This is a genomic window from Cellulomonas sp. Root137, assembly GCF_001426725.1.
In the GTDB taxonomy this organism is placed as follows: domain Bacteria; phylum Actinomycetota; class Actinomycetes; order Actinomycetales; family Cellulomonadaceae; genus Cellulomonas.
This window is the reverse complement of the sequence record NZ_LMFG01000001.1, coordinates 399,617-454,357: the sequence shown is the minus strand read 5'-3', so window position 1 is coordinate 454,357 and position 54,741 is coordinate 399,617. Positions and strand designations below refer to the sequence as shown.

The 54,741-nt window shown below is 73.1% G+C and carries 57 protein-coding genes, 1 tRNA gene and 1 pseudogene (2 of these 59 only partly in view); 25 read left to right on the top strand and 34 right to left on the bottom strand.

What is annotated here, in order from left to right:
• Positions 1-794 carry the 5' portion of a phosphotransferase gene (locus ASD18_RS02145; RefSeq protein WP_056086034.1) on the bottom strand. The gene continues 280 nt to the left of window position 1, outside the view, so 794 of the gene's 1,074 nt are visible here — the first part of the coding sequence; the start codon lies at positions 792-794; the stop codon falls past the left edge of the window.
• Positions 795-869: 75 nt separating this feature from the next.
• On the opposite strand from ASD18_RS02145, the gene ASD18_RS02140 reads away from it, so the two are divergent.
• On the top strand, positions 870-1,376 hold the full coding sequence (locus ASD18_RS02140) for an aminoacyl-tRNA deacylase (RefSeq protein WP_056086031.1): 507 nt from the start codon (positions 870-872) through the stop codon (positions 1,374-1,376).
• On the opposite strand, the gene ASD18_RS02135 is transcribed toward ASD18_RS02140, so the two are convergent.
• Complete coding sequence (locus ASD18_RS02135) at positions 1,366-1,758, bottom strand: PPOX class F420-dependent oxidoreductase (protein ID WP_056086028.1); 393 nt, start codon at positions 1,756-1,758, stop codon at positions 1,366-1,368. The two genes, ASD18_RS02140 and ASD18_RS02135, sit on opposite strands and share 11 nt — an antisense overlap.
• Positions 1,759-1,877: 119 nt before the next feature.
• Between ASD18_RS02135 and ASD18_RS02130 the strand changes: the two genes are divergently transcribed.
• From ASD18_RS02130 to ASD18_RS02120, 3 genes are read left to right on the top strand one after another with little or no spacing between them, the layout of a single operon-like run.
• Positions 1,878-2,237, top strand: coding sequence for an STAS domain-containing protein (locus tag ASD18_RS02130; protein ID WP_235522226.1), 360 nt, complete (start codon positions 1,878-1,880; stop codon positions 2,235-2,237).
• Between the two features lie 56 nt (positions 2,238-2,293).
• Complete coding sequence (locus ASD18_RS02125; protein WP_056086023.1) at positions 2,294-3,457, top strand: exonuclease SbcCD subunit D; 1,164 nt, start codon at positions 2,294-2,296, stop codon at positions 3,455-3,457.
• On the top strand, positions 3,457-6,513 hold the full coding sequence (locus ASD18_RS02120) for an AAA family ATPase (RefSeq protein ID WP_056086020.1): 3,057 nt from the start codon (positions 3,457-3,459) through the stop codon (positions 6,511-6,513). The genes ASD18_RS02125 and ASD18_RS02120 overlap by 1 nt, the downstream gene beginning before the upstream one ends.
• Before the next feature lie 20 nt (positions 6,514-6,533).
• Here the strand turns inward: ASD18_RS02120 and ASD18_RS02115 are convergent, their stop codons facing one another.
• Complete coding sequence (locus ASD18_RS02115; RefSeq protein WP_056086017.1) at positions 6,534-6,950, bottom strand: hypothetical protein; 417 nt, start codon at positions 6,948-6,950, stop codon at positions 6,534-6,536.
• A gap of 103 nt (positions 6,951-7,053) precedes the next feature.
• Positions 7,054-8,415, bottom strand: coding sequence for a multidrug effflux MFS transporter (locus ASD18_RS02110; RefSeq protein WP_156387853.1), 1,362 nt, complete (start codon positions 8,413-8,415; stop codon positions 7,054-7,056).
• A gap of 540 nt (positions 8,416-8,955) precedes the next feature.
• Here ASD18_RS02110 and ASD18_RS02105 point away from each other — a divergent pair.
• From ASD18_RS02105 to ASD18_RS02095, 3 genes and pseudogenes are all read left to right on the top strand, one after another.
• A pseudogene (locus ASD18_RS02105) lies at positions 8,956-9,285 on the top strand (HNH endonuclease family protein); the annotation flags it as partial.
• Between the two features lie 39 nt (positions 9,286-9,324).
• On the top strand, positions 9,325-10,026 hold the full coding sequence (locus tag ASD18_RS02100) for a DUF2993 domain-containing protein (RefSeq protein WP_056086015.1): 702 nt from the start codon (positions 9,325-9,327) through the stop codon (positions 10,024-10,026).
• Between the two features lie 51 nt (positions 10,027-10,077).
• Positions 10,078-10,803: a M50 family metallopeptidase gene (locus tag ASD18_RS02095; protein WP_056086012.1), complete on the top strand. Its 726-nt coding sequence runs from the start codon at positions 10,078-10,080 to the stop codon at positions 10,801-10,803.
• Here ASD18_RS02095 and ASD18_RS02090 read toward each other — a convergent pair.
• From ASD18_RS02090 to ASD18_RS02080, 3 genes are read right to left on the bottom strand one after another with little or no spacing between them, the layout of a single operon-like run.
• Positions 10,800-11,381 (bottom strand): GNAT family N-acetyltransferase, encoded by a 582-nt coding sequence (locus tag ASD18_RS02090; protein WP_200938429.1) that lies wholly within the window; start codon positions 11,379-11,381, stop codon positions 10,800-10,802. The two genes, ASD18_RS02095 and ASD18_RS02090, sit on opposite strands and share 4 nt — an antisense overlap.
• Complete coding sequence (locus ASD18_RS02085; protein ID WP_056086010.1) at positions 11,342-11,590, bottom strand: hypothetical protein; 249 nt, start codon at positions 11,588-11,590, stop codon at positions 11,342-11,344. The genes ASD18_RS02090 and ASD18_RS02085 overlap by 40 nt, the downstream gene beginning before the upstream one ends.
• Positions 11,587-12,033, bottom strand: a complete 447-nt coding sequence (locus tag ASD18_RS02080) for a MarR family winged helix-turn-helix transcriptional regulator (RefSeq protein WP_056086007.1) — start codon at positions 12,031-12,033, stop codon at positions 11,587-11,589. Before ASD18_RS02080 ends, ASD18_RS02085 begins: the two co-directional genes overlap by 4 nt.
• Before the next feature lie 41 nt (positions 12,034-12,074).
• On the opposite strand from ASD18_RS02080, the gene ASD18_RS02075 reads away from it, so the two are divergent.
• Positions 12,075-13,604, top strand: a complete 1,530-nt coding sequence (locus ASD18_RS02075; RefSeq protein ID WP_056086004.1) for an amidohydrolase family protein — start codon at positions 12,075-12,077, stop codon at positions 13,602-13,604.
• A 43-nt stretch (positions 13,605-13,647) separates the two neighbouring features.
• Positions 13,648-14,037, top strand: a complete 390-nt coding sequence (locus ASD18_RS02070; protein ID WP_056086000.1) for a RidA family protein — start codon at positions 13,648-13,650, stop codon at positions 14,035-14,037.
• Between the two features lie 77 nt (positions 14,038-14,114).
• On the opposite strand, the gene ASD18_RS02065 is transcribed toward ASD18_RS02070, so the two are convergent.
• Entirely contained in the window at positions 14,115-15,326 is a 1,212-nt protein-coding gene (locus tag ASD18_RS02065; protein WP_056091361.1) for an alanine racemase, read from the bottom strand.
• Positions 15,323-16,012 carry an HNH endonuclease family protein gene (locus tag ASD18_RS02060; protein ID WP_056085997.1) on the bottom strand — a complete coding sequence of 230 codons (690 nt, stop codon included), beginning with the start codon at positions 16,010-16,012 and terminating at the stop codon, positions 15,323-15,325. Before ASD18_RS02060 ends, ASD18_RS02065 begins: the two co-directional genes overlap by 4 nt.
• Before the next feature lie 109 nt (positions 16,013-16,121).
• On the opposite strand from ASD18_RS02060, the gene ASD18_RS02055 reads away from it, so the two are divergent.
• From ASD18_RS02055 to ASD18_RS02040, 4 genes are all read left to right on the top strand, one after another.
• A complete protein-coding gene (locus tag ASD18_RS02055; RefSeq protein ID WP_056085995.1) occupies positions 16,122-16,514 on the top strand; it encodes a MerR family transcriptional regulator in 393 nt (130 codons plus the stop codon).
• Between the two features lie 36 nt (positions 16,515-16,550).
• Positions 16,551-16,982, top strand: a complete 432-nt coding sequence (locus tag ASD18_RS02050; protein ID WP_200938427.1) for a DUF2809 domain-containing protein — start codon at positions 16,551-16,553, stop codon at positions 16,980-16,982.
• Positions 16,983-17,016: 34 nt separating this feature from the next.
• Positions 17,017-17,754 (top strand): MIP/aquaporin family protein, encoded by a 738-nt coding sequence (locus ASD18_RS02045; RefSeq protein ID WP_056085992.1) that lies wholly within the window; start codon positions 17,017-17,019, stop codon positions 17,752-17,754.
• Between the two features lie 85 nt (positions 17,755-17,839).
• Positions 17,840-19,342 (top strand): amino acid permease, encoded by a 1,503-nt coding sequence (locus ASD18_RS02040; RefSeq protein ID WP_056085990.1) that lies wholly within the window; start codon positions 17,840-17,842, stop codon positions 19,340-19,342.
• Here ASD18_RS02040 and ASD18_RS02035 read toward each other — a convergent pair.
• Positions 19,339-19,779: a nitroreductase family deazaflavin-dependent oxidoreductase gene (locus ASD18_RS02035; protein ID WP_056085988.1), complete on the bottom strand. Its 441-nt coding sequence runs from the start codon at positions 19,777-19,779 to the stop codon at positions 19,339-19,341. The genes ASD18_RS02040 and ASD18_RS02035 overlap by 4 nt on opposite strands.
• Positions 19,780-19,897: 118 nt before the next feature.
• Here ASD18_RS02035 and ASD18_RS02030 point away from each other — a divergent pair, with 118 nt between their 5' ends.
• Positions 19,898-20,527 (top strand): hypothetical protein, encoded by a 630-nt coding sequence (locus ASD18_RS02030; RefSeq protein WP_156387851.1) that lies wholly within the window; start codon positions 19,898-19,900, stop codon positions 20,525-20,527.
• A gap of 41 nt (positions 20,528-20,568) precedes the next feature.
• Here ASD18_RS02030 and ASD18_RS02025 read toward each other — a convergent pair whose 3' ends face one another.
• The gene (locus ASD18_RS02025) at positions 20,569-20,751 is read right to left on the bottom strand and encodes an antitoxin (protein WP_056085984.1); all 183 of its coding nucleotides are present in this window, start codon (positions 20,749-20,751) and stop codon (positions 20,569-20,571) included.
• A gap of 30 nt (positions 20,752-20,781) precedes the next feature.
• A complete protein-coding gene (locus ASD18_RS02020) occupies positions 20,782-22,161 on the bottom strand; it encodes an MFS transporter (RefSeq protein WP_082573440.1) in 1,380 nt (459 codons plus the stop codon).
• A gap of 104 nt (positions 22,162-22,265) precedes the next feature.
• Here ASD18_RS02020 and ASD18_RS02015 point away from each other — a divergent pair, with 104 nt between their 5' ends.
• The gene (locus tag ASD18_RS02015) at positions 22,266-23,552 is read left to right on the top strand and encodes an alpha/beta fold hydrolase (RefSeq protein WP_369817244.1); all 1,287 of its coding nucleotides are present in this window, start codon (positions 22,266-22,268) and stop codon (positions 23,550-23,552) included.
• Here the strand turns inward: ASD18_RS02015 and ASD18_RS02010 are convergent.
• Positions 23,549-23,983: a hypothetical protein gene (locus ASD18_RS02010; RefSeq protein ID WP_056085979.1), complete on the bottom strand. Its 435-nt coding sequence runs from the start codon at positions 23,981-23,983 to the stop codon at positions 23,549-23,551. The two genes, ASD18_RS02015 and ASD18_RS02010, sit on opposite strands and share 4 nt — an antisense overlap.
• A 129-nt stretch (positions 23,984-24,112) precedes the next feature.
• On the opposite strand from ASD18_RS02010, the gene ASD18_RS02005 reads away from it, so the two are divergent.
• Positions 24,113-24,586, top strand: a complete 474-nt coding sequence (locus ASD18_RS02005) for an SRPBCC domain-containing protein (RefSeq protein WP_056085977.1) — start codon at positions 24,113-24,115, stop codon at positions 24,584-24,586.
• A 46-nt stretch (positions 24,587-24,632) separates the two neighbouring features.
• Here ASD18_RS02005 and ASD18_RS02000 read toward each other — a convergent pair whose 3' ends face one another.
• From ASD18_RS02000 to ASD18_RS01990, 3 genes are read right to left on the bottom strand one after another with little or no spacing between them, the layout of a single operon-like run.
• Entirely contained in the window at positions 24,633-26,417 is a 1,785-nt protein-coding gene (locus tag ASD18_RS02000; protein ID WP_056085975.1) for a carbohydrate-binding domain-containing protein, read from the bottom strand.
• Between the two features lie 12 nt (positions 26,418-26,429).
• The gene (locus ASD18_RS01995) at positions 26,430-27,152 is read right to left on the bottom strand and encodes a polyphosphate polymerase domain-containing protein (protein ID WP_056085973.1); all 723 of its coding nucleotides are present in this window, start codon (positions 27,150-27,152) and stop codon (positions 26,430-26,432) included.
• The gene (locus tag ASD18_RS01990; RefSeq protein WP_056085971.1) at positions 27,149-27,721 is read right to left on the bottom strand and encodes a DUF4956 domain-containing protein; all 573 of its coding nucleotides are present in this window, start codon (positions 27,719-27,721) and stop codon (positions 27,149-27,151) included. Before ASD18_RS01990 ends, ASD18_RS01995 begins: the two co-directional genes overlap by 4 nt.
• Before the next feature lie 180 nt (positions 27,722-27,901).
• Between ASD18_RS01990 and ASD18_RS01985 the strand changes: the two genes are divergently transcribed.
• Positions 27,902-28,717, top strand: coding sequence for a hypothetical protein (locus tag ASD18_RS01985; RefSeq protein WP_056085968.1), 816 nt, complete (start codon positions 27,902-27,904; stop codon positions 28,715-28,717).
• 41 nt (positions 28,718-28,758) lie between these two features.
• Here the strand turns inward: ASD18_RS01985 and ASD18_RS01980 are convergent, their stop codons facing one another.
• From ASD18_RS01980 to ASD18_RS01960, 5 genes are all read right to left on the bottom strand, one after another.
• A complete protein-coding gene (locus ASD18_RS01980) occupies positions 28,759-29,787 on the bottom strand; it encodes an LLM class flavin-dependent oxidoreductase (protein WP_056085966.1) in 1,029 nt (342 codons plus the stop codon).
• Positions 29,788-29,840: 53 nt separating this feature from the next.
• The gene (locus ASD18_RS01975; protein WP_056085964.1) at positions 29,841-31,241 is read right to left on the bottom strand and encodes a glucose-6-phosphate dehydrogenase; all 1,401 of its coding nucleotides are present in this window, start codon (positions 31,239-31,241) and stop codon (positions 29,841-29,843) included.
• An 88-nt stretch (positions 31,242-31,329) separates the two neighbouring features.
• A complete protein-coding gene (locus tag ASD18_RS01970; protein ID WP_056085962.1) occupies positions 31,330-31,791 on the bottom strand; it encodes a pyridoxamine 5'-phosphate oxidase family protein in 462 nt (153 codons plus the stop codon).
• 78 nt (positions 31,792-31,869) lie between these two features.
• The gene (locus ASD18_RS01965) at positions 31,870-33,159 is read right to left on the bottom strand and encodes a glycosyltransferase (protein WP_056085960.1); all 1,290 of its coding nucleotides are present in this window, start codon (positions 33,157-33,159) and stop codon (positions 31,870-31,872) included.
• A 14-nt stretch (positions 33,160-33,173) separates the two neighbouring features.
• Positions 33,174-35,393 (bottom strand): glycoside hydrolase domain-containing protein, encoded by a 2,220-nt coding sequence (locus tag ASD18_RS01960; protein ID WP_056085958.1) that lies wholly within the window; start codon positions 35,391-35,393, stop codon positions 33,174-33,176.
• An 83-nt stretch (positions 35,394-35,476) separates the two neighbouring features.
• On the opposite strand from ASD18_RS01960, the gene ASD18_RS01955 reads away from it, so the two are divergent.
• The 4 genes from ASD18_RS01955 to ASD18_RS01940 all read left to right on the top strand — a co-directional run bounded on the left by ASD18_RS01955 (position 35,477) and on the right by ASD18_RS01940 (position 38,988).
• Complete coding sequence (locus ASD18_RS01955) at positions 35,477-36,502, top strand: SRPBCC family protein (protein ID WP_156387850.1); 1,026 nt, start codon at positions 35,477-35,479, stop codon at positions 36,500-36,502.
• Between the two features lie 194 nt (positions 36,503-36,696).
• Positions 36,697-38,172, top strand: a complete 1,476-nt coding sequence (locus tag ASD18_RS01950; RefSeq protein WP_056085956.1) for a DHA2 family efflux MFS transporter permease subunit — start codon at positions 36,697-36,699, stop codon at positions 38,170-38,172.
• 64 nt (positions 38,173-38,236) lie between these two features.
• The gene (locus ASD18_RS01945; protein WP_056085955.1) at positions 38,237-38,563 is read left to right on the top strand and encodes a hypothetical protein; all 327 of its coding nucleotides are present in this window, start codon (positions 38,237-38,239) and stop codon (positions 38,561-38,563) included.
• Between the two features lie 47 nt (positions 38,564-38,610).
• Entirely contained in the window at positions 38,611-38,988 is a 378-nt protein-coding gene (locus ASD18_RS01940; RefSeq protein WP_056085954.1) for an SseB family protein, read from the top strand.
• Here ASD18_RS01940 and ASD18_RS01935 read toward each other — a convergent pair whose 3' ends face one another.
• The 4 genes from ASD18_RS01935 to ASD18_RS01920 all read right to left on the bottom strand — a co-directional run bounded on the left by ASD18_RS01935 (position 38,989) and on the right by ASD18_RS01920 (position 42,285).
• Entirely contained in the window at positions 38,989-39,603 is a 615-nt protein-coding gene (locus tag ASD18_RS01935; RefSeq protein ID WP_156387849.1) for a hypothetical protein, read from the bottom strand.
• Positions 39,604-39,801: 198 nt separating this feature from the next.
• Positions 39,802-40,530: a GNAT family N-acetyltransferase gene (locus tag ASD18_RS01930; protein WP_200938425.1), complete on the bottom strand. Its 729-nt coding sequence runs from the start codon at positions 40,528-40,530 to the stop codon at positions 39,802-39,804.
• Complete coding sequence (locus tag ASD18_RS01925; RefSeq protein ID WP_056085952.1) at positions 40,527-41,345, bottom strand: LLM class flavin-dependent oxidoreductase; 819 nt, start codon at positions 41,343-41,345, stop codon at positions 40,527-40,529. The genes ASD18_RS01930 and ASD18_RS01925 overlap by 4 nt, the downstream gene beginning before the upstream one ends.
• Before the next feature lie 10 nt (positions 41,346-41,355).
• On the bottom strand, positions 41,356-42,285 hold the full coding sequence (locus ASD18_RS01920) for an NAD-dependent epimerase/dehydratase family protein (RefSeq protein WP_056085951.1): 930 nt from the start codon (positions 42,283-42,285) through the stop codon (positions 41,356-41,358).
• 111 nt (positions 42,286-42,396) lie between these two features.
• On the opposite strand from ASD18_RS01920, the gene ASD18_RS01915 reads away from it, so the two are divergent.
• The 4 genes from ASD18_RS01915 (at position 42,397) to ASD18_RS21415 (ending at position 44,692) form a co-directional block, all read left to right on the top strand.
• Positions 42,397-43,131 (top strand): TetR-like C-terminal domain-containing protein, encoded by a 735-nt coding sequence (locus ASD18_RS01915; protein ID WP_056085950.1) that lies wholly within the window; start codon positions 42,397-42,399, stop codon positions 43,129-43,131.
• Positions 43,132-43,259: 128 nt separating this feature from the next.
• Positions 43,260-43,336, top strand: a tRNA-Arg gene (locus ASD18_RS01910).
• 15 nt (positions 43,337-43,351) lie between these two features.
• Positions 43,352-43,798, top strand: coding sequence for an HNH endonuclease (locus tag ASD18_RS01905; RefSeq protein ID WP_056085949.1), 447 nt, complete (start codon positions 43,352-43,354; stop codon positions 43,796-43,798).
• 150 nt (positions 43,799-43,948) lie between these two features.
• Complete coding sequence (locus ASD18_RS21415) at positions 43,949-44,692, top strand: RDD family protein (protein WP_056085948.1); 744 nt, start codon at positions 43,949-43,951, stop codon at positions 44,690-44,692.
• Position 44,693: 1 nt separating this feature from the next.
• Here the strand turns inward: ASD18_RS21415 and ASD18_RS01895 are convergent, their stop codons facing one another.
• From ASD18_RS01895 to ASD18_RS01855, 9 genes are all read right to left on the bottom strand, one after another.
• Complete coding sequence (locus ASD18_RS01895; protein WP_200938561.1) at positions 44,694-45,608, bottom strand: 1,4-beta-xylanase; 915 nt, start codon at positions 45,606-45,608, stop codon at positions 44,694-44,696.
• Between the two features lie 80 nt (positions 45,609-45,688).
• Positions 45,689-46,108 carry a glyoxalase/bleomycin resistance/dioxygenase family protein gene (locus ASD18_RS01890; RefSeq protein ID WP_056085947.1) on the bottom strand — a complete coding sequence of 140 codons (420 nt, stop codon included), beginning with the start codon at positions 46,106-46,108 and terminating at the stop codon, positions 45,689-45,691.
• A gap of 35 nt (positions 46,109-46,143) precedes the next feature.
• On the bottom strand, positions 46,144-47,055 hold the full coding sequence (locus tag ASD18_RS01885; RefSeq protein ID WP_056085946.1) for a hypothetical protein: 912 nt from the start codon (positions 47,053-47,055) through the stop codon (positions 46,144-46,146).
• 73 nt (positions 47,056-47,128) lie between these two features.
• Positions 47,129-47,875: a uracil-DNA glycosylase gene (locus ASD18_RS01880; RefSeq protein WP_056091345.1), complete on the bottom strand. Its 747-nt coding sequence runs from the start codon at positions 47,873-47,875 to the stop codon at positions 47,129-47,131.
• Entirely contained in the window at positions 47,872-48,468 is a 597-nt protein-coding gene (locus tag ASD18_RS01875; RefSeq protein ID WP_056085945.1) for a hypothetical protein, read from the bottom strand. The genes ASD18_RS01880 and ASD18_RS01875 overlap by 4 nt, the downstream gene beginning before the upstream one ends.
• Positions 48,465-48,845, bottom strand: a complete 381-nt coding sequence (locus ASD18_RS01870) for a hypothetical protein (protein WP_056085944.1) — start codon at positions 48,843-48,845, stop codon at positions 48,465-48,467. Before ASD18_RS01870 ends, ASD18_RS01875 begins: the two co-directional genes overlap by 4 nt.
• Positions 48,835-52,764, bottom strand: coding sequence for a type VII secretion protein EccCa (eccCa, locus tag ASD18_RS01865; RefSeq protein WP_056085943.1), 3,930 nt, complete (start codon positions 52,762-52,764; stop codon positions 48,835-48,837). The genes ASD18_RS01870 and eccCa overlap by 11 nt, the downstream gene beginning before the upstream one ends.
• Positions 52,761-53,609, bottom strand: a complete 849-nt coding sequence (locus ASD18_RS01860) for a hypothetical protein (protein WP_056085942.1) — start codon at positions 53,607-53,609, stop codon at positions 52,761-52,763. The genes eccCa and ASD18_RS01860 overlap by 4 nt, the downstream gene beginning before the upstream one ends.
• A protein-coding gene (locus ASD18_RS01855; protein WP_056085941.1) for an EsaB/YukD family protein crosses the window boundary here: on the bottom strand, positions 53,609-54,741 show its 3' portion. It continues 172 nt past the right edge of the window; the window shows 1,133 of its 1,305 coding nt (coding positions 173-1,305); the start codon falls outside the window, past its right edge; its stop codon occupies positions 53,609-53,611. Before ASD18_RS01855 ends, ASD18_RS01860 begins: the two co-directional genes overlap by 1 nt.

The following is a 54,741-nucleotide window of genomic DNA, read 5'->3' as shown; positions in this document are numbered from 1 at the left end:
AGCGTCCACCCCGGCTCACGGACCACGTCGGGGAGGTGAGGCGCGAGGGCGGTGGTGAACCGGCCGAGCAGGCGGTCGGTGAAGCCGGGCGGCGGATCGAACACGCACCAGCAGGTGGAGAAGGGCATCGCGGCATAGGCGGCGTCGTAGGCGACGTGGTGCACGGTCGCACCCTCGAGGTCGAGGAAGCGCCAGCCGTCGGGCGTGCGGATCGCGTTGTCGGGGCAGGTGTCGGTGGGCGAGACGACGTCCGTGGCCGGGTCGCGGTGGTCCAGGGTCGCGATCGCGTCGAGCTCCGCGCCGACCGCGGGGTCGGCGGGCAGGCCGAGCACGTCGGCGAGCAGCCTCCGCACCCCGACCCGCGCCGCGGCGGAGGGCTCGTCGGCGGCGAGCTCGCCGAGGGCTGCGGCGAACGCAGGCGTTCCGGCCCGGGAGCGGCCGAGTGCGTCGCCGAGCGCCTCGACCCAGCTGAGCGCGCCGTCCCACGCACTCGCGGAGTCGTCGCCGAGCAGGAGGTCGGCAAGCGTCGGGCCGGCGCCCAGGTCGCTCATGACGACCAGACCGCGGTCGCGGTCGACCGCGAGCAGCTCGGGGGTGTGGTCGAGTGCCGTCAGCCCCGCAACCTCCCGGAGGAACGACGACGACGTCCCGTCCGGGTACTTCTTGACCACCACGGTGCTTCCCGGCACATGAGCCCGCAGCACGACGGACCGGTCGGAGCCGGCGAGCGGCTGCGGGTCGGTGACCGGGACGCCGAGGGCAGCGCTCACGAGCCGGAGGATGTCGTCGGTCATGCAGGCCCTCTCATCGTCGGGCGCCCAGCATGTCGCAGCCCGGTGCCGTCGACGAGCCCGTCCTACAGTGACCGCATGAGCGATGCAGCCGCTGCACCGACCGAGGGGGAGCGCCGCGCGCTCTCCGGCCTCGAGGCCTCAGGCATCACGTTCGAGGTCACCCGCCACGGTCCCGTGAGCTCGCTGGCGGAGGCGGCCGCGGCCCGGGGCGTCGACCCGGCCGGCATCGTCAAGACGATCGTCGTGCGCCGCGGCGACGACGACTTCCTCTTCGTGCTCGTCCCGGGCGACCGGACCATCTCGTGGCCCAAGCTCCGCGCCCTGCTCGGCGTGACCCGGCTGTCGATGCCCGACGCGGAGACCGCCAGGGACGTCACCGGCTATGTGCGCGGCACGATCACGCCGTTCGGGTCGCTCGTCGCGTGGCCCGTCGTCGCGGACTCCCGCGTGCCCACCCGGACCGTGTCGATCGGGGGCGGGGCGCACGGGGTGGCGGCGAACGTGGACGGGGCTCACCTCGTGCGCGCGCTCGACGCGACGGTCGCGGACGTGACCGATCCCGAGGCGCCCGCTACTTCGTGACGAAGGTGGTCGGCCGGACCGTGAGGATCACGCGCCGGGCGGCGTCGGTGATCTCGTAGTCCTGGCCGTACCGCTTCTGCAGCGACTTGTAGAAGCTGGCGACCTCGTCGTCCTTGACCGTGGACTCGACCGTGCCGCGCACCTCGAGCGAGCGGTAGGGGTTCTCCGGGTCGTGGATCGAGATCGCGACGCGGGGCTCGTGCTGGAGGTTCTTGAACTTCTGCCGCGTGGACGTGTGCGTGAACCGGAGCACCTCGCCGTCCCAGACGAACCACATGACGCTGCTGTGCGGGGAGCCGTCGGGCGCGACCGTGGCGAGGTGCGCGAACAGGGGGCGCTCCAGCAGGTCGGCGTGGCTGGGCGGGAGCTCGTGGGAGGCCATTCCTCGAGGCTAACCGGGAACCCCGGGCGGTCCATGTCCGTTTCTCCCCTCGGATGGCGCGTTCCCGCTGGACCGGTAGCGTCGTCCCGCCGGAAAGGAGTTCCGGTGCCGCGTCGGGCATGAACCGAGGAGCAATGGACCTGATCGAGCACGCGGCCGCGGCCGGCACCATCCGGGTCGAGGCGCAGGATGCTCGGACCGTCATCGTCCTGGTCGGAGAGATCGACGCGGCGCTGCGCGACGAGGCCAGCGCCTGCATGGGCCTCGCACTCGTGGCCGGCGACCCGGTCGTCATCGACTCCACCCAGGCGACCTTCATCGACTCCTCCGGCATCGCGTTCGTGCTGCAGCTGCACCTCGCCGCCTCGGAGGCCGGGATCCCGGTCACCCTCCTCGACCCGCACCGCGTGCTGCGGGACGTCCTCGACATGGTCGGGCTGTCCGGCGAGCTCCCCGCGGAGCCTGTGACGCGCGTCTGACGCAACACCCCGGCAGGGTCGGCGGGCGTGTCGGTGGGCTGGTCTACGTTCGCGGCATGCGGTTGTTGCACACGTCGGACTGGCACCTGGGCCGGACGCTGCACGGGGTCGATCTGCTCGACCACCAGGCGGCGTACCTGGAGCACCTGGTCGACGTCGTGCGCGCCGAGCAGGTGGATGCCGTGGTGGTGGCGGGAGACGTGTACGACCGTGCGATCCCGCCGGTGGAGGCCGTGACGCTCCTGTCCGAGACGCTCGCGCGGCTGGCCGAGCACACCACGGTCGTCGTGACGTCCGGCAACCACGACTCGGCCACGCGGCTGGGCTTCGGGTCGGCGCTCATGCGGGACCGGGTCCGCCTGCGGACGCGGGTCGCCGGGCTGGCGGAGCCGGTGGTGCTTCCCGACGACGGCGGCGACGTGCTCGTGTACGGCATCCCGTACCTCGACCCCGACTTCGCCCGCGACGAGCTGGCCGACGGTCCTGAGCCGCTGGCTCGGTCGCACGAGGCGGTGGCGTCGGCGGCGATGCGTCGGATCCGTGCCGACCTCGCGTCGCGGCCCGGCCCGACACGACCGCGGTCCGTGGTGGCCGCGCACGCGTTCGTGATCGGCGGGGCGCCGACGGAGTCCGAGCGGGACATCCGTGTCGGCGGCGTGGACCAGGTGCCGGCCGGGGTGTTCGCGGGTGCGGACTATGTCGCCCTGGGGCACCTGCACGGCCCCCAGCAGCTGACCGGCGTGGACGGGACGGTCCTGCGGTACAGCGGCTCGCCCCTCGCGTACTCGTTCTCCGAGCAGCACCACGCCAAGTCGTCCGTGCTGGTGGACCTGTCCGGCGGCTCCGTCCGCACGTCGCTGGTCGACGCGCCGGTGCCACGCCGACTGGCGGACGTGACCGGCACGCTCGAGGACCTGCTCGGCGCCGCGGGCGAGCCGCACACGGACGCCTGGACGCGAGTGACGGTCACCGACGCGCACCGCCCCGACGACCTCTACCGACGGATCAAGCAGCGGTTCCCGCACGCACTGGTCGTCCAGCACCGGGCCGCGGAGACCGCCGGTGTCGCCCGCGCGACCGTCGTCACCGCGGCGCACGACCCGCTGGTCGTGGCCGCCGACTTCCTCACGCACGTCACCGGCCACGGGCCGACCCCCGCCGAGGCCGCGGTGCTGCGTCGCGCCTACGAGGACGTCACCGCGATGGAGCGGAGCGCCTGATGCACCTGCGCTCCCTCACGCTCCAGGCGATCGGGCCGTTCGCCGGCCGGCACACCGTCGACTTCGACGCGCTCGGCCAGGCCGGGCTGTTCCTGCTCGAGGGGCCGACAGGCTCGGGCAAGTCGACGCTCATCGACGCCATCGTGTTCGCCCTGTACGGGAAGGTCGCGTCGAGCGAGGCGTCGGAGGAGCGGCTGCGCTCGGCGTACGCGGCCGACGACGTCGAGAGCGTGGTCGACCTGGTGTTCGAGGTGCCTGCGGGGGTCTACCGCGTGCGGCGGACCCCGGCGTACCAGCGCGCCAAGCGGCGCGGCTCGGGCACCACCACGGCGAACGCGACGGTGAAGGCCTGGCGGCTGCCGGCCGGGGTCGACCTCGACCTGGCGACGCTCGACGCGGTGGGTGTCCCGCTGGGGAACCGGCTCGACGAGATCGGTGCCGAGATCCAGAAGGCGGTCGGCCTCGACCGGACCCAGTTCGTGCAGACGATCGTGCTGCCGCAGGGCGAGTTCGCGCACTTCCTGCGCGCCAAGCCGGAGGAGCGGCGCGGCCTGCTGCAGAAGATCTTCGGCACCGAGGTGTACGACCGGCTCGCGCAGCGGCTGGCCGAGATGCGCCGGGAGGGGGACCGGGCGTGTGCGACCGCCCGCGCGGCGCTGGTGTCCGCCTCGTCGCAGCTGGTCGGCGCGGCTCGACTGACCAGCGACGACGCCGCCGAGGTCCGCGTCGCGATCGATGCGGCGGTGCTGCGCAGCGAGGGCCTGGTCGCCGGCGTGGAGGCGGCCGTCGCCGCACGGACCGATGGGCTGCTGCGGGTGGCGGAGACCGCCCGCGAGGCGGCGACCACCGCGGACGAGGTGCGCCGGCAGGCACGGGCGCTGCTCGACCAGGTGACGGCCACGGATGCACTGCTCACTCGCCGCTCTGCGCTGCGCACGGAGCGTGCGGCCCTCGACGCCGCCGCGGACGTGAACGCCGAGGCAGTCCTGCGGCTGACGGCCGCTCGCTCGGCCCAGGCCGTCCGACCGCTGCTGGTCGGGCTCGAGCGTGCGGAGACCGCCCTGGACGGAGCCCGCAAGGCGCTCCGGGCCGCGCTGGACGCCGCGCCCGACGACATCGCGATACCCCCGACGGGCACCGCGCTGCGCGCGCACGTGCAGGCGACGGGCCGGGTGGCCGTCGAGGAGGCTGCCGCTCTCGCGCGGCTCGTGGACGTCGAGGCGGGTCTGGAGGCTCGGCGGCGCGCGGTCCGGGACGCCCGGCATGCGATCGACGACCTGGTCGCGGCGATCGCCGCGGACGACGCGTGGCTCGCGGTGCGGCCTGCCGCGCGCGCCACCCTGCTCACCGAGCTGGAGGCGGCTCGTACGCGCGCCGCACTGCGGGGGGACCACGAGGCCGCGCTCGCGTCGGCCACCGAGCTGGTCGTCGCCCACCGGGAGCTGGCGGCGACGGAGACGTCGCTGGCGGCCGCGGTCGCGGTCCGTGCGGCATGCGCGGCCGTGGCGACGGCGGCGCTGGACACCGAGCGTGACCTGCGGGCCGCACGCATCAGGGGCCTGGCGGGCGAGATCGCCGCGGGGCTCGACGACGGCGACCCGTGCCCCGTGTGCGGGTCGGCGGACCACCCCGCGAAGGCCGTGCTCGACGCGGACCACGTGTCCGCCAAGCAGGTCGATCGCGCGGAGGCGGACAGGGCGAGGGCGGAGGCCGGTCTCCGCGAGGCTGCGGAGCGGTGCAGCGCGCTCGCCGAGCGGGTGGAATCCCTGCGCGCTCGCGTCGGGCAGGTCACCGCGGAGGAGGCCGAGCAGCGGACGGCGGTGGCGCGCGCCGCGCTGGACGACGCCCGGACGGCCGAGGCCGAGGTGGCCCGCAACGTTGCGGCCCTCGAGGGGTTCGACGCGCAGACGCACGACCGCGAGGCCGAACGCGCCGCGGCCGTCGCTCGCCTGACGGGGGACCGGTCGGTCCTCGAGGTCACGGTGCTGGACCTCGACACGTCCGAGGCGGAGGTCGTCGCCGGACGCGACGACCACCCGACCGTCGCGGCGCGGCACGCGGAGCTGCTCGAACGGTCGGCGGCGTCCGCCGGGGTCCTGGAGGCACTGGCCGAGGAGGAGACCGCGCAGGACGAGCGCGACCGCCGCCGCGACGAGCTGGTGCAGGGCCTGACCGAGCACGGTTTCGACTCCGCCGGCTCCGCCCGGGCAGCGGCCGTCGCCGCCGAGGTGCTCGCCGAGCTGGACCGGATCGTCACCGCGTACGCGTCCGCGCTGGACCGCGTGGCGGCTGGTCTGGCCGAGCCCGCGATCGCGGAGCTGGCGGAGGACCTGGTGGTGGACGTCGACGGCACGCGCTCCGCCGAGGCGCTCGCCCGGACGCGCGCCGAGGAGGCCGCGGGGGAGGCCCGGGTGGCCGCCGAGCGCGCCGCGGCCGCGACCGCTGCGGCCGACGAGGTGCTGGCGGCGGCGGAGGCGCTCGCGCGCGAGGTCGAGGCCGCCGGTCCCGTGTCCCGGCTGGCCGACCTGACCGGTGGGGGCGGGGGCGACAACGCGCGCAGCCTCTCGCTGGCCACGTTCGTGCTCGTGCGCCGCTTCGAGGACGTGGTCGCGGCCGCGAACGAGCGGCTGCTGCTCATGTCCGACGGTCGCTACGAGCTGGTCCGCAGCGACGAGAAGGAAGACGTGCGCGCGCGCAACACCGGTCTGGCCATGCGGGTGGTCGACCACGTCACCGGGCAACCGCGCGACCCGCGCACCCTGTCCGGCGGCGAGACGTTCTACGTGTCGCTCTGCCTGGCGCTCGGCATGGCGGACGTCGTCACCGCCGAGGCCGGCGGCATGGACCTGGGCACGCTGTTCGTCGACGAGGGCTTCGGCTCGCTCGACCCGCACACGCTCGACGCGGTGCTCGCCGAGCTCGGCCGCCTGCGCGCGGGTGGTCGGGTGGTGGGGGTCGTGTCCCACGTCGAGGCTCTGAAGCAGTCGATCGCCGACCGCATCGAGATCCGCCCGACCGCCGAGGGTCCGAGCACCCTGCTGGTGCGTGCGGGCTGACACCGCTCAGCGGCAACGGCTCACCAGGCCCAGCCGCGGGAGGCGAGCTCGACCTCCTCGCGGAACCGCTCTGCCGGGTCACCCTTGGCCGCCGGCTGGACCTCGACGCCCGCCAGCTGGCACGCCTCCATCAAGAGCTGGTCGTAGGCCAGCTGCGACGCGATGATGCGCTCGGCACGAGCGAACGTGTGCGGATCGAGCTCCAGCGAGCGCACATGGTCGGCGACCACCCCCAGCCGCTCCTGCACGCGCAGCGTCATGAACGGGTCGTACGTCGGGGGCCGAGGCGGGCGCAGACGCGCAGCGAGCCGCTCCAGCCGGGTGGCCAGGAACGTGCGCCATCGCGGCGGCTCGTCGGGCGACGGGAAGAGCTGCCAGATCGCCCCGAAGACGAGCGCCGGAAGGAAGAAGACTGCGGCGAGAATCACCCAGCTCATCGTGCGTCCTTCATCGTGCGCGTACGTCCAGGCTAGGTCGCCGATGTGACCTGCGCCACACCTTTGCGCAGGTGCGAGGTTGCGATGTGGTGACGCTGTCGGCTCAGCCGGGGAAGCGCACCGCGTCCGGCTCGGCCGCGGCGGCGAGCGCGCGGGCCTTCGTCGCGGACAGGTGGTCGCGCTCGGCGCCGCGGACGCTCGCCACGGAGGCCAGCTCGGCCTCCGTGAGCCCCGCAGCCGCGACGACACCTTCTGCCTCCTCGACCGGACCGCGCGCCCAGGACCGTCGCACGGCGACGAGCAGCACGGCCGCCACCACGATGACCCCGGCCATCACGGCGCCCATCGTCACGGCGGTCGGCTCCCCGCCGAGGCTCGTCAGCGGGGCGATGACCGCGCCGAGCCCGAACTGCAGAGCACCGAGCAGCGCCGCGGCCGATCCGGCACGGTGCGGGTTCGACGCCAGCGCGATCGCCGGCGCCGAGGGCAGGACGAAGCCCGCGGTACCGAGGGTGAGCACGAGCAGGACGGTGACGGGCCAGAACGGAGCGCCGAGGAGCGTCGCCGCGAAGAGCGAGAGGCTGAGCACCAGGCCGGCCGCCACGGCCCCGGACAGGATCTGCTCCGGACGGAACCGCCCGACGAGCGCGCCGTTCACCTGCGACCCGGCCGTGATCGCGACCGCACCGGCTGCGAAGACCCACCCGAACTCCTGCGGCGAGAGGCCGTAGCCGTCCTGGAACACGAAGGTCGATGACGCGACGTAGGTGAACATGGCCGACAGGTAGAACGCGGACATGAGCGCGAGCCCGAGGAACGGCAGGTCGGTCAGCAGGTCGCGGTACGTCCGCAGCGCGGCCCCGGTGCCACCGGTGCGGCGCAGCTCGGAGGGCAGCGACTCGCGGAGCGTGAACCAGGCCGTGACCAGCAGGATCGCGCCGGTCGCGGCGAGGAACACGAAGATCAGCCGCCAGGTCCCGAACAGCAGCAGCTGCGCGCCGATGGTGGGCGCGAGGATCGGGGCGACGCCGACGACGAGCATCAGGCGCGCCATCACCTTCGACACCGCGAGGCCCTCGAACCGGTCGCGGACGATCGCCAGCGACAGGACCATCCCGGCGGCGGCGGTGAAGCCCTGCACGAACCGGAGCGCGGTGAACGCGGTGATGTTCTCCACGAGGGTGAGGCCGACGGACGTCAGCACGTACACGCTGAGCGCGCCGAGCAGGGGCCGGCGACGACCGAACGCGTCGGAGATCGACCCGAACAGCAGCTGACCCAGGGCGAGCCCGGCGAGCGAGGCAGCGATGGTCAGCTGGACGGCCGCGGCCGGGGCGTTCAGGTCGTCGGCGATCTGCGGGAACGCGGCGAGGTAGGTGTCGAAGGTGAGGGGGCCGATCGCGGTGAGCGCCGACAGCAGAAGGACGAAGCCGACGCTCACGCGCGTCGCGGGGATCCGGGCCATGACAGACCCAAGGTTGCGGACCGCAATCATCTTCCCGCTGTGTCCAGTCCGTGGGACACGTCTCCCGTCGAACGTGACCTCGGTCCGTCACGGTCCACCGCGAGGGTGCCGATACTCAGAGGGTGACGGGGCCGATGGGGGAGGCATGGTGGGACGACCCTCCCCTTCCCGATCCCGCGCCTGAGGAGCTACCGACCAGGCCGTGGTGGGGGCCGGCACGGATCCTCGGCATCGCCGGGTTGCTCGTCGTGGCACTGGTGGGTCTGCAGCGGGCCTGGTCAGACGCCGTCATCCTCGCCAGCTTGTACCTCGGAGCCACTGCGCTCTACGCACTCGTGCGCCGACGCTCGTGGCTGGGCGGACGGATGAGCCGGGGGGCGTCGGCATCCCTGCTCGTCGGCTCGTTCGTCAGTCTCGTCGCCGCTGCAGCGGTCGCCTCACCGCCGGCACAGCCCGCCCGGCCCGCGTCGGCACCGACCACGCAGAGCACGGCGCCGCGCACCACCGCTGCGACGCCCACCCCCGCGCCGACCGCGAGCGCGAGCCCAGGGCACGTCCTCGGCGGTGCAGATCGACCACGTCGTCGCGCTGTCGGACTCGTGGCAGAAGGGTGCCCAGCAGTGGGACGCCCCCACGCGTGAGGCGTTCGCCAACGACCCGCTGAACCTCCTGGCCGTGGACGGTCCGCTGAACCAGCAGAAGGGCGACGGGGACACGGCGACGTGGTTGCCGCCCCACAAGGCGTACCGGTGCGCGTACGTGGCGCCGCAGGTCGGCGTGAAGGACGCGTACGGGCTGTGGGTGACGCAGGCGGAGCAGGACGCGATGGTCCGGGTGCTCTCGACGTGCCCGACGGAGCCGCTCCCATCCTGACCGGCGCGCGGCCGCCGGTGCCCCTAGCGTGAGCCCGTGAGCGGACGCGGTGTGGCCGGGGGGATCGTCGTGGTCGTCGTGCTTGCCGCCGGCGTGCTGGTGGCGGACCGGGTGACGCACTCGACCGCGGAGCGGCGGGTGGCCGAGGCGATCGAGCAGAACCTCGACGTCGTCGGCACCCCTACGGTCGACATCGGCGGGTTCCCGTTCCTCACGCAGCTTCTGGCCGGCTCGGTGGACGAGGTCACGGGCGCGGTCGACGGGGTCACGCTCGAGGGCATCGACGCCACGGACGTGACGATCGACGCGCAGGACGTGACCACCTCCGAGCCGTACACGCTGGGCACCGCGACGATCGCCGCGACGCTGCCGACGGCGTCGATCGAGCAGATCGTCGCCGACCGGTCGCAGCTCGACATCGCGGTCGCGGTCGACGGCCAGGCGCTGACGGCCTCGGGCACGGTGCTCGGCCTGGAGCTGGCGTCGAACCTGGTGCCGCGGGTCGAGGACGGGCGGCTGCTGGTGACCGTCGAGAACGTGCAGATCGCCGGCCTGACCGTCTCGGTGGACGACCTGCCGCGGGCGATCGGCAGCCGCCTGACCGACATCGAGATCCCCGTCAGCGGACTGCCCGAGGGGCTGGTCCTCTCCGATGCGACCGTCGTCGCCGACGGCGTGCGCATCACCGCGAACGGCACGGACGTCGTCCTGCCCACCGAGGCGCCCCCCGCTGGGTAGGGTCCGTCCTGCCCGCCCGGCTGGGTGGTCGACGACGGACGAAGGACCCCCGTGGACTGGCTCGGCGACGCCTGGCAGGACATCACGACGCCCCAACCGGTGCCGTCGAGCACCGTGGTGCTCCTCACTGCGGCGGGGGTGCTGCTCGTCCTGCTCGTGCCGACCGCGTGGCACGTGGCCCGGCACGGGCTGACGATCGTGCACGAGGCGGCCCACGCGGGCGTCGCGGTGCTCGTCGGCCGCCGCCTCTCGGGCATCCGGGTGCACTCCGACACCTCCGGCCTGACGGTGTCGGTGGGCAAGCCGCGGGGTCCGGGCATGGTGGCGACGGTCGCCGCGGGGTACCTCGGCCCGGCGGTGCTCGGCGTCGGCGCGGCCTGGCTGCTGTCTCGCGGGTACGCGGTCGCGCTGCTGTGGATCCTGCTCGTGGTGCTGGTCCTCGTGCTGGTGCAGATCCGCAACTGGTACGGCCTGTGGTCCGTGCTGGTCACCGGCGCGCTGCTGGTCGGCGTGACGGTGTGGGGCTCGGCGACCGTGCAGAGCGTCGCCGCGTACGCGATGACCTGGTTCCTGCTGCTGGGTGCGCCGCGCGCGGTGCTGGAGATGCAGTCGGAGCGCCGGCGAGCGCGTCGCCGCGGGGTGGCCGACACCTCCGACGCGGGCCTGCTGGGCCGGCTGACGCACACCCCCGGCGCCCTGTGGGTGGGCATCCTGCTGCTCGTGTGCCTGGCCGCCCTCGCGCTCGGTGCCGTCTGGCTGATCGGGCTGCAGCTCTAGAGCAGGAGGCGCATGACCGGGCGTTCGGGGGAGCGGCGAGCCACCTCCACGAACCCCGCGGCGGCGAACGTCGTCGCGTAGCCCGTGCTCGTCGCGCTGGGGGAGACCGCGCCGTCGAGCGGGTAGGCCTCCACCGCGGGCGCGCCGGCCGCGCGCGCGAGGTCGACGGCCCCGGTGACGAGGTCCGCCATCACCCCGGCGCGGCGGTGCCCTTTGCGGACGTAGAAGCAGGTGATCGCCCAGACGGGCGCCGCGTCGACCCGGCGGAGCCGCCACTGCCGGTCGATCGCCGGGACGTCCCCGCGCGGGGTGATCTGGCACCAGCCGACGGCCACGCCCTCCCGGAACGCGAGCACGCCCGGCGGGGGTCCTGCGGCGACGACGTCGTGCAGACCGGCGCGGTTCTGTTCGGCGGTCCGGCGCCGGTACTCGGGTCCGATCCGCCACGCCATGCACCAGCACCGGGCCGCGGGGCCGCCGTGGTCCAGCAGCTCCGCCAGCGCCGGCCAGCGGTCCGGCGTCAGGGGGACGACGTCGGTCACGCCGTGCGCCCGGCGACGCGGGGGTGGTCCTTCCACGCGGGCATCGTCGCCATGTACGCGAGCGTCTCGGTCTCCAGCTGCTCGCGGGGCGCGGTCGGGTGCTGCCGCGACTGCCAGCCGACCATCCGCTCGAAGCGCTCGTCGAACGCCTGCAGGTTCCCGTCCGCGTCAGTGCAGTAGGCGCAGTACTGCCCGGACTCGATGGGCATGCCGCAGCTGTCGCAGTGCAGGTCGTGCGTCGTCATGGTCGTGCTCCTTCGTTGAGGGCGTGCAGGGTGCCGACGAGGGCCACGCGGTCCTCGGCGGACAGGGTCGCGGCCGCGCGCGCGATCAGCTCGGTGGACAGGACCTGGCGCTCGCGGTCCAGGGCGTCGAACCCGGCCGGAGTCAGCCAGACGAGCGTGCGGCGCCGGTCGTGGGGGTCGGGCTCGCGCGCCAGCAGGTCCTTGGACTCGAGCTGGGTGACGATGTCGCTCATCACGGACTGCGCGCGGTCGAGGTGCTTGGCCGCCTCGCCGACGGTCAGCGGTCCGGCGTGCGCGAGGTGCAGCAGGACCGCCCGCGATGCCCCGGACATCTGCGACCGCTTGCCGTCGCGACGGTGGAACCGCAGGTAGGTCTGCTGGAACGCCTCCTCGAACGCGCGGGCGAAGGCCTGCGGGTCGTCGGTGGGCTCGGGCGTGGTCATGGGCGCCACGCTGCTCCGGACACGATTCATCGTCAATCCCGATGGATGATCGTCCGGTGATCCTGGTGCGCGGCGGGCTGCTGGTCCATGACGAGCTGGTCCGCGCCGACCTGCGGGTGGTCGGCGACCGGATCACGGAGATCGGTCCGGACCTGCCGGTCGACGGTGCCGACGTCGTCGACGCGGACGGTCTGATCGTGATGCCGGGGTTCGTGGACGCCCACGCGCACGCCGATGCCGCGGTGCTCGATCCCGACGTGCAGGCGGCGCTGACCCACCAGGGCGTGACCACGGTGGTGCTCGGCCAGGACGGCGTCTCCTATGCGCCCTCGCCGGCGGGATCGGGGGCCACCGAGTACGCCGTGCGGTACTTCGCCGCCATCAACGGCACCCACCCGACCTTCCGCGGCGGAGCGGTGGCGGACCTGCTGGACACCTACGACCGCGCGACCACCGTGCACACCGCCTACCTGGTCCCGCACGGGACGCTGCGGTACGCGGTCCTGGGGGCCGACGACCGGCCGGCCCGGCCCGACGAGGTCGCCGCGATGGCTCGCCTGCTGGAGCAGGGTCTCGACGACGGCGCCCGCGGCATGTCGACCGGGCTCGAGTACGCGCCGGCGTCGTCGGCGGACCGTGCCGAGCTGCTCGCCCTGTGCGAGGTGCTGGCGCGGCGGGGTCGGCCGCACGTGTCGCACATGCGCGGGTACGAGGACAAGGCCCCCGCCGCGCTCGCGGAGCTCCTCGACCTGGCACGTGCGACCGGCGTCGGCACGCACGTGTCGCACTACCACGGGCCCGCCGAGCGCCTCGGCCCGCTCGTCGACGGCGTCCTGGCGGAGGGCCTCGACCTCACCTTCGACGCCTACCCATACCTGCGCGGCGCGTCGATCCTCGCCCTCGTGGCACTCCCGGACTGGCTGCCGCTGGCCGACGCCGACCGCACGCTCGCGCTCCTGGCCGACCCCGCCGTCCGCGACCGGCTGCCCGCGCGGGACGGCGTCTGGCCGCGGGTGACGCTGGCGTGGGTGCCGGGCATGCCCTGGGCGGAGGGGCTGCCGCTGCTCGAGGTGGCGAGCCGACTCGGCATGACCCCCGGCGACGCCGTCCTGCACCTGCTGGTGACGACGAACCTCCAGGTGGGCTGCGTGTTCGCCCAGCCGCCGACGAACTCCGACGAGTCCGTGCGCGCCCTGCTCCGGCACCCCGCGCACTGCGCCGGGTCCGACGGGATCTACCAGGGCGGCCACCCCCACCCGCGCGGCTGGGGGACGTTCGCCCGCTTCCTCGGCAGGCACGTGCGCGAGCTGGGGGACTGGGACTGGCCCACCGCCGCGCAGCACCTGTCTACGACGGCCGCGCGGCGGTTCGGCCTCGACGACCGCGGGACCCTGCGGCCGGGCGCGCGGGCCGACGTGGTGCTCGTCGACGCGGAAACGGTCGCCGACCGGGCCACCTACGACGACCCCCGCCGGCTGGCGACGGGAGTCCAGGCGGTCCTGGTCGACGGTGTCCCGACCCTGCGCGACGCGCGCCTCACCGGCGCCCTCCCCGGTCGCGCGGTCCGCTGAGGAAGACTGTCTCCCGTAGCGCTCACCACCGAGAGGCAGTGCGATGACCCGCGAGAAGATCAGCACCCCCGACGCACCGCAGCCCGCCGGCAACTACTCGCAGGGGATCCGGCTGGGCAACCTCGTGTGGACGGCGGGCTTCGGGCCGCAGCACCCGGTCACCGGCGAGATCGCCCCGACGGTCGCCGAGCAGACGCGCCAGGTGCTCCGGAACGTCGAGGCGACGCTGGTCGCGGCCGGGCTCGACCTCGGCGACGTGGTGAAGACGACCGTGCACCTGGCCGACCTCGCCGACTTCGCGGAGTTCGACGCGGCCTACGGTGAGTTCTTCCCGTACCCGAAGCCGGCGCGCACCACGGTCGGCTCGCAGCTGGCGGGGATCAAGGTCGAGATCGACGTGATCGCGGGCCGGCTGACGTCCGACGACGACTGAGCGTTCTCACCCACGCCCGAGCTCGCCGCCGCCCACTTCGAGACGTCGTTCACGCGCATCGCCGCGGAGGGCGTCCGCTAGAACCAGGTGGTGACGACGTCGATCACGCGGAGGTCGGCGTCGAGCACCGGGACCACCCGCCACTTGTCGAACGCCGTGCACGGGTGGGAGATGCCGAGCTCGATCAGGTCCCCGACGCACAGCTCGGTGCCGGAGCCCTCCAGGTAGGCGTGCTGGTCGTTGGTGCGCGTGACGGACCAGCCCTCCACGGCGACCGGCTCCTCGGAGGCGCGGTGCCGGCGCAGTGGCACCGGCAGGCCGGCGTCGTAGGGGACGTCGCGCTTGCCGGCGCCCAGCAGCGCGAGCCCGGGCTCGGGGGTCGACGAGACCTGCGCCCAGACCCGCAGCGCCGGGTGCAGGCCGCCGGCGATGCGGGTGAACGGCGTCGACGCCACGTAGGTGCCGTGGTCGTGCGTGACGTAGGAGCCCGACCGCAGGATCGTCGTGCTCGGCACCCCGGCGACCTCCGACCCGCCGAGCACCTCCGCGACCGCGTCGAAGTACGCGGACCCGCCGGCGGAGAGCACGACGTGCTCCCCGAGCAGTCCCGCGCCGACGAGCATCTCCGCCACGGCACGGACGTCGGTGAGGAACTCGCGCGCCGCGTCGACGTCGCCGAGGCCGCCCTCGTAGGCGCTGACCCCGACGAGCTCGATCCCCGGGACCCCGGCCACGCGCTGCGCCACCGCGAGCGCCTGGTCACCGGTGCGCACGCCGGTCCGACCGCCTCCGAAGCCCACCTCGAGCAGCACACGCAGGTGACCGTCACCGACCGCGGCGGCGGCGGCGTCCACCGCCTCGACGGAGTCGACGCAGACGAGGATCTCGGCGTCGGTGACCGACGCGATCCAGCGCAGCACGGTCGGGTCGAGCACCTCGTTGGCGACCAGCAGCCGCCGCACGCCGAACGAGTACGCGGCGAGCAGCTGGTTGCCGGTGGCCACGGTGATGCCCCAGGCCCCGGCGTCGAGCTGCGCGGCGAAGAGCTCGGGCGACATGGTCGTCTTGCCGTGCGGCGCGAACGCGAGCCCGTGCCGGGCGCTGAATGCGGCGAGCTCGGCGAGGTTGTGCGCCAGGGCGTCAGCGTCCAGGGTCATCGCGGGCCAGGTCAGCGAGCCGTCGGTGAGCGTGTGCCCCGCGGCGACGAACTCGGAGCGAGTCACCGGGGTCGGCGCCCAGACGCCCTTGGTCGTCGGGCCCAGGAGCAGGGGAGGCAGGCGCAGCGTCATGGTGGCCTCACCGTACCGACGACGCACCTGCCGAGCTCCCGGTCCAGCGCCGCACGTTCCGCGGCGGTGACCCACAACCCGTACGCCGCCTTCACCCGCACCTGCCGGAGCGCGTAGACGCAGCGGTACCCGCGGTTGGGCGGCAGCCAGGTGGCCGCGTCGCCGGCCCCCTTCTCCTGGTTGGCGGGACCGTCGACGGCGAGCAGGTTGGCGGGGTCGTTGGCGAACACCTCGCGCTCCGCCGGAGACCACTCCTGCGCGCCGGTCTGCCAGGCGTGCGAGAGCGCGACGACGTGGTCGATCTGGACGGCCGCCGAGTCGGGTCCGCGGGCGAACGGGATCGGTACGCCCGTGTAGGGGTCCTCGAGCGTGCCGCGGAGCACCACGCAGTGCTCGACCACGGTCTCGAGGAGGTCCCTCTGGAGGATGTCGTTCCGGGTGTCGCAGCCGTTGCGGTCCACGTCGGCCCAGGCCTGGCCGAACCGTTCCCGCGCGTACCCGGTGCTCGGCGCCTTGCCGCGGACGGGGAGGGTGTCGAGCGCCGCCCGCCCGGCGGCGAGGTCGTCGGCGGTCACCGCGTACCGGGCGGCGACGCGCGCCTGGGACCAGGCGGGTGCGCCGGCGCCGATCGCGACGCAGACGACGAGGCCGACGAGCCACGGGCCGGGGCGGTGCCAGGAGGTCACCGGCCCATCGTGGACGTCGCACGCGGCACGCGGGACGTCCCTGTGGACACGCGGGGCTGGGGGCGGCCCGCTTGACTTCGAGTGCACTCGAAGGCGCACCATCGACGCCATGAGCGTCGTGACGGACCGGGTGACCCTGAGCATCGCCGAGGCGGCCGAGGCCACCGGCCTGACCACCCACACCCTGCGCTACTACGAGCGCGACGGGCTGCTGCTCGACGCGGTCGACCGGGCGTCGTCGGGCCACCGCCGGTACTCGGACGACGACCTGGGCTGGATCCGGATGGTCACCCGGCTGCGCTCCACGGGCATGCCCATCCGGGAGGTCCGCCAGTACGCCGACCTGGTCCGGGCGGGCGACGGCAACGAGGCCGAGCGGCTCCAGCTGCTGGTCGCGCACCGCGACCGCGTCCGGCAGCAGCTGGCCGAGGTGGCCACGCACCTGGACGCGATCGAGCTCAAGATCGGGCTGTACGAGCGCAGGACCTGCACGAAGGCCTGACACGACCTCCGCGTCCCGGCACGTACGGTCGCTCACGTGCCGGACGACCGCTCGCGTGACGACTTCCTGCCGCTCGCGGTCACCGACCCTTCACGCGAGGTGCTGCGGCAGCGCATGCTCGCCGCGCTCGCGGCCGCCGGGCTCGTCGCGCTCGGGCTCCTCGTGTCCCGGCTGGACGGACCGCTCGCCGACAAGGTCGGCGACGTCCTGTACGCGGCGCTCGTCTACGCCCTGCTCGTCGTGGTCGCCCCGCGCGCCCGCCGGTGGGCCGTGGCCGCCGTCGCGTTCGGCGTGTGCGCGCTGGTGGAGCTCGCGCAACTCACCGGGATCCCCGCCGCAGCCGTCGCCGCCGTGCCGGCCGCCCGGTACGTGCTCGGGACCACCTTCGTCGCCCTCGACCTCGTCGCGTACGCAGTCGGTGCCGCGCTCGCGGCGTTCGTGCGGCGCCCACCGGTTGTGCCAGGCTGACCCCGCCTGAGCCGGATCGAACAGTGGAGCGCCGATGGATCCGTCGTACAGCCTGGCCATCCGCCTGACCTGCGAGTTCATCGGCACCGCGATCCTCATCATCCTGGGCAACGGCACGGTCGCGAACGTGCACCTCAAGGGCTCCAAGGGGTACCGCGGCGGGTGGTCGCTGATCGCGATGGGCTACGGGTTCGGCGTGATGATCCCCGCGATGATGTTCGGCGGGATCAGCGGCAACCAGATCAACCCCGCCTTCACCGTCGGCCTCGCCGTCTGGGGCATGTTCCCGTGGAGCGAGGTCGCGCCCTACATCGTCGCGCAGATGCTCGGCGCGATGGCCGGCCAGATCGCCATCGTCGTCACCCACAAGCCGTACTACGACATGACGACCGACCCCGCGGACATCCTGGCGACGTTCTCCACGGTCAACGCCGTGCACTCGCGGCTCAACGGGTTCCTGTCCGAGCTCCTGGGATCGGTCGTGCTCTTCTCGTGCGCGCTGGCAATCGTGCACTCGCCGCTCGCGGTGAACGAGCCTGCCGTCGCCCACCTCGCGCTCGGGTTCCTGGTGTGGGGCCTCGTCGCCGGACTCGGCGGTCCCACCGGCCCGGCGCTCAACCCTGCGCGTGACCTCGGTCCGCGCCTCGTGCACGCGTTCCTGCCGCTGAAGCACAAGGGTCCGTCGGACTGGGGCTACTCGTGGGTGCCCGTGGCGGCCCCCCTGCTGGGCGGCATCATCGGCGTCGGCGGCTGGTACCTGCTGCTCGGCTGACGCGAGCGGCTGACACGAGCGGCTGACGCGAGCGCAAGACGAAACGGGCCACAACCGGCATGCTCGTCCCCGGGGGTGGTCGCACATGGCCGTGGACACCAGCATCTTCCGCCGCAAGTCGGTCGAGGACTCCATGGAGGAGTCGCTCGATCCCGAGCGCGCGCTGCGCCGGACCCTGACCACGTGGGACCTCATCGTCCTGGGTGTCGCGGTGGCCGTCGGCGCGGGCATCTTCTCGGTGGGCGCCACCGCGGCGGCGAACTACGCCGGGCCGGCCGTCATCGTCTCGTTCATCATCGCCTCGATCGTGTGCGGGCTGGCCATCATGTGCTACGCCGAGTTCGCCTCGACGCTGCCGGTCGCCGGTTCCGCCTACACGTTCTCCTACGCGTCGATGGGGGAGTTCGTCGCCTGGATCATCGGGTGGGACCTCATCCTCGAGATGCTGCTGGGCTCCGCGGTCATCGCGAAGTTCTGGGGCGTCTACCTGGCCGACGCGCTCGGGCTGTTCGGCTTCGACGTGCCCACGACCATCGCGATCGGACCCGTCGACGTGGACTGGGGGCCGGTGGTCATCGTGGCGGTCTTCACGACGCTGCTGGTCTTCGGCACCAAGCTGAGCACGCGCGTGAACAGCATCTTCACGATCATCAAGGTCGCGATCACGATCTTCGTCATCGTCGTCGGCTTCTTCTACGTGAACACCGCCAACTACTCGCCGTTCGTGCCGCCGTCGCAGCCGGCCCCGGAACGCACCTCGCTCGAGCAGCCGGTGTTCGCGTTCCTGTTCGGACTCGAGCCCACCTCGTACGGCGTGATCGGCATCCTGTCCGGGGCGGCTCTGGTGTTCTTCGCGTTCATCGGGTTCGACGTCGTCGCGACCACCGCCGAGGAGACCAAGGAGCCGCAGCGGACCGTCCCGCGCGGCATCCTCGGCGGCCTGGCGATCGTCACCGTGCTCTACATCCTGGTGACGGTGGTGGTCACCGGGATGGTCTCCTACACCGAGCTCGCGGCGGCCGACACCCCGTCGCTCACCACCGCGTTCGTCCTGGTCGGCGCCGACTGGGCGGGGCGCGTGATCTCCGTCGGGATCCTGGTGGGCCTCACGTCGGTGCTCATGGTGCTCCTGCTGGGCCTGACCCGGATCGTGTTCGCCATGAGCCGTGACGGGCTGCTGCCCCGGGGCGCGTCGCGGACCTCCCCCAAGTACGGCACCCCGGTCCGGCTGCAGATCGGCGTCGGCATCGTGGTCGCGATCATCGCGGGGCTGTCCGAGGTGGAGCTGCTCGAGGAGATGATCAACATCGGGACGCTGTCGGCGTTCGTGCTGGTCAGCTTCGGCATCCCGGTCCTGCGCAAGCGGCGGCCGGACCTCACGCGCGGGTTCCGGGTGCCCTGGTCCCCGGCGCTGCCGATCGTCGCCGGGGTGGCGTGCCTGTGGCTGATGGTGAACCTGACCACCCTGACCTGGCTGCGGTTCCTCGCGTGGTTGGCGGTGGGCGTGATCATCTACTTCGCGTACTCGTACCGGCACTCGATCGCCGCGAACCCGCACTTCGACTCGCGGACGGGCGCGAAGCTCTAGTCCTCGATCGGCTCCAGCACGAACACCGGGATGCGGCGGTCCGTCTTCGTCTGGTACCCGTCGTACGCGGGCCAGACCTCGGTGGCGCGCGCCCACCACTCATCGCGCTCGGCGCCGCTGGTCTCGCGCGCGAGGTAGTCCTTCCTCACCGCGCCGTCCTGCAGCTCGACGTGGGGGTGCTCCACGAGGTTGCGGTACCAGGCGGGGTTCTCGGGGGTCCCGCCCTTCGAGGCGACGACCGCGTACCGGCCCTCGTGCTCGACGCGCATGAGTGCGGTCTTGCGCAGCTTGCCGCTGGTCGCGCCCACGGAGGTGAGCACGATGACCGGCTTGCCCTGCAGGGTGTTGGCCTTCTGGCCGTCGGTGCGCTCGAAGGTCTCGGCCTGCTTGCGGGCCCAGTCGGACGTGCTCGGGAGGTACTCACCGGTGAGAGGCATGTGAACCCGAACCGTCGTGCCGGGCAGACGCATTCCCGGTGGGCTCAAGTGCGTATCCGGGGCAACCGATGAGGGCGTCACAGGGCGCGATCAGCGCTCGCAGAGAATGGAGCCCGCCGTGAAGTTCAACCCGCCGCCGAACTGGCCGGCACCCCCCGAGGGGTTCTCGCCCGAGCCGGGCTGGACGCCGGACCCGTCGCTGCCCGCGCCGCCTCCCGGCTGGCTCCTGTGGGTCGACGACGACGTCACCCTCGCGGGCGAGACCACCGAGGGGACCCGGCACTACAAGCAGGCGGTCACGTCGTTCTGGGTGGGCATCGGGTTCTTCCTGGCCGGTGCGATCTCCACGATCGTCACGTCGAACTCGACCAGCGGGGTCTACTGGTACGGCGGCATGATCGTCGGCGTCATCTCCCTGGTCCGGGCGTTCGCGGCCTACCGGTCGGCCCGCAAGGAGGGTGCCCCGTCGCTGCGGGGGACCGCGAGGATCGTCGCGATCGTCGGGCTGGTGCTCGTGGTGGGGACGGGCATCACGGCTGCCGCCTCGTTCTTCGGGCAGGAGAGCCTGTCCGCCTCCGCCGGCTCGTGCTGGCACATCGACGACGAGGACACCGCCCAGCTGGTCTCGTGCGAGGACGCGCATGAGTACAAGGCCGTCTCCCTGGTCGACGACATCGAGCAGTGCCCGGGGGAGATCTACCTCGAGGGTGACGACGCCGGCACGTACCTCTGCCTGCAGCAGGACTGACGAGCGCGACGGCCCCCGGTCGGTGACCGGGGGCCCCGTCGTTACTTCTTCTGCTCGTCCAGGTAGTCCTTGGCCTTCTCGACGACGCTGTCGACCGTGCTGTCCTGGCTGTCGTTGGTCCGCGCCTTCACGGCCTCACCGGCCTTGTCCAGGGCGTCCTTGGCCTGCTCCTCGTGCCCGCTGAGCGCGTCCTTCGCCTTGCCGACCAGATCCTCGATACCCATGGGTCGTGCCCTTCTCTCGGGAGACGCCCCTCAGTCTGGCCCGGCCGCGGTGGCCTCGCTCACCGAGCCGTGCTCGACCGTGGTGCGGGGCATGGAGGCGGCGGCCGCGACCGTGGCCAGCGCGACCAGCGTGACGGCGCCGAACGCGAGCGTGACGGCGTCGCCGAACTGCGCCGGGTCCTGAGCGGGGGTCTCGCCGCTCATCAGCGCGTTGACCAGCGCGCCGAGCGCCGCGACGCCGACCGCGCTGCCCATGGACCGCGCGAAGAGGTTGGCGCCCGTGACCACCCCGCGGTCGCCCCAGCCGACGCTGGACTGCGCGGCGATGAGGCTCGGGGACGCGACGAGCCCGAGCCCGATACCGGACACGAAGCACGCGAGGCCGACGGCCCAGACCGAGGGGTGCATCGAGGCGAGCACGAGCCCGCCGGTGCCCAGCACCACCACCGCGGACCCGATGAGCATGGTGGTGCGGAACCCGAGCCGCAGGAAGAGCCGGCCCGACTGGGACGCCGCGATCGGCCAGCCGATGGTCAGCGCCGCGAGCGTGAGCCCGGACGTCAGCGGCGAGACGCCGAGCAGCGCCTCCAGGAACGTCGGCACGTACGACGTGAGCCCGATGAGGATGATCCCGACGCCCACCCCGACCAGCGCCGAGGCCCGCAGCAGCCGTCGCGAGAACACCCACAGCGGCAGCACGGGCTCCTCCGCGCGCTGCTCCACGCGGACGAACGCGACGAGCATCAGGGCGCCGACGACGAACGCCCCGACGCTCGGCACGGAGAGCCACTCCCACGCGTTCCCGCCCTCGAGCAGGGCCAGGATCAGCAGGCTCATCCCGGTGGTGAGCAGCACGCCGCCGGCCCAGTCGATGCGGTGCCGGGTGTGCTCCACGGTCTCGTGGAAGTACCGCACCAGCAGCCAGGCCGCAGCCAGGCACAGCGGGATGTTGACGAAGAAGATCCAGTTCCAGGACAGGAACTCGGAGAACACCCCGCCGAGCGTGGGTCCGACCACCGACGACACGCCCCAGACGCTCGCGATGTAGCCCTGCGCCTTGGCCCGCTCGGCGACGGTGTAGATGTCGCCGGCGATGGTGATGGCCATCGGCTGCACCGCGCCGGCGCCGAGGCCTTGGACGGCGCGGAACGCGATGAGGGCGGGCATGCTCCAGGCGAACCCGCAGAGGATCGAGCCGAGCAGGAACAGGCCGATGCCGAGGAGCGCCACCGGCTTGCGGCCGACGGTGTCCGCCAGCTTGGAGTAGATCGGGACGCTCACGGCCTGGGTGAGCAGGTAGACGGAGAACAGCCACGGGAAGCTGGTGAAGCCGCCGAGGTCCGCGACGATCGTCGGCACCGCGGTGGCCAGGATCGTCGCGTCGATGGCGACCAGACCGGTGGTCACCATGATGGCGACGAGGATCGGGCCGCGGTCGGACCGGAAGCCGACGCCGGTGCTGCTCAGGGGGACCTCCTGGGGTGGTGGTTCTGCCCCGACCCTAGGCTGGCGGTGTGACGCACCAGTACGCGATGACCGGCTTCACCGTCCGCGAGCACCGGGTGGAGGTGCCGGTCGACTGGTCCGCGCCAGAGCGCTTCGGGTCGATCGAGGTGTTCGCCCGCGAGCTGGTGGACCCGGAGCAGGCGTCCGACGACCTGCCGCTGCTGGTGTTCCTGCAGGGCGGACCGGGCGGTCAGGGACCGCGGCCGCTCGGCGACGGCTGGATCGCGAGAGCCCTGGAGAGGTACCGCGTGATCCTCCTGGACCAGCGCGGGACCGGACGCTCGTCGCCGGTGGACGGACGGGTGATCCGCGGGTTCGACGACGCCGCGCAGGCCGCCGACTACCTCGCGTGCTTCCGCGGGGACGCCATCGTCGAGGACGCCGAGCACCTGCGCCGGACGGTCTACGCGGGCCGGCAGTGGGCCACCCTCGGCCAGTCGTACGGGGGGTTCCTCACACTCACGTACCTGTCGCGGCACCCCGGTGCGCTCACCCGCTGCTTCGTGACCGGCGGACTCCCGCCGGCGACGGCCACCGCGGAGGAGGTCTACGCGCACACGTACCGCCGGCAGGCGGCGCGCAACCGCGAGCTCGCGCGGCTGCATCCCGGCGACGTGCCGGTGCTCGGGCGCATCGCGGACCTGCTCGGCGAGCGCGACGCGGTGCTCCCGAACGGCGACCCGTTCACGCCCGAGCGGCTGCAGCAGCTGGGCATGCCGCTCGGGATGAGCACCGGGATCGACTCGGTGCACTGGCTGCTGGACACCGCGCTCAGCGCCGACGGCGGTCTCTCCGAGGGGTTCCTCGCGGCGGTGGCCGACCAGACCGGGTTCGACGGCGGGCCGCTCTACGCGGTGCTGCAGGAGGTCATCTACCACCAGGGCGAGCGGGAGCCCGGCTGGGCCGCGCAGGCTGAGCACGACCGGTGGCCGTCGTTCGCGTCGGCCGCCCGCCCGCTGCAGCTCACCGGCGAGGTGATCTTCCCCTGGATGTACTCCCAGCACCGTGCGCTGCGCCCGTTCCGGGGGGCTGCCGAGGAGCTCGCCGCCCGCACGTCGTGGCCGGCGCTCTACGACCTGGACCGGCTGGCGTCGAACGAGGTGCCGGTGGCGGCCGTGCAGTACTACGACGACCCGTACGTGGACCTGGACCTCGCGCTGGCCACCGAGGTCGGCCACCTCGACGTCTGGATCACCAACGAGCACCTGCACGACGGGCTGCGCGCAGCCGGCGACGAGATCCTGCCGCGGCTGTTCGACCTCGCGGCCGGGAAGGCGCGCGTGACCGGCCGCTAGGCCTCCGGACGTGCCTCGTGCCCGGGGCGACCGTGGGTGCGGTTCTCCTCCTTGAGCCGCGCCTCGTACACGTGCCGGCGACCGGCCATGAGCTCGTCGCGGACGCGCTTCTCCGCCGCCTCGAACACCCGGTAGTACTGCTCGTCGTAGGCCTCGACCACCTGGAACGTCCACCGGCCGGGCAGCACGTTGCGGCCGACGAGCTCGGCGCGGAGCTCGTCGGCCAGCTCCTGGTGCCCCGCCTCCGCCAGCTGGTCCAGGGCCTCGGCCAGCTCGTTGTCCGCGCGGCCCGTGAGCCGGTGGAACGCGTAGAGCATGCCGCGGGCGTGCTCGACCACCTCGAACGCGGCAGTGAGCGCACCGACGGCGTCGACGACGGCCTCCGAGGTGCCCGGAGGTTCGCGGTGGGCGTCGTCGCGCTCGTCGGCCATGTGTCGATCGTGGCCGCGGGTGCCCGATCGCGCGCGCCGAAACAAGGTGCAATCAGGTGGTTGCTATTGGAGCTCGCGACGCCTATCGTCGATCTGCAACCAATCAATTGCAGATGCGAGGAGCTGACCATGAGCGCGGACTTCACGACGACCTACACGGTCGACCAGACGCCCGACGAGGTGTTCGCGGCCGTCACCGACGTGCGCGGCTGGTGGGTCGACGCGATCGAGGGCGGGACCGCCCAGCTGGGCGACGAGTTCATCTTCCACAACGAGCCCATCCACCGGTCCGTCCAGCGGCTGACCGACGTGGTGCCGGGGGAGCGGGTCGAGTGGCTGGTCCTCGAGGCCGAGCTGAACTTCGTCGAGGACACGGCCGAGTGGGTGGGCACGCGCATCCGGTTCGACATCACGCCGACCGACTCCGGCACGCGCCTCACGTTCACGCACCTCGGGCTGGTGCCGGCGCACGAGTGCTACGAGATCTGCCACGACGCGTGGAGCTGGTACATCAACGTCAGCCTCAAGCGCCGGATCACCACCGGCGTCGGCCAGCCGGGTCAGGTGCCGACCGAGGCGCTCCGCACGCGGGTCGTGCTGTGACGTCGACGGCCCCGACATCCGTGGATGCCGGGGCCGTCGTCCCGCGTCAGGGACGGGTGCCGGGGCGACCGCCGCCGCCGGGGCCGCCCTGGCCGCCGCCGCCCATCCCCGCGATCGCCTCGCCGGCGGTGCCGGTCGCCACGACCGTGGAGCCGCTGCTGTCGCCGGCCTCCGCGAGCCCGCCGACGGTCTCCCCACTGACCGAGCCGCCGGTCGCCGCCGAGTACGTCTCGCCGGAGACGACGTCGGCGGAGGCGTAGACCAGCGACGTGAAGTCCTTCGACGACTCGAACGCGGCGAGCTCGTTCCCGTCGGCGTCGAGGACGTGGACCACCGTGCCGGCGGACTGGGTCGAGGAGAACGTGAAGGCGACGAACGACTGGGCGGACTCGGCACCGGGGGTCATCGCCATGCCGGACGCGCCGGCCGCGAGGATCGTGCCGCCGGAGACGTCGAACGTGCCGTCCACGTCCAGTGCGCCGTTGCCGTCGTTCGTCGGCCCGCTCACGACGGCCGTGCCGCCGGTCATGGTGAAGAACCCGTTGGCGTCGAGCCCGTCCCCGCCCGAGTCGACGACGATCGTGCCGCCCGTGATGGTCAGGCCGACGTCCGCGGCCGCTGTGCCGCCGGGAGCCTGCTCGCCCGTGGCGTCGGGGTCGGAGGCGTTCACGCCGTCGTCGCTGGCCACCACGCTGATGTCCCCGCCGCCGAGGGTGATGAGGCCGGCCTCGAGGCCCTCGTTCGACCCCGTGATGTCGACGGTGCCGTCGCTGATCTGCAGCGCCTGGTCGCCGTGCACGCCGTCGTCCCCCGCGTCGATGGTCACGGAACCGCCCGCGATGCTGACGACGCCGTCCGAACCGATCCCGTCGTCGGCCGCGTCGATGAGCAGCAGCCCGCCGCCGACCACCACGGAGACCGTGCCGGAGACGCCCTTGGGGGAGGCGTCGTCCGCGACCGCGGCCCCGCTGCCGCCGCCGGAGACGACCGCGACCGTGCCGTCCGCGACGATCACGTCGGTCTGCGCCGCGATGCCGTCGTCGCCCGCCGCGATGGTCACGTCGCCGCCGGTGATCTCCACGTACCCGAGGGTCTCGTCCTCGTCGTTGTCCGACTTCAGGCCGTCGCCCCCCGCCGTGACGTCGAGCGTGCCGCCTGAGACGACGAGGTAGTCCTTGCCGCGGATGCCGTCGTCGACCGCGTCCACCGTGATGGTGCCGCCTGCGATGACGAGGCCGTCCTTGGCGGCGATCCCGTCGTTCGCGTTGCCCGCCACGGTCAGCGAGCCGTCGCCGGTGATCGTGAGGTCCGCACTGCTGTACAGGGCCGCGCTCGCCTCGTCGGTGTCCGCATAGGCGGTGGTGTCGGACAGGGTGCTGTCGCCCTCGAGGTGGACCACCACCTGGTCGGCGTCGGGCACCTGCAGCGGGGAGGTGGTCGAGCTGGCCAGGGAGGCGTCGTCGAGGATGAGGTGGACGACGCCGTCGTCGGTGGTGTTCACGACGACCGAGCCGTCGGCGAGCGTGCCGCTCAGCCGGTAGGTGCCGGCCGCGGTGATCGTGATCGTGCTCCCGTCGACTGTCACGCCGTCGGTCGCGGTCGGGGTGTCGAGGTCGATGGCGACCTCGTCGTCCGACGCGGTCAGGTCCACGTCGTCGGGCGCGGTGTTGGCGGCCATCGCCTGCTCGACGGTGACGTTCGCGTCGGACGTGGTGGTCACTGTCGTGCTCGACTCCGTCGTGGACGCGGCGTCGGCCGTGGCCGTGCAGCCGGCGAGGAGCGCCGCGACCAGGGCGGCGGGGACGAGGATCTTCGGGGTGAGGCGTCGCATGAGGGTGTGCTCCTAACGGGTGACGTGCCGGTCGAGGACGCGGCGCCACGGGTGGTGGGGGAGGTCGGTGTGCAGGGCGGCCATACCGGTGCCGTACTTGGAGATGCGGACCGGGCGGTGGCCGTGCCGCCACAGGAGGCGGTCGGTGGAGGAAGGCGTCGAGCCCGTCTTGGTCTCGATGACCACGCGGTCCGGCAGCGCCCTCGACTCGCCCGTGAGGGCCGACGTCCACACCAGGCCGGTGTCGATCGTCGTGCGGCTCTGGGTCCGGGGGAGGAAGAGCGTGGTGCGCCGGTAGGTGCTGACCAGGGTCGGGCTGTACAGGCCGGTGCTGTCGAGGACGTCGTCGGCGAACCGGCGGCCCTCGTCGGTCAGGGTGTCGCGGTCGTCCGGGTCGTACGGCAGGCGCGTCTTGACCGTGCTGCCGCGCGGACCGCGGGTCTTGACCTCGACCCAGCAGAGCTCGGAGTCCACGTAGGTGCGCGTGCGGATCTTGAACCGCCGCCGACGCCGGTGGGCCGCCCCGAGGTAGCTGGTGAGGTCGGGGGTGTCGAAGTAGACCGACTCGTAGGCGAAGTCGCGCTCGTCGCCGATCTGGAGGATGCGCGCACCCGGCTCGATGCCGCGCAGGAGCACCGGGACCGCCTCCGCCGGGACCACGTACTTGCGGTCCATCCGGGTCTGCAGGCTCGCTCGCTCGGTGAGCTCGACGAGGTCGATGGGCTCGAAGCTCATGCCGACACCGCCACCCGGGCCCGTGCCGTGGTCAGCTCGTACCGGACGTCCACGCAGGTGGTGTCGTTGACCAGGTCGACGCGCTGCACGATCGCGGTGTGCACGGTGGCGCCGAGCAGGCGTTCCAGGTGCGCGACCAGCGCGGTCTCGTCGGTGATCGCCGAGTCCAGCACCATCGTCTGCTGCCGGTACTGCCGGAGCATCCGCGGGTGGTCGACGACGGCCATGACCACGACGATCAGGACCATCAGCGAGGCGTTCAGGGCCGACGGCGTCACTGCCAGCCCGCCCAGCAGTCCGAGCGCCAGCGCCGAGAAGTAGTAGGCGACCTCGTGCTGGGTCAGCTCCGTGGACCGCAGCCGGATGATCGACAGCACGCCGAACAGCCCGAGCCCGAGGCCAGCACCGACCGCGCTGCTCGCCAGGGCGGTCGCCACCGCCAGCACGCCGACGTTGACGCCGAGGTACGCGACGACGAGGTCACGCCGCCGGTGCCGGGGGAAGTAGACGCCGAACGCGAGGACGCTGATGGCGACGAGGTCGAGCGCGAGGAGCGCGTACTGAGTCATGGGAACCCTCCTAGTGGGACGGGTTCCATTCAGCCGAGCGAGCCTGTGCCGTGGCTGTGCGAGGGCTGAGGCGCAGGCGTGCATCGTGCACAGATCACCCGGCGACCGGCGATGCGACGGCGGCCGATATGGAAGGGTTTCCCCTCGTTCCCCCCCGCCCCCCACCCTGGGAGTTCCCCCGTGCGCGTGTCCCGTCGTCTGCTCGCCGTCCCGGCCGCCGCCGTCCTCGCCTGGTCGCTGACCGCGTGCGGAGGTTCCGCGCCGGAGGCCGCGCCGACCTCCTCCGCGAGCGCCTCGGTCGAGCAGGAGGAGACCGTCGTCGAGCCCGCCGGCTTCGAGCTCACCGCCGACAACCTGGGGGACATCGCCACGGCGATGCTGGCCGCGAAGACCTACGACACGACGATGGTCACCGACGTCGCCGGCGCCTCCATGACCGCCCAGGGCCAGGCACGCGTGACCGACGCCGGCAACGAGCTGATCATGACGATGAGCAGCGCGCAGATGACCGCGCCCATCGAGATGCGCATCGTCGGCGGCCAGCTCTACATCAACATGGGCGAGCTGACCGGGGGCATGTTCTGGCAGCTGGACCCCACCGACACCAGCAACCCCCTGACCGCGTCGCTCTCGCAGACCACCGGCGCCAGCGCGACCGACAGCCTCGCGGAGATCCTCCCCGCGCTGGTCAGCGTCACGAAGTCCGGCGCCGCCGAGCAGCTCGACGGCGTCAGCGCGCAGCCGTACGACGTGGTCGTCGACACGAGCAAGATGGCCGGTGCGTCCGCCGAGCAGTTCGCCGCCGCAGCCGCCGCGGGCGTCGAGGTGCCGAAGGAGATCACGTACACGTACTGGGTCGGGGAGGACAAGCTGCCCCGCAAGCTCGTGATGGACATGATGGGGTCGCACATCGAGATGACGCTCAGCAACTGGGGCGGTCCCGTGACGATCGAGGCCCCGCCGGCCGACCAGGTGACGGCACCGCCGGCGATGTGATCAGCGCCTGACGCGGTACCGGGTCTGCAGCACGCCGCGCGTCAGGCCGGGGTCCAGCCGAGTCGGGGCGCGATGCTCGTCGCCACGTTCTCCAGGATGCGGCGGCTCATCGCGTGCGTGGCGTTCGCCGGGAGGACGATGTCGAGCCCGGTGGCCTCCTGGAGCGCGACGTCGGCCTGCAGGCTGGCGACGACCTCGTCGGGCGACCCGTGGTGCGTCGGGCTGAACACCCCGAACCCGGTGCCGGCGGGCGGTCGACCCGTGGCGTCGAAGCGGGCGGCGTACCAGGCGATGTACTCGGCGAAGAGCTCGTCGTCCTCGGGCGCGACGCTCGGCAGGACGATCCGGCCCGCGACCGCTCGGGGGGTGCGACCGGGGACGTCGAACGTCTCCTTGTGCGCGCGGATCTGGTCGCGCTGCGTCTCCTCGAAGGACCGCCCGTCGTCCTCGCCGTTGAGGGTGGAGACCAGCAGGTCCATCCCGTGCTCGGCGGTCCGCACGGCGGTCGCCCGGGACCCGGGCCCGTACCAGACGCGATCGGCCAGGCCGGGACTGTGCGGCGTGACGGTCAGCGGGGTGCCGGGCGGCGCGATCGGGAAGCCGCCCTCCGGGGCGACCGCGACGGGCTCCCCGGCCAGGGCCGCGCGCAGGCGACCGATGCGGTGCTGGGACTCGTCGTCGAACGAGAGCTCGCTGGGACCGTAGACCCCGTCCAGCAGCGCGGCCGACGGCTTGATCCCGCCGGCGACCCCCAGCTCGAGCCGCCCGCCGGACAGCAGGTCGACCGTGGCGGCGTCCTCCGCGACCGCGATCGGGTCCGCGTACCGCATCGGGAGGACCGCGGTGCCGAACCGGATGCGCGTGGTCGCCTGGCCGATGGCCGCGAACAGCGGGAACGGCGAGGAGAGGAACTTCTCGAGGTGACGGACCCGGACCCAGCCGGTGTCGTAGCCGAGCTCCTCCGCGTACCGGAACAGGTCGATCGCGTCGCGCAGGGACTGGCCGGCGTCGGCCGGGTCGTCGTACGGGACGAACGTGAGGAAGCTGAGCTCGAGGCGGGGCGCGGTCACGCGCGCATCGTACGAGGGCGTTCGTCGGGGAGACGCACCCGCGCGACCTGGTCTCAGTCGCCGAGCACCCACCCGTGCGGCTCGGCCAGCGTCTCGGCAGACGTCGGCCCCCACGAGCCGACCGCGTACGGCTCGGGCGTCGGACGCTCGTCGCCCAGCACGGGAGCGAACGCGATCCACGCCGCCTCCAGCCCGGCGGGCGTCGTGAACAGCGTGCGGTCGCCGACGAGCACGTCCTCGAGCAGCCCGGCATACGGCGGCAACGACTCGCCCGGCTCGACCTCGGCCAGCTCCAGGTTGGCCGTCCCGGTGCCGAGCTCGAGGAACGCGCCGGGCTTCTTGACGGTCGTCGTCACCTTCAGCTCGCCCGAGCCGGCCAGCGAGATGACCACGCGGTTGGGGCCGACGGGGGAGCCGAACAGGGTGTCCGGCGTCCGCAGCACGAGCGTCACCTGCTGCGCCGAGCCGCCCATCCGCTTGCCGGTCCGCAGCAGGAACGGCACGCCCTCCCACCGCTCGGTGTCCACCCAGAGGCGCGCGGCGACGAACGTGTCGGTGGTGGAGTCGTCGGGCACGCCCTCGATGTCGCGGTAGCCCTCGAACTGCCCGAGCACCATGTCGTTCGCGGGGTCGAGCGGGCGGAAGTGCGTGATGACGTCCTCGCGCGCCTTGCCCAGGTTCGCGGCGTCGAGCTTGCGGGGCGGCTCCATCGCGACCTCGGCGGCCACCTGGAACAGGTGGGTGACCAGCATGTCGAGCGCGGCGCCGGTGGCGTCGTAGAACTCGGCGCGCTGCGCGACGTCCAGCGTCTCGGGCACGTCGATCTGCACCTGCTCCACGTGCCGCCGGTTCCACACCCCGCCGAACAGCTCGTTGGCGAACCGCAGCACGTGCAGGTTCTGCGTCGCCTCCTTGCCCAGGAAGTGGTCGATCCGGAACACCTGCTCCTCGTCGAACGCGGCGTGCACGGTCGCGTCGAGGTCCCGGAACGTCTCCAGCGACGTGCCGTACGGCTTCTCGTAGACCACGCGGACCCCGTCGGTCAGCCCGGCCTTGTCCAGCGCGCGCGTGATCGGCGCGAACGACGACGGCGGAACCGCGAGGTAGTGGATGACCGTCGCACCGCCGCCGAGCACGCCCTGCAGCCGCTCCAGCTCCCCGGGCAGCTCGTCGGCGCTCCCGTCCTCGGTGACGTCGCCGCAGTACGCGGTGTGCTTGGTCAGCTCGGGGACGCCCTCGGCAGCCTCCTCGTCGCCGAACTCCTCGACCGCGGCGCGGAGCAGCTCGTCGAACTCCTTCGAGCTGATCGGCGTCCGGCCCGTGCCGAGCAGCGCCCAGTGCTCGGGAAGCAGACCGCGGCGCTGGAGGGTGGCCAGCGCGGGCAGGACCATGCGCTGCGCGAGATCCCCGCGGGCACCGTGCAGGACGAAGATCAGGGGCTCGGTGGGCGCCATCGGGCAGGGTCCTCACGACGGAGACAGGCGGAGCCTCGACCGTACGTGCGGTGGGCGATGGGCGCGCGGTGACGACGGCTCGCCCGGGTCAGTCGAACGTGGGGAAGCCCTTGCGGTAGTCGAAGGAGACGACGTGATCCGGCCGGACGCGGATGACCACCGGCTCCCAGGTGTCGGCGAGCCGGTGCGCGAAGGCGTCGGCGGCGTCGGCGGGCATGTACCGGCGGAAGATCGTCGCGCGCTTGGCCACGACGTCCTGATGATCCAGCTCAGCGGTGCCGTAGATGACGGCGCCGACGAGTGCCGGGGCGGTGACGTCGACCAGCACCGTCACGCGCGGGTCCCGGGCGATGTTCCGCACCTTCTGCGACATGCTCTGCGTGCCGAGCAGGATGTCCGGCGCCTCGTACACGAAGTACAGGGGCGCCACGTGGATGCTGCCGTCCTCGTTGTGCGTGGCGAGGCGGGCGATGTCCGCGGTCTGGAGGAGCTCGGTGATCTCGTCCTCGGTCAGCGGGGGAGCCTGCGGGTAGATCACGCTGTCGGCCACGATGCCTCCTGCGGGTGAGGGTCGGCCGACCCTCGTCGATCCCGCCAGTGTCCGACCGCGCTGATGAGCGCGTCAACGTCAGCCGACCGGCGTCGGAACCCGCTCGACCCGGGCGACGCGGTCCAGGATCGCGTCCAGCACCGCCCCGCGGTCGAACTGCATCGCGTGCAGGCGGGCGCGGGTCTCCCAGCCGGCGCGCTCGTCGGGGGACATGGTCAGCACGCGGTCCAGGGCTGCTGCGATGGACGACGGCGACTCCACCGGCACGATGATCGCGGTGTCGCCGACGGCCTCGCCGATGCCCCCGGTGTCGGTGGTGATGACCGGGCCGCCGCCGGCGAGCATCTTCTCGGCCAGGGCGATGCCGAACGTCTCGACGAACTCCGGACGCGGCTTGCTCGGCAGGACGTACGACGCGGATGCGGCCATGAGGTGGGCCTTCTCGTCGTCGTCGACGTCGTCGAAGAACACGATCCGGTCGGCGGCCGTCGATGCGGCGGCGAGCTCCTGCAGGCGGGACGCGTCGGGCCCGTTGCCGGCGACGACCAGTCGGAGCGAGGACGCGGCGGCGCTGGCCGCGAAGCCGGCGATGAGGTCGTCGACCCCCTTGGCGTGCGCGAGGCGGGACAAGAACAGGACGTACCCGTCGCGCTCCAGTCCCCGGACCGCGAGCACGCGGTCGGTCTCGGCGGTGTCGAGGTCCAGGTACGAGCCCACGTCGATGGCGGGGTAGGAGACCGTGACGCGCTCGCGGCACTGGGCGGCGAACGTGGTGCCGTGCTTGGCGTCGATGGCGGCGGCCTCGGCGATGATCAGCTCGCGCGTGTAGTCGCTGACCGCGAGGCACACGTCGTGCTCGAGGTAGCTGGACAGCACGTGCGCGGCGGCACCGAACTCGTCCTTCTCGACGCAGGCGCGCACCACGTTGGTGACGTCGGAGCCGACCGCCTCGGCGACCGTCGTGACGTTCACGGGCAGGCCGGTCCGGCGCGCGACGTGCACGGCGTCGGCCACGGCGAGCGAGTGCGGGCTCAGGTACAGGGACATCGCGACCGTCGGGACGCCGTCGGTGAACAGCTCCACCAGGCGGCCGACGATCCCCGCGAGCCAGCGGCCGTCGGGGACCTTGTAGTCGCCGACCGGTTCGGGGCGCTCGACCGTGATGCCCGGCGAGTACGGCAGCACGCCGTCGAGCGGCTTGAGCGGGAGGCCCGTCGCCTGCAGCCGGTCGATCGGCCACGTGACGATGCGGACGTCGTCGAAACCCCGCTGCAGGGCGGCCTCCGCGAGGTTGCGGGCCTCGCCCGAGTGCCCGCAGATGACCGGGTCGGCGCGGACGACGATGACGAGACGGCGGTTCGGGAACACGGCGACTCCTGGGGTCAGCGCCGCAGCGCGGTGGTCGGGGGGGTCGTGCTCACGGACGGGGGCCGGACGGTGGTGCCCCAGTCGCCGGGCGTCGGTCCGAGCTCCAGGTGCAGGCGCCCGCCGCGGTGGAGCTCGGTGCCGGTCAGCCAGGTGCGATCGAGCCGCTCACCGTCGAGGTGCACGGACTGTACATACTGGACAGGGCCGTCGGGGGTGGGTTCGACGAATCCCGAGGTCTCGATGGTGAAGTTGCGGTCGCCGACCTCGATGCTCGACTCCCGCCACGCGGGCGCACTGAGGAGGAACAGGTTCTGCCCCGCCACCGGGAAGAGCCCCAGCGAGGCCCACACGAACCACGAGCTGAGCCCGCCGGAGTCGTCGTTCCCGGGCAGCCCGCCGCGCCCGACGCCGAACTGGTTCTGCACGATCGCCTGCACCACCTCGGCGGTCCGGTCGGGCCGGCCCGCGTAGTGGTAGGACCAGGGAGCCTCCATGTCGGGCTCGTTGTTCAGGCCCTCGAACCGGTTGAGCGCGTAGCCGGCTGCCATCTCCTCGAGGCCAGGCCGCAGGCCCGGCTGGGTCACGGGCGGGGCGCCGAACCCGAAGAACTGGTCGAGCTGGGCGACGAAGGCGTCGTCGCCACCCGAGAGCTTGATGCGCGCCGCCATGTCGTGCACCAGCCGGAACGAGTAGTTCCAGCGGCCGCCCTCGTAGTACGTGGAGTCCTGCAGGAGTCCGGTCTCCTCGTCGAACGCGTTGATCCAGCGGGCGGCGAGGGGCGTGAACTGCTCGACGAGCATCGGGTCCCCGACGTGCGCCGCGATCTGCGACGTGCACCAGTACCCGAACGCGAGGTCGAGCGTGTGGCTGATCGGGTGCACCTTGCCGCGCAGCAGGAAGTCCTCGCCGTACGTGCGGCGCAGGTCGTTGTGCATGTGCACCAGCGCCCAGTCCCAGTCCATGCCGGGCAGGCCCAGCTGGCACAGGTCGGACAGGAACGTGTGCGCGAGCGCGCTCGCCTGCCGGCTGAACTGGTCGGCGCCGCGGGCCATCCGGTACCCGATCGGGAGGTTCCCCTCCTCCTCGGAGATGTACAGGAGCGCGTTCGCCAGCTCCATCGCCTTGTCCGGCATGAGCGTGGTCAGCAGGGGCAGCTGCGTCCGGTAGATGTCCCACATGGTCGCGATGTCGAACGCGAACGGGCCGTCCGTCGGCCAGAACGGTGACTCGTCGAGCGCCAGGCACGGCTTGATCAGCGAGTGGTACAGCGCGGTCGAGAAGACGGTCTGCTTGTCCTTCGACGGGGTGTCCACCCGGATCTTGCCGAGGCTCTCCTGCCACTTCTCCGCAGTCGCCGCGCGCCTCGTCGCAAAGCTGGACGGCCCGGGACCGCACTCGCGCTCGAGGTTCTCCCGCGCCTGGTCGACACCCCGCAGCGAGAACCCGAACCGCAGCTCCACCACCTGACCGGGCTCCGACGGCCCGGCCCACATCAGCCCGAAGGGCCGCAGGGTCGTCGGCCGGATCCGGTCGAAGTCCAACCGTGTGCCGCCCGGCATGAGCCGACGGTCGTACCAGAGCATCTGCCGCCAGCGCGGGTCGTCACACTCCACGTGGATGGCCAGCGGAGCACCCTCGACGACGATCTCGCCCTGCGCGATCCCCGGGCTCAGCGAGTGCAGGTGCGCCCGCAGCGGCACCGTGCGGCCGTAGGGGATGGTCAGGCCGCCGAGCGAGAAGTCGATCACCAGGCGCGCGTCGCGGTGCGCGGGGAACGTGTACCGGTGCACCGCCGACTTGGGGCCGACGGTGATCTCCGCGCGGATCCCCGACTCGAGCGTGGCCGCGTAGTACCCGGGCTCCGCGGCCTCGTCGACGATCTCCCACACGTCACCGAGACCGTCCAGGGGCTGCAGCATCGGGGTGACGCGGAAGTAGTTGTAGTACTTGCGGATGGCGCCCGTGCCGGACTGCTGGAAGTGCGTGAACCCGCTGGCCACCTGGCGCTCGTGCATCTCCGTGGGGAGGCCCTCGGTGCCGAGGTCGTAGCGGCCGTAGCCCGTCGGGTACGCGCCGCTGTACGCGCACGCGCTGACCATGCCGAGCGGGTACGTGGCACCCGGGTGCGTGTTGCCGACCTGCGGCTTGGGCCACCACCAGCTGGTGGCGATGCCCTGCTGCGGCGGCAGGCTCGTGGCTTCCGTGCCGATGAAGGGGTCGACGCGTTCGAACATCCGCCGCTCCTTGCGCTCGTCCGGGTGGGGACAGGGTCGCGTGCGGGAGACGCCTGCGTCCATGCCTGTTCTGGGGACGGTACGTGCGGAGTGTTGCGGGGGGGTTTCGGAGGGCGCACGGCATCAAGGTCGACGATGCCGAACCCGAAGACCGAGGACGGAGGTGCTCGATGGGACGTACCTGGTGGCAACGGCGTGGACGCGGGACAGGGGCGATGGTGGTGGATCGCCGCGCGCTGATCTCGGCACCCGCGTCCGAGGTGTGGGAGTTGGTCAGCGATGCCGCGCTGTTCGCACGCACCGCGGCCGCCGAGCACCTCTGGACCTTCGTCGTCCCGGGAACACCGGCCGGGTTCGTCGGCGAACGACGAGTCACCCTCGCCCGCGCCGACGACGACCGGATCAGCGCGACCCTCGTCGAGCGCGTCGACATGGAGGCCGGTCGCAGTGTGGTCAGCCGGAACCTGACCAACGGCATCGAGATGACCTCGATCATCGAGCCTCTGGGCCCCAGCAGCTGTGAGCTGACCTATCGAGTTCGCGCGACCGTACCGAAGGACGAGCTCGAAGCCCATGTGTCGCTCGCGAGCGCCAGCCTCGACGCGCGACTCGAGAGGATGTCGGCACATGTTGCAGGCGTGCCCGCACGGTCGGAGCATCCGGCCCGGCGCGACCACGACCACGTCCAGCAGGCCGCCGGCCGGGCGGTCGCCGTCGGGACGGTTGCCGCACCGCCGGCTGAGGTGTGGCCCGCCGTCCGCACCACCGGAGTCGACCTGCTCGACGCCACCGGGCAGGGCGCAGCGAGCGTCGTCGCACTCCCTGACACCCCGGTGGGAGAGGTCGGCGAACAGATCTGCATCGTGGCGTCGGACCCTCCGTTCGTGCAGGTGCTCGAGGTCGTCGCCCAGGATGTCGGCCGATCCGTGACCGTCCGGTACTTGACCGCGCCGACCCGGGTGGATCGGACCGTCACGCTCGCCCCGAGCAGCGCGGGTACAGACGTCACTGTGTCCATCGACTTCGTTGCACCGGCGGCCGAGATTCACGAGCACGAAGCGCGGATGCGCGTCGTGGCCGAGACCTTCCTACGGTGCTTCCAGTCGTGATCATTCGCAGTCGTGGGAGTGGAGTCTCGCCGAGACGCTCCGCGGGAGGGTCCATCCCTTCGGAGCAGGTCTCGTGGCGCATCTGGCCGGTCGTCCGCGGCGCCTCAGCCTGCGTTGCGCCGTGAGCCCCGCCGGGGGAGGGTGGTGAGTGACGCTCATGTGACGCGTCGTCCATCCGCACAAGGGATTCGCAGATGACGGACGCGACGGCGGCCCGAACGTTTCAGCCCCCCGCCGTCCCCCGCTCCGCGTGGAACGCACTCATCGTCCTCATGGCCGGCATGTTCATGGCCCTGCTGGACACCACGATCGTCAACGTCGCGCTCCCCACGATCCGCCTGAGCCTGGATGCGTCGGAAGCCACCCTCAGCTGGATCATCAGCGGCTACGCCCTCGCGTTCGGCATCGCGCTGATCCCCGCGGGCCGGATCGGTGACCGGGTCGGGCACAAGTGGGTCTTCTTCACCGGCCTGCTGCTGTTCACGGTCGCGAGCGCGTTCTGCGGGTTCGCGCAGGACAGCCTCCAGCTGATCGTCGCGCGGGCGGTGCAGGGGCTCGCCGGGGGCATCTTCGTGCCGGGTGTCACGGCGATGATCCAGCTGCTGTTCCCCCCGCAGGTGCGCGGCAAGGCGTTCGCGATCATGGGGTCAGTCATCGGGGTGTCGACGGCGCTGGGGCCGATCCTCGGTGGGCTGATCATCGAGGCGTTCGGCGACGAGAACGGCTGGCGGCTCGTGTTCTGGGTCAACCTGCCGATCGGTGTCATCGCCCTCATCGCCGCGGCGAAGATCCTGCCGGCGGGCGCGGAGGGCAAGCAGAAGCCCGGGTACGACTTCGTCGGTCTGGCGCTGGTCACCGCGGGACTGATCGCGCTGCTGGTGCCGCTGATCGAGGGGCAGGACAAGGGCTGGCCGGCGTGGACGTTCGTCACGCTGGCGGCCGGGGTGCTGCTGATCGTGGCGTTCGCGTTCTGGGAGAAGCACATCGAGGACGACAACCCGATGGTGCCGCCGCACCTGTTCTCGCACCCGGCGTTCACCGGCGGGACGATCCTCGCGCTCGTCTACTTCGCGGCGTTCACGTCCATCTTCTTCACCATCTCGCTGCTGTGGCAGGCGGGGCTCGGGCACACCGCGCTGGAGTCCGGGCTCGTGGCGGTGCCGTTCGCCATCGGGTCGATCATCGGGGCGTCGCAGAGCAACCGGCTGGCGCAGCGGCTCGGGCGGACCGTGCTGATCGTCGGCACCGCCATGGTCGCGGTCGGCCTGATCTGGGTGTGGCTGGTGCTGCGCACGGAGCCGGCGGCCGACCTCACGCACTGGGAGCTCCTTGCGCCCCTGCTCCTCGGCGGCATCGGCAGCGGGCTGTTCATCGCACCCAACGCCCAGTTCATCGTCGCGACCGTGGACCGCTCGGAGGCCGGGGCCGCCAGCGGCGTGATCGGCGTGATGCAGCGGGTCGGATCGGCCATCGGCATCGCCGTCATCGGGAGCGTCCTGTTCGGCACCCTGCACATCACCAGCAACGACCCGGCGCAGATCGCGCAGGCGTTCACCGACAGCGCGGCCCACGCCATGGCGGTGAGCGCCGCGCTCGCGGTCGTCGCGTTCGCGCTGGTGTTCGTGCTGCCGCGCAAGGTCGACGCTCACGGCGGACCGCCCCCGGGCTGAGTCGTCACCGAGCCGTCGACCGGAGGCCACCTGGCCGCCACGTCACCGCGCTGGAATAGGTGCCATGGCCATCGCGCTCGAGGTCCCTCGTCTGTACTCCGCGGCCGACGACCACCAGCCGGACGTCGGCTCGACGGTCTGGGCGGTCGCACACCCGATCGGGGAGGTCCCCGACGGCCCAGACACGCGTTGGGCGCTCGTCATGGGCGAGGTGATGGGGGTGCGGCTGGACACGCCGGGCTGGCCGAACGGGCAGGTGTGGTCCACGCAGGAGCTGTGCCGGGAGCTCGCGTGGTCGCGGCACGTCGTCGGACGCCGGCACCACACGGGCTTCGACGTCCTGCGGCTCGAGGTGGTCACGCCGAGCCTGTTCCGGCTCGCGACCGGCTGATCCGCAGGTAGCGTGACCCTCGCCCGCAACGACGAGGGAGCACCACGATGAAGGACTTCGACCAGGCGCTGCGCACCGCGGCCCCCGGGACGATCGACGGCGCCAAGCTGCTCACGCGGTTCGCCTACGAGCAGCTGGCCGTGCCGAGCGGCGCACCGGTCGGGGAGCACCTCGAGGGGTTCATCCCGGCGATCGTGCACCGCGACGGAGCGCACCACCTGGTGGCGTTCTCGTCGGTGCAGCGGTTCCACGACGAAGGTCGCCTCGGCGGTGAGGCCGTGGCGATGCCGGTGCGCGAGGTCCTGCTGCGGATGCCCGCGGACGTGGGCATCGTGATCAACCCGGGCAGCTCGCAGGGGTTCGAGCTGGGACCGGACGTCGTCGCCACGCTGCGCGAGGAGCTGGCGCGGCCGCACGACGAGTGATCAGGCGGGGACGGGCACCTTCACGCTGGTGAGGAACGCGGCCGCCTGGGTGAGGTCGTCGAACTCGTCCTCGACCAGGTCCACCAGCAGGTCGTTGCTCCACAGGATCAGCCGCCCGAGGGTGAACTGCTCCTTGGCCACCTCGGGGAGCGTCAGCCCGTAGACGCGCTGCGCGATCTCCCGCTTGCCGCCGCGCGCGCCGCCGTACGTCGAGATCGGCAGGTAGGCGTCGGGCGACATGGCGACGAGCACGCGGGTCAGCGCCGGCTCCTTGAAGCCCGTCATCCCCAGACCGCCCTGGCCCAGGATCAGTCGCGTGAGCCGGTCGGGCAGCGGGACCGTCGTGGGCCCGTAGAGCAGGTAGCGGATGGTGTTGCGGGTGCGGGCCGACGCCTCACGCTCGCCCATCGACTTCCACGCCCGGTTGAACGACGCGGTGGTCGCGTTGGTGGCGCCGGGGGTCTCGTTGACGAACGACAGGAGGTCGCGGGGGTCGCAGTCAGCGACCTCGTCGCGGCTGAACACCTGCTGGTAGTGGGACCAGTCGAACCCGCGCTCGGTGGGTGCCGCCGCCGCGGCGAGCGACTGGACCTGCTCCAGACGGGCCGGGTCCACCGCGGAACGGTCCGGGAACCGGGCCTGCAGGTCGGCCGACGAGGCCGGGAGGGCGGCCTGCGCCTTCGACTCCCCACGGGTCCACTGGTGCGCGCACGCGGTGCATCGGATGATGCGGCGATCGTCCGCCAACCGTTCGACGAGTTCGAGCTCTCCGGACGTACAGACCGGGCATGTCAGCATGGTGCTCCTTCGTCTCTACAGAGAGTGTGACGCACCGGGAGACCGTCCGGCGCCGATCGGCAGGTGCAGCCACCACGTGATGCCCGTCCCGATGCGCTCCAGACCGCACTTCTCGTAGAGCCGGACGCCTGCCGGCGTGGAGTTGAGGACGATCGTCCGTGCCCCGGCACCGGCCGCAGCGGAGCACACCGCCTGCATCAGGCCGGTGCCCAGACCTCGTCGCTGGAACTGCTGCCAGACGTCGACGTCGAACACCCCCGCGAGGTCACCGACCCGGTGCGACCACGCCCGACCGGCGAACCGGCCCTCCTCGTAGGCGGCGGCGTACCAGGCCCGAGCGGGACGGAGCCGCGCCATCGCGAGCTCGGCCGCGTAGCCGGCGTGCATCCCGCGGTAGTCGCTGGTCGTCTCCTGCAGCTCGACGCGGGCGTCCGCCGGGATGCGTCCGAGGTCCGCCGGCCCGGCCATCCACCACGGCTCCCAGCCCCGCTCGAACCCGGCGGCCGCGAGTGGGGCCGGGTCGACGTCGAGCCCGAGCCACGCGCCGACGGACGCGGCTCCCCGGGCCCGCACCCGTTCCACGCCGCGAGCCAGTGCCGCCGGGTCGATGACCTGGGGGAACAGGAGGTCGCCGTTCGCCCAGACCAGCCCGTCGTCCTCCCACGCCTCACCGCCGAGCGTCCGCGCGCGCAGCTGGAACCAGCTGAGCTGGACGCGCTCGCAGTCGGCGACGGTCACCGTCACACGGGGCCTCGTCGGATCCGCGCGAGCAGGCCGTCCGGGGTGACGGTGTCGAAGTTCCAGTTGGAGTCGATCCACCAGGTGACGCCGGCCTCCTCGAGTGCGGCGATCTTGTCCGCGGCCTCGGCGGGGTCGGTCGGGAGGACGCCCTCGACCACCAGCTCGTACGGCTCACCGCCGCGCTGCTCGCTCACCCATGCCGACACCTCGCGGAGCTGGTCCGGCGTCAGGGGGTCGAACCCGTCCTCCCGCCGGATCGGCAGCACCCCGTCCCGACCGGCCGCCCGGCGCATCGACCGCGGTGCGAACCACGCGCCGATCACCCACACCGGGATGGTCCCGCGCACCGGCCTGGGCTGGAACTCGAAGTCGGTGAGCTGGTAGTGGGTGCCCTCGTGGCTGAACTTCTCGCCGGTCCAGGCGAGGTCAAGGATCGCCAGGGACTCGTCGAGAAGCGCTGCTCGTTCCTTCACGTCGACGTGCTCGCCGGACACCCGGCTGTACGCGCCGTCGTCGATGGCGCCGAGTCCGACGGGGAGCACCAGGCGGCCGCCGGACAGGTGGTCGAGCGTGAGCGCCTGCCGGGCCACCTCCCACGGTTTCCGGCGCGGCAGCGAGAACACCATCGCGCCGAGCGTGACGCGGCTGGTGCGCACCGCGGCCGCGCCGAGCAGGGTCCACGGGTCGAACGTGTCCATCGGGCCGATGGCGATGCCGTCCCACGCGAAGAAGCCGTCCCAGCCGGCCTCCTCGGCGGCGACCGCCATCTCGATGTTCTGGGCAGCAGATCCGCACGTCGCGGTGACACCGAACTTCATGAACCGGACGCTACGCCCGACCTCCGACAACCGTCCGGCCGAGCGTCTCGGCGATCGCCACGTCCCACGGCGTCGCGACGAGCCCCAGCACGCGCGACGACGCCGTTGTGTCCATGACGTAGGGCTGCGTGAAGTGGTCCGACACGGCGGCGACCTCCCGCAGCAGCGGCGACACGCGGCCCAGAGCGCGGACGACGGCCGCCGGGATCGGGCGGATCCGCGGTGCCGGGCCGCCGGCCGCGAACCGCTCGCCGAGCTCGCGGAGCGTCAACGCCTCCGCCGTCGGCACGTGCCACCCGTGTCCCCACGCGGCGGGGGTGGCGCCCGCAGCTGCCAGCGCGCGGGCGAAGTCGGGCAGGTAGGTCCAGCTGTGCGGCTGGTCGACGGCGACCACCGGACGCACCACCTTGCCGGCCAGGAGGGGACCGACGAACCGTGGCCCGGCCATCGCCTGGGAGTCCGCGAGCGGGCCGAGGTAGTCGGCCCCGCGCACCTCGGTGACCCGCAGGTCGCCCGCGCTGTGCCGGGCCTCGGCGTCGCGCCACATCTGCGCGCGGACGGCGCCCTTGGAGTCCGTGGCGTCGAGCGGTGAGTCCTCGGTCATCACGGCGCCGTGGGTGGCGTACCCGTACAGGTTGCCGGCGGTCACGAGCACCGCTCCGGTCCGAGAGGCAGCGTCGAGCAGGGAGGCCCACAGCGGCGGCCAGTCCGTGGGCCAGCGGTGATAGGCGGGCGAGGCGCAGTTGTAGAGGACCTCGGCGCCGCGGGTTGCCGCCGTCAGGGCGTCGACGTCGGTCGCGTCGAGGGCCGCGTGCGAGATGCGGCCGTCGGAGGCTCCGCCCGACCGGCTGAGCACCAGGACGTCGACTCCGTCGGCGGCAAGAAGGTGGGCCAGCGTGGTGCCGACAGCACCCTTGCCGACGATGACGTGGCGGCTCATGGTGAGGTCTCCCGAGATCGAGTGAGAGCAGTGCTCTGTGATGTGAGCAATGCTCGCACACGGTGTCGACGAGAACAAGAGCAGTGCTCGCAGTTCTGGCACACTGACGCCATGACCGAGCCGGCGACCGCCCCCCTGCGCGCACGCGAACGGGCGCGGGCCGAGCTCATGTCCGAGCTGCTCGCCGCAGCACGCGCCCGCCTCGAGGCCGAGGGGTCCGCGGCGTTGAGCCTGCGGGCGGTCGCGCGGGACCTCGGCATGGCGTCGTCGGCGGTCTACCGGTACGTGCCCTCCCGCGACGCCCTGCTGACGCTGCTGATCATCGAGGCGTACGACGCGGTCGGGCAGGTCGCCGAGCAGGCCGCCGCCGACGCCCGCGAGCTCGGTCCTGCTCAGGCCTGGCTGGCGGTCGCGCGGGCGGTGCGGCGGTGGGCGCTCGACCAGCCGTACTCGTTCGAGCTCATCTACGGCACGCCGGTGCGCGGCTACCGGGCCCCCGACGACACCGTGCAGTCCGCCCTGCGGCTGTGGCAGGTCATCATCGGGCTGCTCATGGAGGCTGGCGGCGACGGCATCCTCGACCCGGCCGGACCTGACTTCGATCCGGCGGGCCGGATGGCGCCCGAGGCCTACGCCTCCGCGGGCTTCACCGACCCGAGCACGGTGCCCGACGACGTGGCTCGGACGGCGATCCGGTCGGCGACCCTCTTCACGTCCCTCGTCGGCGCGATCTCCGTGGAGCTCTTCGGTCATCTGCACCGGGTCGCCGAGGACTACGCGCGCTTCTTCGACGTCACCATCGCCACGGCCGCCGCGGGCGTCGGGCTGCGGATCTCCCTCGACTGAGCAGGAATTCACTGGCCCGATCGTGGCTCCGGCGCGCACCCTGGTCGCCGCGGGCGCAGGTCGCCGGCGGGTCGATGAGCCCCGCCCCGGGAGGTTCGACTCCTCCGCTCGCGACCACACACTGATCCGCCCCGCTAGCTCAACAGGACAGAGTGCCGGCCTACGACGCCGGAGGCTGCTGGTTCGACTCCAGCGTGGGGCACCACCGAGAGGAACGACGATGGCGGGAGTACTCGTCCTCAACGCGGGCTACGAGCCGCTGCACCGCGTCTCCCTCGCGCACGCCGTCCGCATGCTGCACCGCCGCGTCGCCGTCGTCGAGGAGGCCGTCGACGGTCGCACGTTCGGCCCGTACCCGCTGCCCGCCGTGCTCCGCCTGGTCCGCTACGTGCAGATGCGCTGGCGGCACCGGGGCGGGGTGCCGACGTGGTCCCGGGCGGGGATGCTCGCGCGCGACGGGCACGTCTGCGCGTACTGCGGCACGGGCGGTGCGCTGACCGTCGACCACGTGCTGCCCCGCAGCCGTGGAGGCGCCAGCTCGTGGCTCAACACAGTCGCCGCCTGCGCGGCCTGCAACCACCGCAAGCGCGACCGCACGCCCGCCGAGGCGGGGATGCGGCTGCGGGTCGAACCGCGCGTGCCGTCGCACCTGGAGCTGCTCGCGTAGCGGCCGAGGGTGCGCCGGCCGCTACGGCAACCCGGTGATGCTGCGCAGATCGTCGGTCACGGTGCTCAACCGATACGTCCCAGGTGTCGATGGGGGAGCAGCGCCGTCGTCGACACCCGCGGACGGCACCCGTCGTCGTACAGGAGAACCGTGAGCACCCAGGACCCGTTCCAGCCGCCGAGCACCGGCTGGAACCAGCCCGCCGCCGACCCGTACGCGGCGCCGTCGCCGTACGGGCAGCCCGCGCCCGCGTACGGCGCTCCCGCGCCCGCCTACGGGTCCCCGGGACCCGCGTACGGCGCCCCGGCGCCCACCTATGGCGAGCCGGCGCCCGCCTACGGTGCTCCTGCGTACGGTGCACCGGCCTACAGCTCCGCTCCCGTGTACGGAGCACCGGCCTACGGCCAGCCCGCCTACGGCTACCCCGGCGCGGGGTTCGGGTTCGGGTTCCAGCCGTCCTACGCCACCTGGATCATGCGGGTCGGCGCCTACCTGCTCGACTCGCTCGCCTTCGTGCCGTACCTGCTGGGCCTGCTCGTGATGACGGTGACCTCCGTGCCGGGGTACGACAACTACGGCAACCCGACCAGCGAGCCCACCGCGACCGGCGCGCTCACCCTCGGCATCCTTGCCGTGATCTCCGTCGGGCTGTGGGTGTGGAACCGGTGGGTCCGCGGCGGGCGCACCGGGCAGTCCTGGGGCAAGAAGGCCCTCGGGATCACGCTGCAGCGCGACGTGACCGGCGAGCCCCTCGGCGTCTGGATGGCGTTCGTGCGCGACGTCGCGCACTACGTGGACGGCTTCGTGCTCTACCTGGGCTACCTGTGGCCGCTCTGGGACGGCAAGCGGCAGACGTTCTCGGACAAGCTGACGAAGTCGGTCGTCGTCCGCTGACCTACCTGGACCGGGTGTACGCGGCGCGGACGACGCTCTCGGCGGCCTTGCCGAACATGCAGTAGTCGTCGTTCGCCGCCGCGTCCGCCTCGTCGTACAGCCGGGCCGGCCAGTCCCAGAGCATGAAGCCGCGGACCCAGTCGCGGCGCGAGCACGCCCCGAACGCCGCCTCGTACCAGTCGACCTGCGCCTGCTCCGACGGCGCCCCCGGCAAGGCCCAGTCGTTGGGCAGCGCGGGGGAGCCGACGCGGCTGGGGCAACCGGCCTCCATGAAGAAGAACGGCTTGCCGTGCGCGGCGACCACCGGCTCGATGCGGTCGAGCTGGTTCTCCCAGTCGTCCACCGGGTAGTAGCCGGAGGACGAGATGACGTCGACCGCGTCCCACCAGCCGACGTGGTCCTCCTGGTACTTGTCGCAGTTGTAGGTGACCAGGCCGGGGTAGACCGCGCGGACCTCGGCGATCAGCGCACGCCACTCGGCCTCGCGGCGGTCGGTCTGCACCATCTCGCAGCCGATGCAGAGCATCTCGGCGCCCTCCTCGGCGGCGATCCGCGCGTGGTGGACGATGAACTCGGTATAGCTGGCGAACCACTCGGACCACGTCGGCTCCGGGGGGACGTCGATGTCGAAGAAGTTGATGTGGGCGCGCCACGTCCCGTTCCGGACGTTCACGACCGGCTTCAGGCAGACCTTCAGCCCGCGCGCCTTGGCCGCCCGGACGGCCCACCGGACCTCGTCGTCCGTCACCGTCGGCTGGTCGCGGAAGTGGATCTGCGTCGACTGCGCGGTGTCCTGCAGGGCGCCGAACGTGATCGCCGTCCAGGTCACCCCGAGCCGGTCGACCATGAGGTCCAGGGACCGCTCGGCCTCCGGCCCGCCCCACGTGCCCCGCACACCGGTCCAGCCCCACGTCATGCCCGCCACGTACCCGAGGTCATCTCCGTTGATCACGGAGGCAGCCTACCGACTTTCTTCGGCGAATGAACAAAGAAGTGTCAGGCGCCGGGGTGCATCCAGGGCGTGAACGTCACCCCGACCAGCAGGCCCTCGGGACTGAGCAGGCGCGCGGTCGTCTGACCCCAGGGCTCCTCGGTGGCACCCTTGAGCAGCCGGTGACCCTTCGCCGCCAGCTCCGCGACTGCCTCGGAGACGGCGCCCACGGAGGCGACGTCGAACTCGATCCACGCCTGGGGCGTCGGCACGTCCCCGGGCCAGTCCGGCGCGCCGAACGTCGACTGCGCCGCCTGCGCGAGCGGCCAGAGGGCGAACGCCTTGACGCCCTCGAGGTCGTCGCTGGTGAGGTACCCGGGCGCGGGCGCCTCGAGGGCGATGCCGAGGCCGTCGCCCCAGAACGAGCGGGCGGCGTCCGCGTCCCGCGTGATCGGGCCGAAGCCCGCGACGAACGAGATCTCCATGTCCGCCGACGCTAGTCCCGGCGACCGACAGCCGCTCAGGCCTGGTAGACGACCGTCGTGTCGACCGTCATCTGGCTGATCGCGCCACCGAGGCGAGCCTCGAGGCCGAACTGGTCGCCCGGTCGGAGCTGGTACGGGGTGCGGTCGTCGCGCTCGCGGACGTCGACGACGAGCGCCACCTCGACGGTCACCGCCAACGCGTACCGCTTGCCGCCCTCGACGAGGAACCGCGTGCCGAACGTCGAGTCCGAGAGGGTCACAGGGTGGGACAGGGCCGCCATGCTGCCCTCGCCGTGGAACGGGTCGCTGTAGACGTTGTGCCGCAGGAACGGGTTCAGCTTGTCCCACGCCCCGGTGACCGGGTTGATCTCCCACCCCTGCAGGAAGACGTCCGCGAACGCCGCGACATGCGCGTACCCGGCGGTCCTGTCACGCGACAGCACGGTCACGGTGTCGATCCCCAGCGCCGTGATCGATCCGCCGAACCGCACCTCGGACAGCCGCGCGGTGGGCCGATAGTCGATGCCGATGCCCGCCCAGGCCTGGAAGGTGCCCTTGGTCGACGTCGGGCTGATGACCGCGGCGAGGTTCCCCGTCGCCTTGTCCGCGAACGAGCCGGGGGAGGGACCCGTGGCGCCGGTCCACGCGAACGCGTAGCGGTTGCCGGCGGGCGGCTGCGTCACCCAGTAGGTGTGCCCGTCGGCGGAGCCCGGGATGTAGAGCCGGGACGGCCAGGCGAGCGTGTAGATCGGTCGGTCCAGGAAGCGGTCGGTGTACCGCACCGTGAAGTCCCGCAGGGTCTGCAGGCTCGCCTCGTCGGGCTGGAGCGTCACGGCGTCGAAGACCCGTTCCTGCTGGATCCGGTCGAGCCCGGCCTGGTCGATCACCTCCGGGTGGCCGATGGGCCCTGCTGCCGCTGCGTCGTCCGAGTACGTCGTCGTGCTCATCGTCGAGCCTCCCCCTGAGTTGTCCGGAGCCTAGCGAGACGGACATATCGGACACCAGGAGATTGCCTCGATGTCACCCGGCGAGGGTCCGGGCGCGCAGCAGCACGGCGTCGAGCATCTCCGGGGTCAGCCGGCCGGTGAAGGTGTTCTGCTGGCTGACGTGGAAGCAGCCGAGGAGCACCACCGCGGCGCCACCCGGTCCGGCGAGGGCCAGCTCGACGCCGTGCCCGAACCGGGGCCGCGGACGGGGGACCACCCAGCCCTGCTCGGCGAGCGTGGTGAGCAGCGCCTGCCACCCGAACGCGCCGAGCACGACGACCACCCGCGGCCGCACCAGCTCCAGCTCGCGCGCGAGGTACGGCCCGCACGTCCGGCGCTCCTGCGGGGTCGGGTCGTTGGCGGGCGGGGCGCACCGCACCGGGGCGGTCACGCGGACGTCGGTCAGGGTCAGGCCGTCGTCGCGCGCGGTCGAGGTCGCCTGGTTGGCGAAGCCGGTGCGGTGCATCGCGGCGAACAGGAAGTCGCCCGAGCGGTCGCCGGTGAACATCCGGCCGGTGCGGTTGGCACCGTGTGCGGCGGGAGCCAGGCCCACGACGAGCACCGCCGCGGCCGGGTCACCGAAGCCGGGCACCGGTCGCGCCCAGTACGTCTCGTCGCGGAAGGCTGCCCGCTTCTCGACGCCGACGAGCTCGCGCCAGGCGACCAGCCGCGGGCACGCCCGGCACGTGGGGACCACCGCGTCGAGCGCCGCCAGGTCAGGGGCTGCCGACGCGGCGCGCACGACGTCGTCCGGCGTCGTCGGCACGCCGGACGGGGTCATCCGACGGTCGCCACCCACCGCGCGCGGCGGACCACCTCGGCGCCGATGACGCCCGCCGCTCGCGTCGCCCGCAGGTCGCGGTCGAGCGGCGGCAGGACACCGCCGGCCGCCAGGGCGCGGCTGCGGGGGAGGCCCAGGACGGGCACCGGCCCGGTGAGCTCGCGAGCACCGAGCCCCGGCCCGGAGACCGCGACGGGGACGACGAGCGCCCGCCCGCGCAGGCCGGGAGAGCGCGGCTCGAGCTGCTCGAACGCACGCGCCGCCGCCGCCAGGCCGACCGGGTGGCTCGCGCACACCAGCACGACGACCGCAGCCGGGTCCTCGAGCGCGGTGCTCTCGCCGGCCAGGGCGTGCGGGCCGAGGTCGTGCACCACGACCGGACCGCGCGTCGCGGTCGAGCCGGTGCGGGCGTGCAGCGTCCCCCCGGAGTGGTCGAGGAGCGCGCACCGACCGTCCAGCATCCGCCAGAGCAGCGCCGCGACCGTCGTCGTGCCGACCCCGCCCGCGACGCCGGCCACGACCACGCGCGTGCCGTCCGGCACCGGGCCGGTCAGCCAGCGGTGCGCCTCGGGGGCGAGCAGGTCGAGGCTCATTCGCCGTCCTGGACCACGCACAGCCCGCCCAGGCGCGCGGTCATCTCCTGCACGACCGCCAGGCCGGTGCGGGCGTCCGCGGCGTTCCACGGGACCAGCGCCTCGACCCACCACAGCGGGCTGCCGTCGGTGGCCCATGAGGGCAGCTGTCGCACGGACGGCAGGAGCCGACGGATCTCGGCGGCGTTCTGGACGGTCAGCGGCTGGTGGATGCTGAGCACCGCGCGCCCCTCGCCGCCGTCGGCGCGGACCACCTGGTGCACCGCGCCGCCGTGCAGCGTGCGCAGGCCGAGCTCCGGGTCCACCGACGCTCCCGCCTCGACCAGGGCGCGCGCGTCCGGCGGGGTGGGGCTGAGGACGACGATCTCACGGGGCACTGAGCACCTCCGGGGTGTGCGCGACCTGGATGAGCGTGGGCCGTTCGCCGCGGCGCAGCAGCCGCCCGCGGCCGGCCGGCAGCTGCTCGGCGTAGGTGCCGGGGAAGACCTGGCCCTCCGAGCGCTCGCCCGCCATGAGCAGCCCGCTGCCGCCGGTGTCGCGGATGGCCTGGAGCACCGGGTCGTAGAGCGCGCGTGACGCACCCGCCACCGGCCGGGTGAGCAGGACGTGCAGGCGCAGGTCACGGGCGGCGGGCAGGTGCGCGAGGAGCGGGCGCAGGGGGTCGGTCCCGCCCGACGCGAGGATGTCGTAGTCGTCGACCACGACGACGATCCGCGGGCCGGGGGCGCTGCCGTCGGTCCGCTTGGCCAGCTCGGCGGCGACCGCGGTGGACAGCTGGAGGGCGAGCGGGCCGCTGGTCGCGCGGCCGCCGAGGTACTCCTCCGGGCACAGGTCGGCCAGACCGCCGCGCGGGTCGAACAGAGCCACCACCAGCTCGTCGGGCGTCGCGCGCTCGACCAGCCCCGCGACGATCGTGCGCAGCAGCGTGGTCTTCCCGCAGCGCGGGTCGCCGAGCACGAGCAGGTGCTGGTCGCGGCCGGCCAGGTCGAGCAGGAACGGGCCCATCGTGTCCTGGCGCAGACCCACCGGCACCAGGTCGGGCTCGTCCAGGGCGTCGGGCAGCTCGGCCGGGTCGAGTTCCTCGGGGAGCTGGCGGATCGGCGGGGCGGCGGGGCCGGCCCACTCCTGCGCGGTGCTGCGCGCCAGGGCCTGGAGCGACGACCCCACCTCGTCGGAGTCCCCGTCGTCGAGCAACGGCAGCGCCACCTGCGCGAACAGCGACTCGTCGGTGAGCACGCGGCCCGGCTGGTCCGCGCGCAGGGTCGCGGCCAGCTTGCGCGCCACGGTGGAGTCGGCCGGGTCGTTCAGGCGCAGCTCGATCCGGGTGCCGACCAGCGGTTGGGCCTGCATCCGCAGCTCGTTCCAGCGGGTCATCGTCGCGACGACGTGCACCCCGAACCCGCTGCCGCGCGCCAGCAGGTCGGAGAACGGCTCGTCGAGCTCCTCGAAGTCGGACCGCAGCGCACCCACGCCGTCGACCAGCAGGACCACGTCCGCCGCAGCCAGCTCCGGCGTGCGCCCGGCGGCGTGCTCGGCGCGCAGCATGGCCAGCGAGTCGATCCCGTGGTCCGCGAACACCCGCTCGCGCAGAGCGAGCATGCCGTGCAGCTCCTCGAGCAGCCGCCGCAGCCGGTCGCGGCTGGCCCGCGTGGCGACGCCGCCGACGTGCGGGAACCCCTCGATCCGCGCGAGGCCACCGCCGGCGAGGTCCATCCCGTAGACCGCCACCTGCCGCGGCGTGTGCGTGAGGGCGAGCCCCGCGGCCAGGGTCCACAGCAGCGTGGTCCGGCCCGTCTGCGGGGCGCCGATGATGGCCACGTGACCGCCGGCGCGCGTCAGGTCCAGCAGCCACGGCGCCTGCTGCTGCTTGGCGGGGTCGTCGCGCAGCCCCATCGGCACGGACAGGTGCGGGTGCTGCGTCCCGAGCACCCGGCCGAGCGGCAGGCGCGACGGCAGCGGCGGCAACCAGACCGGACGCGTGGGCGTCGCCAGGCCGGACAGCTGCCCGACGATGACGTCCACCATCGACGCACCGACGGACGGCCGGACCAGCTCGACCTCGCCGCCGCCCCCGGTCTCGATGCCGTTGGCGGCGAGCACGCCGTGGTGCACGGGGAGCACGAGCGGCCGGTGCAGCTCCTCGTCGACCTCCCGCTCCTGCACGCTCTCCGAGCGCACCGGGCCGGAGACGTAGCCCGCGCGGAACCGCTGGTAGACGGTGGTGTCGACCTTGAGGTACCCGTACCCCGGGACGGCCGGCAGGTGGAACGCGTCGGGGGTGTCCAGCACGACGGTGCTCTCCGCCTCGGAGAACGTCCGCAGCCCGATCCGGTACGACAGGTACGTCTCCAGGCCGCGCAGCCGGCCCGACTCGATGCGCTGGCTGGACAGGAGCAGGTGCATCCCGATCGAGCGGCCGATGCGCCCGATGGTGAGCAGCAGGTCCACGAAGTCCGGGTCGGCGGTGAGCAGCTCGCCGAACTCGTCGATGACCAGCAGCAGGTGCGGCAGCGGCGGCAGGTCCGGCTGCTGCGCGCGCAGCTCGCGGTAGTGGGTGATCGACGGCGAGCTGCCGGCGTCGCGGAGCACCTGCTGGCGGCGCACCACCTCGCCGGCGATGCTCGCGCGCGCCCGCTCGGTGAGGCCGGCGTCGTCGGCCAGGTTGTCGATGATCCCGGCGACGTGCGGCAGCGACGCGAACGGCGCGAACGCGGCGCCGCCCTTGTAGTCGACGAGGATCATCGACAGGTCCTCGGGCGGGTGCGTGATCGCCAGCGCCGCGACGAGCGTGCGCAGCATCTCCGACTTGCCGGAGCCGGTGGCGCCGACGCACAGCCCGTGCGGTCCCATGCCGAGCTGCGCAGACTCCTTGAGGTCCAGCAGCAGGGGTGACCCCGTGTCGTCGACCCCGATGGGCACGCGCAGGAAGTCGCGGGTGGACCGGCCGGCCCAGGTGCGGCCGACGTCGATGGCCGTCACGTCCGTGACGCCCAGCAGCTCGTCGGTGCCGACCGCGGCCGCCGGACCGCCGCCGCCGACGGAGTCGAGCGTGAGGCGCAGCGGCGCCAGCGCACGGAGCAGGCCGGTGGCCAGGGAGACCGACACGTCGTCCACCGTCGCGACGACCGGCACCGGGTGCTCGTCGCGCAGGTCCTCGATGGTGACGGTGCCGTCCTCGTCGACCGTGAGGCGCAGCGCGGTGTCGGAGGGCTCGTGCAGCCGGTCGGCCAGCAGGTGCACCACCGTGACGCCCAGGTCGGCGAGCCCGAGGGCCGCGTCGACCGGGGGCAGGACGCCCGCCACGGCCCCGTGCCCGTCGGCGAGCACCAGCAGGCGCGACTCGTACCCGGCGCTCGCGGAGACACCCGTTCCGCCGCGACGCACCCGGGCGGCGGCCTGCGCACGGTCCACCAGGCTGGGGCCGACGACGCGGACCAGGCCGGGCAGGTCAGGGGCCACCCGGCGGGCGGGGACGGGACCGTCGAAGAGCGCGTCGTCGACCACGTGCGGGACAGCGCCGAGCCACGACCAGTCGCCGGCCCGGTCCGCCGAGAACGTGGCCGCGACCTGCAGGTCGTCGGGGGCGTGCAGGGCGACGGCCTGGACCGTGAGCGCGCGGATAACCGCGAGGCAGGCGTCCCGGGGGCCGATGACGGCCACCTCGCCCACCCGGTCCAGCGGCACGGTGATCGGCATCTGCGGGACGCGCCCGTGCCGGATCCGGACCGCCTCCGCCTCGGCCGCCATCGCGGGGTCGAACGGCTGCGTCGGGTTGGGGTCCTCGGGTACGCGCAGCTCGAACCAGGGTCGGTCGCCGGCTCCCACGCGCAGGTCGAGGAAGTCGGGATCGGTCCGGCGGCGCTCCCACCGGCGCTCGGGGTCGCGCACCACGTCGACCAGGGCGACCGGGTCCGGGTGCACCGTGCGCGCCACGTCGCGGGCGTCGTTCTCCGCGTCTCGCAGGTCCGAGCGCAGGCCCTCGAGGTAGTCCAGGTACCGCTCGCGCTGCAGCCGCCGACCGCGCGCCGCCGTGCCGCGGTGGCTGAGCGCCATGCCGACGCCACCGACGAGCGCGACGACCAGCACCATCACCCCGACCAGCACGAACAGGGGGTTGCCGCGCAGCACCAGCATCATCGTCATCGACCCCACGGCACCGACCACGGGGAGCATCGACTGCAGACCGGAGCCGCCGGCCGCGTCGTTCATCTGCGGGGGTGCAGCCACCGGGACGTCCGGCGGCGGGGCAAGGGGCCGGACCACGCGGGCCGGGCGGTGGACGAGGGTGCGCGTCATGCCGCGTCCCCCGCCGTCAGGGCTGCGTGCGGGTCGCACGCGAGGGTCAGCAGGTGCGCGCCGAGGGTGGAGAAGGCCGTGCGGACGTCGGTCCCCGGGGACGCCGCGCCCGCACCGAGAGCGGGGTCGTACGGAACGGTCCGGACGGTCACGGCGTGCTCGGCGAGCGCCTCGCGGGCCGGGGTCGCGGAGGGACCGCCCGTGCCTCCGACGTCCACCAGCAGCAGGACGACCGTGGGCGCGCGCTGCTCCGTGGTCGCCAGGTGCCACGCCAGGGCGACGCCCCGCTCGGCGTCGGCCCGGTCCGCCCGGGCGACGACCACGACCACGTGGTGGTCGCTGGCCACCACGGCCAGCTCGTCCGCGCCGCGCACGCCCCAGTCGGTGAGGACGACGTCGAAGAACCGGCCCACGGGGTCGACGACCTCGCGCCACGTCCGGGGCTGCGGAGGCCACGGCGCCGACGCGGATCCGTCACCGAGCACGGCCAGCCCGTCGCGGGTGCGCGGGAGCGCGGCACGCGCCTGGTCCGCCCGGGCGATCCCCGCGGTCCGGGCGCGGCCGTCGGCCCACGCGAGCGGCTGGTCGATCCCGCACGCGGCGGCCAGCGACGCGCCTCCGTGGCCGGCGTCGATGGCCAGCACCCCGGTCGGCCGCCGACCGGCGAGCACGGAGGCGACCCCGGCGGTCGCCGTCGTCGCCCCGGCACCGCCGTGCGCCTGCACGATCGCGATCCGCCGGCTGGTCGACACCGGGCGGCGCAGGCCCTCGTCGGCCGCCACGAGGTCGCGGGCCACCGCCGTCGAGCCGGCGAACCCCAGCCGGAGCGCGTCGCGGACGAGCATCAGAACGTGCCCAGGAGGTCGCCGTAGACGCCGAACACGCCGAGCGCGACGGGCAGGACGGCCAGCACGCCGATCAGCTCCGCGAGGTCACCGAGCCGGCGCAGACGGGCCCGCTGCTGACCGGACGGACGCGCGCCGGCGACGACGGCGGTGAGCACGCCGACGCCCAGGGTGATCCCGGCGGCGAGCCACGGCTCCTGCGCACCCCACGGGCCGAGCACGCCGACCACCAGCGGGATCACGACGGCCACCCAGAGGGCGACGGCCTGCGTGCGCAGCGGGAGGCTGCGCGTGCGGAGCGCGACGACGGCGAGCACGATCCCGGCGAGCAGCGTGGCGCCGTCGTCACCGGACGCGACCAGGCCCGTGCAGGAGATCGCGATCGCCACGGCCACCGCGACCGCGCTCCAGGTGAGCCCTCGGTAGGCCTCGTCGAGGGTGGTCCGCACGCGCGTCCGCTTCGGGGCGGCACCGTCCAGCGCGGCGTCGTCGAGCCCGGTCAGGCCCGACGAGGTCATCGCCCACCAGGGCAGGAGCCCGCACGCGACGACCGCGACGACCGCGACCGCGGTGTCCGCGTGCACGGCGTCGACCAGCGCACCGAGCGCGAGGTGGAGCCCCGTGATCAGCGCGCCCGCGAGAGCGCCCGCGAGCGCTCCCCGGTCCCGGCGGCCCACCCCGATGCCCGCACCGAGCGCGACCCAGGCCAGCAGGACCGCCGCCAGGACGCTCTCCAGGAGGTTCGCGTCCAGCAGCAGCCCGAACGGCACCGCGCAGCCGAGGGCGAGCGCGAGGAGGACGAGACCGGCGTAGCGCTGCCCGCCACGGCCCAGTCCGGCGCTCGCGGCCAGCAGGACGAGCGCGGCGAGCCCCACACCGATCGCCGCGGGTCCCGCGTCCACGTGCCCGGCCGCGACGATGCCGCTGACGGTGACCGCGAGGCCCGCGCCCGTGGCGGCGACCGCCTGGCGGGTGCCCACCGACCATCGGCCCGCGCGGGTGCGCAGCTCCTCGGCGGTGGCGTCGGTGACGTCGGCGACCTGCGGCGGCGGGGGAGCGGCGGCAGCGCGGACGACACGCAGGACCTCGCCGTCGGCCAGCCCCTGCGAGGCCGGGTCGAGCGCGAGGTCCA

What these genes read in the sequence shown, in the direction of transcription:
- ASD18_RS02140 (WP_056086031.1), top strand. Translation starts at nt 870, where the DNA reads ATGAGCGATGCAGCCGCTGCACCGACCGAGGGGGAGCGCCGCGCGCTC.
- ASD18_RS02135 (WP_056086028.1), bottom strand. Translation starts at nt 1,758, where the DNA reads ATGGCCTCCCACGAGCTCCCGCCCAGCCACGCCGACCTGCTGGAGCGC.
- ASD18_RS02130 (WP_235522226.1), top strand. Translation starts at nt 1,878, where the DNA reads ATGAACCGAGGAGCAATGGACCTGATCGAGCACGCGGCCGCGGCCGGC.
- ASD18_RS02125 (WP_056086023.1), top strand. Translation starts at nt 2,294, where the DNA reads ATGCGGTTGTTGCACACGTCGGACTGGCACCTGGGCCGGACGCTGCAC.
- ASD18_RS02120 (WP_056086020.1), top strand. Translation starts at nt 3,457, where the DNA reads ATGCACCTGCGCTCCCTCACGCTCCAGGCGATCGGGCCGTTCGCCGGC.
- ASD18_RS02115 (WP_056086017.1), bottom strand. Translation starts at nt 6,950, where the DNA reads ATGAGCTGGGTGATTCTCGCCGCAGTCTTCTTCCTTCCGGCGCTCGTC.
- ASD18_RS02110 (WP_156387853.1), bottom strand. Translation starts at nt 8,415, where the DNA reads ATGGCCCGGATCCCCGCGACGCGCGTGAGCGTCGGCTTCGTCCTTCTG.
- ASD18_RS02085 (WP_056086010.1), bottom strand. Translation starts at nt 11,590, where the DNA reads ATGACGACGCACGACCTGCACTGCGACAGCTGCGGCATGCCCATCGAG.
- ASD18_RS02080 (WP_056086007.1), bottom strand. Translation starts at nt 12,033, where the DNA reads ATGACCACGCCCGAGCCCACCGACGACCCGCAGGCCTTCGCCCGCGCG.
- ASD18_RS02075 (WP_056086004.1), top strand. Translation starts at nt 12,075, where the DNA reads ATGGATGATCGTCCGGTGATCCTGGTGCGCGGCGGGCTGCTGGTCCAT.
- ASD18_RS02070 (WP_056086000.1), top strand. Translation starts at nt 13,648, where the DNA reads ATGACCCGCGAGAAGATCAGCACCCCCGACGCACCGCAGCCCGCCGGC.
- ASD18_RS02065 (WP_056091361.1), bottom strand. Translation starts at nt 15,326, where the DNA reads ATGACGCTGCGCCTGCCTCCCCTGCTCCTGGGCCCGACGACCAAGGGC.
- ASD18_RS02055 (WP_056085995.1), top strand. Translation starts at nt 16,122, where the DNA reads ATGAGCGTCGTGACGGACCGGGTGACCCTGAGCATCGCCGAGGCGGCC.
- ASD18_RS02045 (WP_056085992.1), top strand. Translation starts at nt 17,017, where the DNA reads ATGGATCCGTCGTACAGCCTGGCCATCCGCCTGACCTGCGAGTTCATC.
- ASD18_RS02040 (WP_056085990.1), top strand. Translation starts at nt 17,840, where the DNA reads ATGGCCGTGGACACCAGCATCTTCCGCCGCAAGTCGGTCGAGGACTCC.
- ASD18_RS02035 (WP_056085988.1), bottom strand. Translation starts at nt 19,779, where the DNA reads ATGCCTCTCACCGGTGAGTACCTCCCGAGCACGTCCGACTGGGCCCGC.
- ASD18_RS02025 (WP_056085984.1), bottom strand. Translation starts at nt 20,751, where the DNA reads ATGGGTATCGAGGATCTGGTCGGCAAGGCGAAGGACGCGCTCAGCGGG.
- ASD18_RS02020 (WP_082573440.1), bottom strand. Translation starts at nt 22,161, where the DNA reads ATGGTGACCACCGGTCTGGTCGCCATCGACGCGACGATCCTGGCCACC.
- ASD18_RS02010 (WP_056085979.1), bottom strand. Translation starts at nt 23,983, where the DNA reads ATGGCCGACGAGCGCGACGACGCCCACCGCGAACCTCCGGGCACCTCG.
- ASD18_RS02005 (WP_056085977.1), top strand. Translation starts at nt 24,113, where the DNA reads ATGAGCGCGGACTTCACGACGACCTACACGGTCGACCAGACGCCCGAC.
- ASD18_RS02000 (WP_056085975.1), bottom strand. Translation starts at nt 26,417, where the DNA reads ATGCGACGCCTCACCCCGAAGATCCTCGTCCCCGCCGCCCTGGTCGCG.
- ASD18_RS01995 (WP_056085973.1), bottom strand. Translation starts at nt 27,152, where the DNA reads ATGAGCTTCGAGCCCATCGACCTCGTCGAGCTCACCGAGCGAGCGAGC.
- ASD18_RS01990 (WP_056085971.1), bottom strand. Translation starts at nt 27,721, where the DNA reads ATGACTCAGTACGCGCTCCTCGCGCTCGACCTCGTCGCCATCAGCGTC.
- ASD18_RS01975 (WP_056085964.1), bottom strand. Translation starts at nt 31,241, where the DNA reads ATGGCGCCCACCGAGCCCCTGATCTTCGTCCTGCACGGTGCCCGCGGG.
- ASD18_RS01960 (WP_056085958.1), bottom strand. Translation starts at nt 35,393, where the DNA reads ATGTTCGAACGCGTCGACCCCTTCATCGGCACGGAAGCCACGAGCCTG.
- ASD18_RS01950 (WP_056085956.1), top strand. Translation starts at nt 36,697, where the DNA reads ATGACGGACGCGACGGCGGCCCGAACGTTTCAGCCCCCCGCCGTCCCC.
- ASD18_RS01945 (WP_056085955.1), top strand. Translation starts at nt 38,237, where the DNA reads ATGGCCATCGCGCTCGAGGTCCCTCGTCTGTACTCCGCGGCCGACGAC.
- ASD18_RS01940 (WP_056085954.1), top strand. Translation starts at nt 38,611, where the DNA reads ATGAAGGACTTCGACCAGGCGCTGCGCACCGCGGCCCCCGGGACGATC.
- ASD18_RS01925 (WP_056085952.1), bottom strand. Translation starts at nt 41,345, where the DNA reads ATGAAGTTCGGTGTCACCGCGACGTGCGGATCTGCTGCCCAGAACATC.
- ASD18_RS01920 (WP_056085951.1), bottom strand. Translation starts at nt 42,285, where the DNA reads ATGAGCCGCCACGTCATCGTCGGCAAGGGTGCTGTCGGCACCACGCTG.
- ASD18_RS01915 (WP_056085950.1), top strand. Translation starts at nt 42,397, where the DNA reads ATGACCGAGCCGGCGACCGCCCCCCTGCGCGCACGCGAACGGGCGCGG.
- ASD18_RS01905 (WP_056085949.1), top strand. Translation starts at nt 43,352, where the DNA reads ATGGCGGGAGTACTCGTCCTCAACGCGGGCTACGAGCCGCTGCACCGC.
- ASD18_RS01895 (WP_200938561.1), bottom strand. Translation starts at nt 45,608, where the DNA reads ATGACGTGGGGCTGGACCGGTGTGCGGGGCACGTGGGGCGGGCCGGAG.
- ASD18_RS01890 (WP_056085947.1), bottom strand. Translation starts at nt 46,108, where the DNA reads ATGGAGATCTCGTTCGTCGCGGGCTTCGGCCCGATCACGCGGGACGCG.
- ASD18_RS01885 (WP_056085946.1), bottom strand. Translation starts at nt 47,055, where the DNA reads ATGAGCACGACGACGTACTCGGACGACGCAGCGGCAGCAGGGCCCATC.
- ASD18_RS01880 (WP_056091345.1), bottom strand. Translation starts at nt 47,875, where the DNA reads ATGACCCCGTCCGGCGTGCCGACGACGCCGGACGACGTCGTGCGCGCC.
- ASD18_RS01875 (WP_056085945.1), bottom strand. Translation starts at nt 48,468, where the DNA reads ATGAGCCTCGACCTGCTCGCCCCCGAGGCGCACCGCTGGCTGACCGGC.
- eccCa (WP_056085943.1), bottom strand. Translation starts at nt 52,764, where the DNA reads ATGACGCGCACCCTCGTCCACCGCCCGGCCCGCGTGGTCCGGCCCCTT.
- ASD18_RS01860 (WP_056085942.1), bottom strand. Translation starts at nt 53,609, where the DNA reads ATGCTCGTCCGCGACGCGCTCCGGCTGGGGTTCGCCGGCTCGACGGCG.